The following is a 57,457-nucleotide window of genomic DNA, read 5'->3' as shown; positions in this document are numbered from 1 at the left end:
TCCTGAGACTGTTTACCAATCGCGCTTAATACCGCACAGGAGTTGGCATCAAAGCCCATATCGGAATGAACATAGCCGATTTCACGTACGGTTTTACGGGTGATCTCTTCGATATCGACCCAGGCGCTGGTGGTGATTTCACCGCCAACCAGCACCATACCGGTTTTAACGTAAGTTTCGCAGGCCACGCGCGCTTTCGGATCCTGTTCAAGGATTGCATCCAGCACAGCATCGGAGATCTGGTCGGCGATTTTATCGGGATGTCCTTCTGATACGGACTCGGACGTAAAAAGGTGTTTAGCCATTCTGTTCTTTACCTTAAATATGGTTTGAGTACGACTGCATAGCGCCAGTGAGGTTGTCTGACCTGACGCCCCTTCAGGCAAAGCCGCGAGCAGTGAGGTTGTGTCAGCACAGCGGGCCAACACCGCCTGGATAGTAACCTGTTTAGATGGAAAACCATCTGGATGGCTATTTTAGGATAGAGGGGAAACCAATTACCAGCCCTTTTTCTGTTTCAGCATTTAACCTGTTAGCGTTATCGACATAATTTGCTGACACTTCACGCAATTCCCGGATAATCTTTTTGCATTTTAGAGTCGTAAACGGTATAAAACGCCGCTGCTTCGAGAGCAGCAGCAAGAATGACGCTACTCTTTGCGTCGCGCCTGTCGGACTCTGATCTGGCTTTCACCCAGGTTGTTTTCCATGTGCCCCTGGCATATGCGGAGGTGATACAAGTAATGAACCACGCTTTTTCTCTTTCCGGTTCTCTGCGCTGCGGCGTGGCGCTGGCTCTCTCCCGCTTCCCATCTGTTTCTCTTTTCTGCCGACACAACGTCCGATGCGGTAATTTTACCGACACAGGCGCCGGCTAATCTTTATCTCTGCTCAAGCGATTTTGTCTCTTCTCTGCGCCCGCGCAGCGGAACGACACAGATTATCCATGGTCAATAGTGTTCGGTTAAATGTTCTCTGTTTCAACGGAGATGGCCAGGGTGTTTTACACTTAACTCTCATGCGTGAATCGCGCTGACGGCGATGTCAGGTGAACAGGACAGTGCATTTAATGTGGCAACAGGTTTTCAGATTAGCGGCCATAAAGCCGGTTAACAGTTCTATCTTTCAACGGAAAATTGAGGTTCGCGATGTCTGACGACATGAAGAATATCAAAGGTTCGTCAGCTGGCGAACAGGGTACACTCCGCTCAATGCAGGAGGTTGCAATGAACGATCAGGATGCGAGCAAAATGTTGCGTACGTACAACATCGCCTGGTGGGGCAACAACTATTACGACGTTAACGAACTGGGCCACATCAGTGTCTGCCCCGATCCGGATCGTCCGGATGTGCGCGTCGATTTAGCCCGCCTGGTGAAAGAGCGCGAAGCCCAGGGTCAGCGTCTGCCTGCCTTATTCTGCTTCCCGCAGATCCTGCAGCATCGTCTGCGTTCGATTAACGCCGCCTTTAAACGTGCACGTGAATCCTACGGTTACAAGGGCGACTACTTCCTGGTTTACCCGATTAAAGTTAACCAGCATAAACGCGTGATTGAGTCGCTGATCCACTGTGGCGAGCCGCTTGGGCTGGAAGCAGGTTCCAAAGCAGAGCTGATGGCGGTGCTGGCGCACGCCGGACAGACCCGCTCGGTGATCGTCTGTAACGGCTATAAAGACCGTGAATATATTCGTCTGGCGCTGATCGGCGAGAAGATGGGCCACAAGGTCTATCTGGTGCTTGAGAAGATGACAGAAGTACGGTTGGTGCTGGAAGAAGCGGAGCGTCTGAATGTGGTGCCGCGTCTCGGTATCCGTGCGCGTCTGGCTTCACAGGGCTCCGGTAAATGGCAGTCGAGCGGCGGCGAAAAGTCGAAGTTTGGTCTGTCCGCGACCCAGGTGCTGAAGCTGGTTGAGATCATGCGTGAAGCAGGTCGCATCGACAGCCTGCAGCTGCTGCACTTCCATCTGGGTTCGCAGATGTCCAACATCCGCGACATCGCCACCGGTGTGCGCGAGTCGGCGCGCTTCTACGTCGAACTGGCGAAGCTGGGCGTCAACATCAAATGTTTCGACGTCGGCGGCGGTCTGGGCGTCGATTACGAAGGCACACGCTCGCAGTCTGACTGCTCGGTCAACTATGGCCTGAATGAGTACGCTAACAATGTGATCTGGGCGATTGGCGCTGCCTGTGATGAGCACGGTCTGGACCATCCGACGGTGATCACTGAGTCCGGTCGTGCCGTGACCGCGCACCATACGGTGCTGGTCTCCAACATCATCGGTGTGGAGCGTAACGAGTTCAGCGAACCCGAAACGCCGGATGCGGATGCGCCGCGCCCGATCCTCAGCATGTGGGAAACCTGGCAGGAGATGCACGAGCCGGACACCCGTCGTTCGCTGCGTGAATGGCTGCATGACAGCCAGATGGATCTGTCTGATATTCACACAGGCTATGCGTCCGGCACTTACGATCTCAAACAGCGTTCATGGGCTGAGCAGCTCTATCTGAGCATCTGTCACTACATTCAGCAGCATCTTGATCCCAGCAACCGTGCGCACCGTCCGATCATTGACGAACTGCAGGAGCGGATGGCGGATAAGATCTACGTTAACTTCTCGCTGTTCCAGTCAATGCCGGATGCATGGGGTATCGATCAGCTGTTCCCGGTCCTGCCGCTGGAAGGGCTGAACAAGAAACCAGAGCGCCGCGCCGTGTTGCTCGACATCACCTGTGACTCTGATGGCACCATCGATCACTACGTCGATGGCGACGGTATCGCCACCACTATGCCGATGCCGCAATATGATGTTGATAACCCGCCGATGCTGGGCTTCTTTATGGTGGGTGCTTATCAGGAAATCCTGGGCAACATGCACAACCTGTTCGGTGACACCGAGGCGGTGGATGTTTACGCGCGCGAAAATGGCGAAGTAGAAGTTCAGCTTTCTGATGAAGGCGACACCGTGGCTGATATGCTGCGTTACGTGCAGCTGGATCCTAACGAGCTGATGGCGCTGTTCCGCAATCAGGTGCAGGCGTCCGATCTTGACGACGAGCTGCGCGCGCAGTTCCTGGAAGAGTTTGAGAGCGGCCTCTACGGATACACCTATTTGGAAGATGAGTAACCGGCCCCGGCAGCCCGTAATCGCATATTGCAGTTGCCGTTAACTATGTCGATAATCTGAACCACTCAATCCCTTCCTCGTCGGGCCTAACGACGCGGAGGGGATTTTTTTCATCTCAACCTTAATGGCTTGCGGGCCTGGCCCGACTTACGCACATAGAGAGAGCAATTATGTACAACACGCTTGGCAATCAGTACGACAACTCCCTGGTTTCTAACGCCTTTGGCTTCATGCGTTTTCCGCTGAATTTCCAGCCTTACGACAGCGACGCCGAGTGGGTTATCACCGGCGTGCCGTTTGATGCCGCCACTTCCGGTCGTCCGGGCAGCCGCCTCGGTCCGGGCGCAATCCGCCAGATCTCTACTAATCTGGCCTGGGAAGGCTGCCGCTGGCCGTGGGATTTCGATCTGCGTCAGCGTCTGAACGTCGTCGACTGTGGCGATTTGGTTTACGCCTTCGGCGACTCGCAGGATCTCTCAGACAAGTTACAGGCCCATGCTGAAAAACTGCTGGCCAATGGCAAGCGCATGATGACCTTTGGCGGTGACCACTACGTCACGCTGCCCCTGCTGCGCGCTCATGCAAAACACTTCGGCAAGATGGCGCTGGTGCATTTTGATGCCCATACCGACACCTACTCCAACGGCCCGACCTTTGACCACGGCACCATGTTCTTTACCGCGCCGAAAGAAGGCCTGATTGATCCACAGCATTCCGTGCAGATTGGTATCCGTACCGAGTTCGACAAGAGCCTGGGCTTCAACGTGCTGGATGCGGCACAGGTCAATGACCGCAGCGTTGACGATATCCTCGCCGAAGTAAAACGCACCGTCGGCGATCTGCCTGTTTATCTGACCTTCGATATCGACTGTCTGGACCCGGCCCATGCGCCTGGCACCGGCACACCGGTCATTGGCGGCCTGACCACTGATAAAGCGACCAAGCTGATTCGTGGCCTGCAGGGCATGAACATTGTTGGCATGGATCTGGTAGAAGTGGCACCGGGTTACGATCATGCGGATCTGACTGCACTGGCGGCGGCGACGCTGGCGCTGGATATGCTGCATGTTCAGGCTGCGAACAAAGGCTAATTCCGTCTCTGATAAGAGAAGCCTGCCGGGTTTGCCTGGCTGGCATTGCGCCGCTAAGTGAGGCGGCGCAATGCCAACAACTCTGCCCATCCGCTTTTCGCCTTCAGCTTGTCCCCCTTTGATAGCGCACGCACATCAGGCGTAACCGCGCATCAGCAACTAAACTGACGGATATCAATTCTCAACGTGGAGGCAATTATGGGCTTTCTGGATGAACTGGCGGGAGCGCTGCAGGGCAACCAGAGTGACGGGCATCTGCCCGGACAGTTGCAGGCGGTCTGGCACTGGGTACAGGAGCAGGGCGGCATCGAAGTGCTGCTGCAAAAATTCCAGCAGGGCGGGCTGGGTGAGGTATTTGGTTCGTGGATCGGCACCGGGACGAATCAGCCGGTAGAACACAGCGACATCCACACAGCGTTTGGTGAGGCGGAACTGCAGTCACTGGCAGATAAGCTGGGAACCGACGTGAAGGGCGCCGCAGGCACGCTGGCGGTTATTCTGCCGCAGCTGATCGATAAGATGTCACCTCAGGGGCACATGGATGAAGCATCGCTGCACGAGAACAAACTCGATTTAGGTTCGATGGTGGATCAGATATTCAAGCGTTAGGTCAGTGATGTTGACCTGATACGCCTTACAGGCGCATGCACCGTGCATGCGCCTGACGTCTCTATTACTTCGCGTCAGCGGCAATACGCTCACGGATGTGCCCGGCGCGTGCTTCAGAAGCAGGGTGCGAGTCAAACATCGAACTCTGACGTCCCTGTTCCAGTTTCGCCAGTTTCTCAAAGCTGGTCACCAGGCCTTCCGGATTGATATTGCGCTTCTTCATCAAATCGTAAGAGTAGTCATCCGCCTGCGATTCCTGCGTCTGTGAGAACTGCGCATTCACCAGTTTTTCACCCATTTCACCCAGCTGCGACTGCGACAGTGAACCAATCACGCCACCCACCGAGGCGGCTGCAGTGCGGGCCGCGGTTGTGGCATATGCCAGCTGCATTGCCTTGCGCGTATGACCTAACGCGACGTGACCCATCTCATGACCCAGTACGCCTTCCACTTCATTGTCAGTCATCATATCCATCAGACCGCTGTAAACACGAATACAGCCGTTTGCCATCGCCCAGGCGTTGACATCTTTGGTCTGATAAACCTTGTAGTTAGCCGGTACGCCGTTGATGTTATCGCCCAGCGCCGCCGCGATCTTGTTCAGACGCTGCTGATACTCACTGCCTGCAGGCGCAACCTGATTATCTTTGTCCATCTGCTCACAGGATTTATCACTGAGCTGCTTAACCTGATCGTCGCTCAGGGAATAAGCCTGATACGCCTGCGCGCCCGACTGCATCAGCGCATTATTGTCTAAACCCTGACAGCCGCTGAGCAGCGTTGCCAGCCCAAGCGCTAACACCGTTTTCTGGATTTTCATGCTCTATCCCATTCATAACAAGGTAAGAAAAACAAACACCTGAAACTCACTCAGGTGAATAAACGATTTGGTTATAGCGTGCCAGTCTGCACTTTGCTAGCAGAGTTGGCCGGAAAAGCCATACGAAGCGGTTACATTTAGCGTTTTACAGCATGTACTTTTGCCCCGATTTTCATGTACATTGATGGGCAACTTTTTCCTTGTTTTGCCCACTAACTCATTAATAACAATGGGTTAAGGCGCGAAGCATTAATCCGACCTGGAGTAGAAAATGCCCTCTCGTAAAGAGCTTGCCAACGCCATTCGTGCGTTAAGTATGGATGCAGTACAGAAAGCGAAATCGGGACATCCGGGTGCCCCAATGGGCATGGCGGACATCGCTGAAGTACTCTGGCGCGGCTACCTGAACCACAACCCAACCAACCCGCTGTGGGCCGACCGCGACCGTTTCGTCCTCTCTAACGGCCACGGCTCCATGCTGATCTACAGCCTGCTGCACCTGACCGGCTACGATCTGCCACTGAGTGAACTGGAAAACTTCCGCCAGCTGCACTCAAAAACTCCAGGTCATCCGGAATATGGCTACACCGTGGGCGTTGAAACCACTACCGGCCCGCTGGGGCAGGGCATCGCAAACGCAGTCGGCTTCGCCATTGCAGAGCGCACGCTGGCCGCACAGTTCAACCGTCCGGGTCATGACATCGTAGACCACAACACCTATGTCTTCATGGGTGATGGCTGCATGATGGAAGGTATCTCGCACGAAGTCTGCTCGCTGGCGGGTACGCTGAAGCTGGGCAAACTGGTTGCGTTCTATGATGACAACGGCATCTCTATCGACGGTCACATTGATGGCTGGTTCACCGATGACACCGCGAAGCGCTTTGAAGCGTACGGCTGGCACGTGGTGCGGGGCGTTGATGGTCACGATGCGGATGCGATTGCTAAAGCGATCGACGAAGCGAAAAGCGTCAGCGACAAGCCTTCACTGCTGATGTGCAAAACCGTTATCGGCTTTGGTTCACCCAACAAAGCAGGTACGCATGATTCACACGGCGCACCGCTGGGTGATGATGAAGTGGCTCTGACCCGCAAACAGCTGGGCTGGAACCACGCACCATTCGTTATTCCTTCTGACATCTATGCAGAGTGGGACGCGAAAGAAGCGGGACAGGCAAAAGAGTCTGCATGGGATGAGAAATTCGCTGCGTATGCGCAGGCGCATCCTGAACTGGCTGCCGAGTTCAAACGTCGCGTCAGCAACGAACTGCCTGCTAACTGGCAGGAAGAGTCACAGAAGTTCGTTGAGCAGCTGCAGGCGAACCCGGCGAAGATCGCCAGCCGTAAAGCCTCACAGAACGCTATCGAAGCTTTCGGTAAAATTCTGCCGGAATACCTGGGCGGCTCAGCCGACCTGGCACCGAGCAACCTGACTATCTGGTCTGGCTCCAAGCCAATCAACGAAGATGCAGCGGGTAACTACATCCATTACGGCGTGCGCGAGTTCGGTATGACCGCTATCGCTAATGGCCTGGCGCTGCATGGCGGCTTCCTGCCGTACACCGCGACCTTCCTGATGTTCGTTGAATATGCGCGTAATGCAGCGCGTATGGCGGCACTGATGAAGATCCGTCAGATCATGGTCTACACCCACGACTCTATCGGTCTGGGCGAAGATGGCCCGACGCATCAGCCGGTTGAGCAGATGGCGAGCCTGCGTACCACACCAAACATGAGCCTGTGGCGTCCCTGTGACCAGGTTGAATCTGCCGTGGCGTGGAAATATGCCATTGAGCGTAAAGATGGCCCGACGGCACTGATTTTCTCTCGTCAGAACCTGGCGCAGCAGGAACGTGATGCTGCGCAGCTGGCTAACGTGGCACGTGGCGGTTATGTGCTGAAAGATTGCGACGGCACACCTGAGCTGATCCTGATCGCCACCGGTTCAGAAGTTGAACTGGCTGTCGGTGCATGGGACAAACTCACCAGCGAAGGCCGCAAAGTGCGCGTGGTCTCTATGCCGTCAACGGATGCTTTCGACAAGCAGAGCGATGAATACCGCGAATCTGTACTGCCGAAAGCGATCAGCGCGCGCGTCGCTATCGAAGCGGGCATTGCGGATTACTGGTTCAAATATACTGGCCTGAACGGCGCTATCGTGGGTATGACCAGCTTCGGCGAATCTGCACCTGCGGATCAGCTGTTTGAACTGTTTGGCTTCACCGTTGACAACGTGGTCGCGAAAGCGAAGGCGCTGCTGGCGTAAAAACCGCCCGGGCGGGTCTGTTCCCGTCTGGCAGCGAAATAAGAGGGACGAAATTTTCATCCCTCTTATTTATTATTCCTCCAGTAATAACTGACAATGGCTCGAATTTGTGACGCAGATCCAAATTTAAGCAGTCAGATTGATCACAATCATTCCTGTTATTCCTTCCTTCTATTATTGTGGCTGAACCGTTTCAGTTGCCGTGCAGACCGCCCTGATTTCGGACAATGCCGGGTAAGAATCTCCTGTACAAAATGCAGTGAAACGCTCAGGCTAACGGCACGTTTTTTTCAGTCTGACGTGGCAGGAGAGAAATGACGGTACGGGTAGCGATAAATGGTTTTGGCCGGATTGGACGCAACGTCCTGCGCGCGCTCTATGAAACGGGCCGACGCGCAGAGATCACTGTGGTCGCCATTAACGAGCTGGCAGAAGCCACCGGTATGGCACACCTGCTGAAATACGATACCAGCCATGGCCGTTTTGCTTTCGATGTCCGTCAGGAGCGCGATGTGATGTGGGTGGGGGGGGATACCCTGCGTATTTTGCACCGTGCAGACATTACCGATTTGCCCTGGCGTGAACTCGACGTGGATGTGGTGCTGGACTGCACCGGCGTCTATGGCTCGCGGGCTGATGGCGAAGCGCATCTGCAGGCGGGCGCTAAAAAAGTGCTGTTCTCTCATCCCGGTGGCAACGATCTCGACGCCACGGTGGTGTATGGCGTTAACCAGCAGGCACTGACCGCCAGCGACCGCATCGTTTCCAACGCCTCCTGTACGACGAACTGCATTATTCCGGTGATTAAGCTGCTGGATGATGCGTTTGGAATCGAATCCGGTACCGTCACTACGATCCACTCGGCGATGCACGATCAGCAGGTGATCGACGCCTATCACAGCGATCTGCGCCGCACACGCGCAGCCAGTCAGTCGATCATTCCAGTGGATACGCGTCTGGCGGCCGGCATTACCCGTATTTTTCCGAAATTCAACGATCGCTTTGAGGCAATAGCCGTTCGCGTCCCGACGATTAACGTGACGGCCATTGATCTCAGCGTTTCTGTGCATAACGCGGTGACAGCGTGTGATGTTAACACCCTGTTGCGGAGCGCGGCAGAAGGGGCATTTCGTGGTATAGTTGACTATACGGAATTACCGTTAGTCTCAGTAGATTTTAACCATGATCCGCACAGTGCCATTGTGGATGGAACACAAACGCGGGTCAGCGGTCAACACCTTATCAAGACCCTGGTCTGGTGTGACAACGAATGGGGCTTTGCTAACCGAATGCTCGACACGACGTTAGCGATGGCCGCAAGCGGTTTCAGGTAAGACGCGGTTTGCGTCTGGCAAAACTTATGAGAATCAACGAGAGGGTTCACCATGTCTGTAATTAAGATGACCGATCTGGATCTGGCTGGCAAACGCGTTCTGATCCGTGCCGATCTGAACGTACCAGTTAAAGAAGGTAAAGTGACGTCTGATGCACGTATCCGTGCTTCTCTGCCAACCATTGAAGCGGCGTTGAAACAGGGCGCGAAAGTAATGGTTACCTCCCACCTGGGTCGTCCGACCGAAGGTGAGTACAACGAAGAGTTCTCGCTGCTGCCGGTAGTTAACTACCTGAAAGAGAAGCTGAGCGGCACCAATGTGACCCTGGCAAAAGATTACCTCGATGGTGTTGAAGTCGGCGCTGGCGAACTGGTGGTGCTGGAAAACGTTCGCTTTAACAAAGGCGAAAAGAAAGACGACGAAGCGCTGTCTAAAAAATATGCTGCGCTGTGCGACGTATTTGTGATGGACGCCTTTGGTACTGCGCACCGTGCGCAGGCGTCTACCCACGGCGTCGGCAAATTTGCCCCTATCGCCTGTGCTGGCCCGCTGCTCTCTGCGGAACTGGAAGCGCTGGGTAAAGTCATGAGCAACCCGGAGCGTCCGCTGGTGGCTGTCGTTGGCGGTTCTAAAGTCTCTACCAAATTTGACGTGCTGCAGTCTCTGGTCAAAATCGCGGACACCGTGATTGTGGGCGGCGGCATCGCGAACACCTTCGTCGCTATCGACAACAAAGTCGGTAAATCACTCTATGAACCCGACTTCGTTGAAGCAGCCAAAGGCCTGCGTGATCAGCACGGCATCCCGGTTCCGACTGACTCACGCGTCGGCACAGAATTCTCTGAAACTGCGCCAGCGACCGTGAAAAAGGTTTCGGAAGTGGCGGATAACGAAGAGATTATGGACTTCGGTGACGAAACTGCACAGGCAATGGCTGCTATCCTGAAGGATGCTAAAACCATTCTGTGGAACGGCCCGGTGGGCGTATTTGAGTTCCCTAACTTCCGTAAAGGCACCGAGATCGTGGCTAACGCCATTGCAGACAGCGATGCCTTCTCTGTTGCTGGCGGCGGCGATACCTTAGCGGCTATCGACCTGTTCGGCATTGAAGACAAAATTTCCTACATCTCTACCGGCGGCGGCGCGTTCCTTGAGTTCGTGGAAGGCAAAAAACTGCCTGCAGTTGCTATGCTGGAAGAGCGTGCTAAGCAGTAATCCTTTGGGGGCGATGCCCGTGGCATCGCCTGAAGTCTTGCCCGTCTGGGCGTTTAAATCGACGTTCCTCAAGGGGAACAACGGTCACGAAACAGGACACAATCATGTCTAAAATTTTTGATTTCGTAAAACCCGGCGTTGTCACTGGTGATGACGTACAGAAGATCTTCAAAGTTGCGAAAGAGAACAAATTCGCACTGCCAGCCGTAAACTGCGTCGGCACCGACTCTATCAATGCCGCACTGGAAGCCGCTGCGAAAGTTAAAGCGCCAATCATTATCCAGTTCTCTAACGGCGGTGCTGCATTTATCGCGGGTAAAGGCTTCAAGACTGATAAACCACAGGGCGCGGCCATTTTCGGCGCTATCGCGGGTGCACATCATGTTCACCTGATGGCTGAGCAGTATGGCGTGCCGGTTATCCTGCACACTGACCACTGTGCCAAGAAACTGCTGCCATGGATCGACGGTCTGCTGGACGCGGGTGAAGAGTATTTCCAGAAAAACGGTAAACCACTGTTCTCTTCTCACATGATCGACCTGTCAGAAGAGTCTCTGGAAGAGAACATCGAGATCAGCAGCAAGTACCTGGCGCGCATGGCGAAACTCGACATGACGCTGGAAATCGAACTGGGCTGCACCGGTGGTGAAGAAGATGGCGTGGATAACAGCCACATGGACGCTTCTACACTCTACACTCAGCCGGAAGATGTGAACTACGCGTACGAAAAACTGCATGCGATCAGCCCGCGCTTCACCATTGCGGCTTCATTCGGTAACGTGCACGGTGTTTACAAACCAGGTAACGTGAAACTGACCCCAACCATTCTGCGTGATTCGCAGAAATATGTGTGTGAAAAACATGGCCTGCCGCACAACGCGCTGGACTTCGTTTTCCACGGCGGTTCAGGTTCTTCAGCTGCAGAAATCGAAGAGTCTATCAGCTACGGCGTGATCAAGATGAACATCGATACCGACACCCAGTGGGCAACCTGGGACGGCATCCTGCAGTACTACAAAAAGAACGAAGGCTATCTGCAGTCGCAGCTGGGTAACCCGGAAGGCGACGACAAGCCAAACAAAAAATACTACGACCCACGCGTCTGGCTGCGTTCTGCCCAGGCCTCTATGGTCGTGCGTCTGGAGCAGGCTTTCAAAGAGCTTAACGCTGTCGACGTGCTGTAACTGACATTCAGTTATCGTACAAAAAAGGCCCGAAAGGGCCTTTTTTTTGGCTTTTTTTCGTCAGATTTGTGTCAAAAGCCATGCAGGTTTGGCACACCGCCATTTATTGTTTACCCTTTTGTCAGGGATTGTCAGAGCGGTTCTGACAATATGTTGTTATTTCCCCGGGCAATTTAATTACAGGATGGTTCCATGCAGGATACGGGTATGTTTGATGAGCTCAACAACGCGGGTAACTGGATAGTACGCAATCAGGAGCTGCTGATTAGCTATACGGTAAACATTGTCGCAGCTATTGCGATTATCTTTGTGGGGATGATGATTGCACGCATCATCTCTAATACCGTTAATCGTCTGCTGCGCGCGCGTCATATTGATACGACCGTTGCTGATTTTCTGTCGGCGCTGGTGCGCTACGGTATTATCGCCTTCACACTTATCGCGGCACTCGGGCGCATTGGTGTCCAGACAACCTCGGTCATCGCCATACTTGGTGCAGCCGGTCTGGCAGTCGGTCTGGCATTAAAAGACTCCCTGTCAAACCTTGCTGCGGGCGTACTGCTGGTGATTTTCCGTCACTTCCGTGCCGGTGAGTTCGTTGATCTGGGTGGGATCATGGGTACGGTAATGAACGTGCAGATCTTCTCCACCACGCTTAAGTCAGCCGACGGCAAGCGAGTGGTGGTACCTAACGGTAAAATTCTTGCCGGAAACATCGTTAACTTCTCGCGTGAACCGGTTCGCCGTAATGAATTTATCATTGGCGTCTCTTACGATGCCGATGTTGATGAGGTTCTGACGCTGCTGCGTGAAGTGGTCGATGCTGACAGCCGTGTATTGCAGGATAAAGGCGTGCAGGTTGGTCTGAATGAGCTGGCCGCTTCCTCCATGAACTTTGTGGTGCGCTGCTGGAGCAACAGCGGCGATCTGCAGGACGTCTACTGGGACCTGCTGAAGAACTTTAAGCGTGCGCTGGATGGCAAAGGGATTGGTATTCCTTATCCGCAGATGGATGTGCATCTGCACCGTGTCAGACAGTCAGACGCAACTACGCCAGAGACTCAGCCACAGTAATCTTTCAGTGGGCGGCTTCTGTCGCCCATTCATTTTGCTAATCGCAGATTAATTCTTTCAATTTCCGCTAATCATCCTCTCTCTTTATACTTCTCCTCCTCTAACGATGTGAGGAAATAATCCTGTGTTATCTCTCTATTTTCAGGGGCTTGCCCTTGGCGCCGCGCTGATTCTGCCGCTGGGCCCGCAGAACGCTTTTGTGATGAATCAGGGGGTAAAGCGTCAGTATCATCTGATGACGGCAGCCCTCTGCTCGCTGAGTGATATTCTGCTGATCTGCGGTGGGATCTTTGGCGGCAGCGCCTTGCTGAGCCAGTCTCCACTGCTGCTGATGGTGATCACCTGGGCGGGTGTAGCCTTTCTGTTGTGGTATGGCTGGGGCGCATTGCGTAACGCTTTTCGCGGCGACGCCGATCTGTCGGATGGTGAGCCATTAAAGCAGAGCAGGGGACGCATTATCGCGACGCTGCTGGCAGTGACCTGGCTCAATCCGCACGTCTATCTCGATACCTTTGTGGTGCTGGGCAGTCTTGGCGGTCAGTTGCCGACCACCACCGCGCGTCAGTGGTTTGCGCTGGGCACCATCAGTGCGTCGATCCTGTGGTTCTTTGGTCTGGCGCTGCTGGCCGCCTGGCTGTCACCACGCCTGCGCACCGCCAAAGCCCAGCGCATCATTAACCTGCTGGTGGGCGCGGTGATGTGGTTTATCGCCCTGCAACTGGCGCGCCAGGGCATTGCCGGATTTTGATCCCAACGTCGATCCGGTGCGGTTATTGCCGCGCGGAGGCCGAACTTTTGCCATAATGACCACTCAAAGCATGGCGCATACCGATGCGCTGTTGGGCTTCGCCGGTTGGAAGCCGTCATAGTACCTTTTCAAGGAGGACTTTCATGAAACTGAAAGCATTGGCTCTGGCCGCAATCATGAGCGCCGGGGCATTGCCTGGCGTATACGCTGATGAGTTACCGAACGGACCGCACGTGGTGACCTCAGGCAAGGCAACGGTCGATGCCCGTCCCGATATTGCGACGCTCTCTATCGTGGTGAACGTGTCGTCTAAAGATGCCGCAGATGCGAAAAAGCAGGCGGATAGCCGGGTTGCGCAATATTTCGATTTTCTGCAGAAAAACGGCATTGAGAAGAAAGATATCGATGCAGCTAACCTGAGCACACAGCCTGAGTACGATTACACCAAAGAGGGTAAATCGGTACTGAAAGGCTACCGCGCGGTGCGTCAGGTACAGGTCACCCTGCGTCAGCTGGATAAGCTGAACGATCTGCTGGACGGGGCGCTGAAGTCCGGTCTGAATGAGGTACGCAGCGTCGAGTTAGGCGTGGCAAACCCGGAAAGTTACAAAGAGCAGGCGCGTAAAGCCGCGATTAAAAACGCGACTCAGCAGGCATCACAGCTGGCTGAAGGCTTCAACGCGAAGCTGGGATCCATCTACAGCATTCGTTATCAGGTTGCCAACTATCAGCCGATGCCAATGAACCGCATGTATAAAGCGGCTGCCGCGGCGGATACGTCGGCGCAGGAAACCTATGATCAGCAGAGCATCAACTTTGACGATCAGGTGGATGTGGTGTTTGAGCTCAAGCCCAACACGCCATAATGCAAAACGGGGCTGATGCCCCGTTTTTGTTTTCAGGCTGCCACGTCATCCTGCCGCAGCACCCGATGTCCATGCGCAATCAGCGCATCGGTCACCCGACGCATTAACCGGCTTTCCGGCGCAAACCGATGCCAGTAGAGCATCCGCCGCTGACACAGACCCGGCGTCAAATCGATTAACTCACCGCTTGCCAGCTCACGCTCAATCTGAAGATGTGGGATCATACAGCAGGTCGAACCCTGTCGCGCCATCTGCACAAAAGCTTCAGAGGAGTTCACAATGTGACAGGGCACGCTGCCCGGTGAGAGATCAAAGTTCTGCTGCAGGAAGGCCTGATGCATATCATCAAGATGGTCAAACGCTACCGCAGGCGCTTTCAGCAGGGCAGAGCGAGTGACGCCGTTTGGGAAGAAGCGATCGGCAAAGTCGCGTGACGCCACAAACAGATAGTCGAGCGCACCGAGCTGATCCACCAGGCAACTTGGCAGCGGCTGCGGCTGAATACTCACCGCACCCACCACTTCACCCCGACGCAGACGCTCCTGAGTGCGGGTTTCATCTTCGACCTGCAGATTCAGACGCACAGGTGAATCCGCCAGTACATCTTTCAGTGCGGGCAGCAGCCAGGTCGCCAGACTGTCGGCATTGACCGCCAGCGACAGCAGCAGCGGCGTGGTGCCACTGTTCTCGTCGCCCAGCCACTCCTCTTCCAGCAATTCTACCTGATGCAGCAACGCCAGCAGTTTTTGCCCCTGTTCAGTCGGACGCGGTGGCACGGTACGTACCAGCAGCGGCTGACCAAACAGGTTCTCCAGCTGCTTGATACGCTGTGAAACCGCCGACTGGGTGATACATAACTTTTGTGCGGCACGCTCAAAGCCGCGTTCGCGGATCACTGAATCCAGCGCCTGAAGCGTTCGATAATCCGGGCGTTTCATTCTTCTTCTCTCTCCTTCAGGGTGGACGTCACTATGCCACAAAAGTGTCACCTGTGATGGCTCTCTTATTTTTTGTGGGCTGGCTTCCAAAGCGATAAATCCACGTCGGACAGCCGAGCATTTTCAGCAAGCCTTGTTTTATACTACGCGCACTTCGTTGTCGCACAGGTTTTAAACATACCATGACCCAGGATGAACTGAAAAAAGCCGTTGGCTGGGCTGCACTTGAGTACGTGCAGCCGGGCACCGTTGTTGGCGTAGGCACCGGATCCACCGCTGCCCACTTTATTGATGCGCTGGCCACAGTCAGGCATCAGATTGAAGGTGCTGTCTCCAGCTCGGATGCCTCAACCCAGAAGCTGAAGAGCCTGGGTATTCAGGTGTTCGATCTGAACGAGATTGACCTGCTGTCGGTATACGTTGATGGCGCGGATGAGATCAACCCACAGATGCAGATGATCAAAGGCGGTGGCGCAGCGCTGACGCGCGAAAAGATCGTGGCCGCAGTGGCAGAGACGTTTATCTGCATCGCTGACGCCTCAAAAGAGGTCGATGTGCTGGGGCGTTTCCCTCTGCCGGTCGAAGTGATTCCGATGGCGCGCAGTTACGTGGCGCGTCAGCTGGTGAAAATGGGTGGCTTACCTGAGTATCGTCAGAACGTGGTCACGGATAACGGCAACATTATTCTTGATGTGCATAATCTCCGCATTCTCGATCCGATTGAGCTGGAAAAAACCATCAATGCTTTGCCTGGCGTCGTGACCGTTGGCCTTTTTGCCGCGCGCGGTGCCGATATCGCATTGATCGGCGGTCCTGATGGCGTGAAAACCATCAAAAAATGATCTGTCTGGCGCTGTAAAGGCGCCGGTTATTTCTGCCTGCAAATCATCTTTTCTCGCGTCGGTGAAATTTGGTGACTTATGTCACATAACCGTCATCGACAGTAGGTTCGTTCTCTCTTCATCGCTGACCTCATGATTTTGTCCGGCAATGTGCTGCTGCCAGCCATTGCCATGCTGGCTGGCGGGCAATCGTTTGTATTGCCGGACGCGATTTTTTTGATATTTTGACAGAAGGCTGGCTTATGGTAGTCCTCATTGAATGCTGAATAGGATCGGGAAATGGCAAAGGTATCACTGGAAAAAGATAAGATTAAGTTCCTGCTGGTGGAAGGTGTCCATCAGAGCGCGCTGGAAAACCTGCGGGCTGCAGGCTATACCAACATCGAATTCCACAAGGGCGCACTGGACTCCGACGCGTTAAAAGCATCGATCCGCGATGCGCACTTCATTGGTATCCGTTCCCGCTCCCAGCTCACTGAAGAGATTTTTGCGGCGGCTGAAAAGCTGGTCGCCGTGGGCTGTTTCTGTATCGGCACCAACCAGGTTGATCTGCAGGCGGCTGCCCGCCGGGGTATCCCGGTGTTCAATGCGCCTTTCTCGAATACCCGCTCGGTGGCGGAGCTGGTCATTGGTGAGATGCTGCTGATGCTGCGTGGCATCCCGGAAGCAAACGCGAAAGCACACCGTGGCATCTGGAATAAGATTGCCAAAGGCTCATTTGAAGCGCGTGGCAAAAAGCTGGGCATCATCGGTTACGGTCATATCGGTATGCAGCTGGGCGTGCTGGCAGAAAGTCTGGGCATGCATGTTTTCTTCTACGACATTGAAAACAAGCTGCCGCTGGGTAATGCCACGCAGGTACGCCATCTTGCAGACCTGCTCAACATGAGCGACGTTGTCAGCCTGCACGTGCCGGAAACGGCCTCTACACAGGATATGATCGGTGCAGAGCAGCTGGCGCAGATGAAACCCGGTGCGCTGCTGATTAACGCCTCACGCGGTACAGTCGTGGATATTCCCGCGCTGTGTGATGCCCTGGCCAGCAAGCATGTGGGTGGTGCAGCCATCGACGTCTTCCCGACCGAGCCAGCCACCAACAGCGAGCCGTTTATCTCTCCATTGAGTGAGTTCGACAATGTGATCCTGACGCCGCACATTGGCGGATCGACAGAAGAAGCGCAGGAGAATATCGGGATTGAAGTGGCGGGCAAGCTGGCAAAATATTCCGATAACGGCTCGACTCTCTCAGCGGTCAACTTCCCGGAAGTATCACTGCCGATTCACGGTATCAGCGCCAGTCGTCTGCTGCATATCCATGAGAACCGTCCTGGCGTGCTGACGGCCATCAACCAGATTTTTGCCGAGCAGGGTATCAACATCGCCGCCCAGTATCTGCAAACTTCACCGTTCATGGGCTATGTGGTGATCGACATTGATGCAGAGCCGGAAGTGGCCGAGAACGCGCTGCAGCTGATGAAGGCGATTCCGGGTACTATCCGCGCGCGTCTGCTCTACTAAGCGCTACCAACCTGAACAGGCGCTTAGTCGCGTCTCTTCAGGTAGGTAATACAGGCTGTCGCGATTTACTGTAAGATCGAGACTGCGAAGAGAACACGGTCAGATCGGAAAGACGCAAAATCCGCCATCCCTGGCATGCCCGGCCCGCGCGATTAGGCACCTCATCCCTGAGGTGCGCCCGTAAACGGGCCAACGCTTTGCGTTGTTCAAAAACGCTCCCGGCGTTTTTGTCCCTTGCGCGGGACGCTTTCCTCTTCTGACCATGTTCCCTGCGCGTTAAGCTTTTCCATTGCTGCCAGATGCGCCCAGGTATGGGTTTTCACTTGTCTGCAAAAGCGACGCTTCTACTCCCACTGCCAGAGTTTTGATGGCGTCATTACCGCCGGCAAAGGCACATCCCATTCTGCCACCGGCAGGCTATCGACCTGCTGACAATCGTGTGCCAGGCCCACCGGCAAAAAACCGTGCTGCCGCCAGTTCTGCAGGGTACGATCGTAGAAGCCGCCGCCCATCCCCAGACGCTGTCCATGCTGATCAAATGCCACCAGCGGCACCATCATCAGATCCAGTTGGTCAAGGGTGATCAACTGCCGGATATCCAGCGGCGGTTCAGGAATGCGCAGCTTATTTTTGAGCAATGGGGTATCGGGCGAGTAGCGCAGAAACAACAAATTACCGGGGGAGAAGGGGTGTAAAACCGGCAGACAGACCGTTTTCTTCAGATGCCAGAGGCGGGCAATCAGCGGACGGGTATTCAGTTCGCCATCCACCGACAGAAAAAGGGCGATATTGCGCGCTTCAGTCACCGGGGCGTAGTTGAGCGCATGTTCAGCGAGCTGCTCAGCGGCCTGCGTTTGCTGCTCATCGGTGAGTGCCCGTCGCAGATGTCGCACATGCTGGCGAATCGCCTGACGCTGGGTCATTGAAGGTTCAGACATGGAAGGTTCAGACATGGAAGGTTCAGACATGATTTCCCCGCCGGATAAGTCGCTGTTGAGCGACTATAACATGTCAGTCAGGGGAAAAAGCAGGACTACAGGAAGAGAGATCTCCGAGATGCCGCCGTAGGCTGTAACCCTTGAACCCTTGGTTCAAGGTGAACATGCCGTCATAACCATCAGGCTTCTCGGACGAACCGAGCATGCACACAGGTTACGAGCGTCACATTCTGTTTTTTCGAAATATCGGCTCAGGGGACTGGCCCACATGCAAACATCTCAGAGAAGATTTACCTCACCGTTACTTAAGTATAGCAACCATGAAGTTTTATTCGAATTTCGCACCCTCACGCTCAGAGATGCGACCCTGCTCAACTAATGCCTGTTCAATCGTCTGCTGCAACATACGGATACGTTGTTCCATATTAGCAGCATAATCGCGCGTTTTCACTTTCTCTTGCGCCAGCTCGTGGCAGACGTTTAACGCGGCGATGAACACCAGTTGTTCTGTATTGGTGACTCTAGTGCGAACTTTTAGATCTTGCAACCGTTGATTGAGATCTTCAGCCGCGCTATTGAGCGCATCTTGCTGCTCTGGCGGACAATTTACTCTCAACGAACGACCAAAAATTTGTAAATCTACCGGTTGTGCAGACATGCCACCTTCCTGACTGATTACTTCGCTCGCAACTCCCTTAGCAGTCAATGGCTTGGGAGGCGGGCAACTATATAGACCCACGAAATAAGATACAACCCCTTTTCTGGAAACCTTGAGGCAGCTAGTGGTAGCATAACACGAACTTATTCTGCCAACGACGATGAAAACTTATGTCCTTACAGAACGCAACCCCCGATTACAACGCGCTCGCGGCGGTGCTCTCACAGCAGGGTGTTGGAATGACGCCCGCGGAAATGCATGGCCTGTTGAGCGGGATCCTCTGCGGTGGTAACCAGGACACCAGCTGGAAGACGCTGGTACACGATCTGGCTAACGAAGGCATGGCGTTTTCACACACTCTTGCCGTGCCGCTGGCGGAGCTACACGAGCATACGGCGACTACGCTGGAAGATGAAGGCTTCCTGTTTCAGCTGCTGCTGCCTGCTGACGACGACATCACCGTATTCGACCGTGCCGACGCGCTGGCGGGCTGGGTTAACCATTTTCTGCTCGGCCTGGGCGTAACACAGCCTAAACTGGATAAGGTCACCGGCGAAACCGGCGAAGCAATCGACGATCTGCGTACTATCGCCCAGCTCGGTTACGAAGAAGATGAAGACCAGGAGGAGCTGGAGCAGTCGCTGGAAGAGGTGATTGAGTATGTACGTGTCGCCGCACTGCTGTGCCACGATACGTTTACCCGTCCACAGCCTACTGCGCCAGAAGTGCAAAAACCGACGCTACACTAATTTCAGGTCAACGCGTTTAACCGGTCAGTTTACAGGGAGTGCAGAGATGATTTCACTGGAACGATACCTGCAGCGTCGTCAGGCGCTGCTGGCAAAGATGGCGCCTGGCAGCGCAGCGCTGATTTTTGCTGCGCCCGAAGTGACGCGCAGTAATGACACGGAATATCCGTTTCGTCAGAGCAGCGACTTCAGCTATTTCACCGGCTTTAACGAGCCGCAGGCACTGCTGGTACTGATCAAAAGCGATGAAAATCACAACCACAGCGTGCTGTTTAACCGCGTTCGCGACCCGGCAGCGGAAGTCTGGTCTGGCCGTCGGCTGGGCCAGGAGGCGGCTCCCGAAAAACTGGGCGTCGATCGTGCCCTCCCCTGGAGCGATATCGGCGAACAGCTGCACCTGCTGCTGAATGGCCTTGACGTCATTTACCATGCGCAGGGCGAATATGCCCATGCGGATACGCTGGTGTTCAGCGCGCTGGACAAGCTGCGTCGCGGTTTCCGCCAGAATCTCAGCGCGCCTGCCACCGTCACTGACTGGCGTCCGTGGGTGCATGAGATGCGTCTGTTTAAAGATGCGGATGAAATTGAGTTGTTACGTCGCGCCGGGATAATCAGCGCACTGGCGCATACCCGTGCCATGCAAACCTGCCAGCCAGGCATGTTCGAGTATCAGCTGGAAGGGGAAATTCTTCACGAGTTTACCCGTCACGGCGCGCGTTTTCCCTCCTATAACACCATTGTGGGTGCTGGTGAGAACGGCTGCATTCTGCACTACACCGAAAATGAAAGTGAAATGCGCGATGGCGATCTGGTGCTGATCGATGCAGGCTGTGAATTCTACGGCTACGCTGGCGATATCACCCGCACCTTCCCGGTTAATGGCAAATTCAGCCCGGCGCAGCGCGCGATTTATGACATCGTACTGGCTTCGCTGAACCGATCGCTTGAGCTGTTCCGGCCCGGCATCAGCATTCGTGAAGTGAATGATGAAGTGGTGCGCATTATGGTGACGGGCCTGGTTGAACTAGGCATCCTTGAAGGCGACGTTGATACCCTGATCGCTGAAGAAGCACATCGCCAGTTTTACATGCATGGCCTGGGGCACTGGCTGGGGCTGGATGTTCATGATGTCGGTCACTATGGTACCCCGAGCCGCGACCGCGTATTGGAGCCGGGCATGGTGTTAACCATTGAGCCGGGCCTTTATATCGCCCCGGATGCGGATGTGCCCGCACAGTATCGCGGCATCGGTATCCGAATCGAAGATGACATTGTGATCACTGAAGATGGTATTGAAAATCTTACCGACAGCGTCGTGAAAGAGGCCGATGAGATTGAAGCACTGATGGCGGCGGCAAAACAGGCATGACGATTCTGATTGCCGGCGGCGGCATGACCGGGGCGACGCTGGCGCTGGCGCTCTCCCATCTCACTCAGGGTACCCTGCCGGTGACGCTGATTGAAAGCAGTGAGCCGGGCAGTCGGGCGCATCCCGGTTTCGATGGCCGCGCGATTGCGCTCTCTGCCGGCACCTGCCAGCAGCTGGCGGACATCAATCTGTGGCAGCGCATCGCCAGCTGTGCCACCCCGATTACCGACATCCATGTCTCCGACCGCGGGCACGCTGGCTTTGTGTCGCTGGCAGCGGCGGATTACGCTATTCCGGCACTGGGACAGGTGGTTGAACTGTTTGACGTCGGTCAGCGGCTGTTTGCGGAACTGAAAAAAGCGCCAGGTGTGACGCTGTGCTGTCCGGCGCGCGTTACGCATGCCCAACGCAGCGAGCAGCAGGTGGAGGTGACGCTGGACAGTGGGGAGCAACTCAGCGGCAAACTGCTGGTGGCGGCGGATGGCACGCGCTCTGCGCTGGCCGCCTCGTGCGGTATCCAGTGGCAACGGGACGACTATCAACAACTCGCCGTGATTGCCAATGTCACCACTGCGCTGCCTCATCAGGGCCGGGCATTCGAGCGTTTCACCCAACATGGCCCGCTGGCGCTGCTGCCGATGTCCGGCAACCGTCTGTCGCTGGTCTGGTGTCATCCGCTGTCGCAGCGTGAACAGATTGAGGCGTGGAGCGAGGCTGAATTTCTCAGCCAGTTGCAGCGTGCCTTTGGCTGGCGCCTGGGCAAATTCACCCACACCGGTCAGCGTGAATATTACCCGCTGGCGCTGCACCGGGCGATGTCGCCCGTGACGCATCGCGTGGCGGTGGTGGGCAATGCGGCGCAGACGTTGCATCCGATTGCTGGTCAGGGCTTCAATCTTGGCCTGCGTGATGTGATGTCGCTGGCTGAAACCCTGGCCGCCGCCCATCGCCAGCAGCAGGACCCCGGCAGTTATGCAGTGCTTAACCATTACCAGCAGCGTCGTCAGCCCGATCGCGCCGCGACTATCGGTATTACCGACGGGCTGGTTCGCGTCTTTGCGAATCGCTATGGCCCGATGGTAGCCGGTCGCAACCTGGGCCTGCTGGCGATGGATCATCTGCCGTGGCTACGAAATCAACTGGCTAAGCGTACGCTTGGCTGGGTTAAGCGTTAATAAAGAGGCTCAGATGCAAACTTTTGATGTGGTGATTGCCGGTGGCGGTATGGTGGGACTGGCGGTGGCCTGCGGCTTGCAGGGCAGCGGACTGCGCATCGCCGTCCTGGAAAAATCACCGGAGCCACCGCTGGCGATGAGTGCGTCACCGTCCATTCGCGTGTCGGCGATCAACGCCGCCAGTGAACGGCTGTTGCAGAAGCTGGATGTCTGGTCGACCATTCTCTCGCTGCGTGCCAGCGCTTATCACGGCATGGAAGTGTGGGATAAGGATAGTTTCGGTGCCATCGCCTTTGATGATGAGCATCAGGGCCTGTCGCATCTGGGCCATATCATCGAAAACCCGGTGATCCATAACGCGCTCTGGCAACGCGCCAGTGCCTGCAGTGACGTAACGCTGATGGCACCCTCGCAGTTACAGCAGGTGGCATTTGGCGACAACGAAGCCTTTATTACCCTGCAGGATGGCAGCATGTTAAGCGCGCGATTAATGATTGCCGCCGACGGTGCCAATTCCTGGCTGCGTAATAAAGCCGATATTCCGCTGACCTTCTGGGATTACGATCACCATGCGTTAGTGGCTAACGTCCGCACTGAGAAGCCGCACGACGCAGTAGCGCGCCAGGTGTTCCACGGCGACGGCATTCTGGCTTTCCTGCCAATGCAGGATCCGCATCTGAGCTCTATCGTCTGGTCGCTCTCGCCGCAGGAAGCGAGCCGTCTGGAAACCATGCCGGAAGCGCTGTTCAATCAGCAGCTCTCGGTGGCGTTTGATATGCGGCTCGGCCTGTGCCAGCTGGAAAGCGAGCGCAAATCGTTTCCGCTGGTGGCGCGCTATGCCCGCAACTTCGCGGCACACCGTCTGGCGCTGGTGGGCGATGCGGCTCACACCATTCATCCGCTGGCGGGTCAGGGCGTTAACCTTGGGTTTATGGATGCCGCCGAGCTGATCGGTGAGATTCGCCGCCTGCATCAGCAGGGCAAAGATATTGGTCAGCACCTCTATCTGCGTCGCTATGAGCGCAGCCGTAAGCACAGCGCCGCCATGATGCTGGCGGGAATGCAGGGCTTCCGTGAGATGTTCGCTGGTAATAATCCGGCGAAGAAACTGCTGCGCGACGTGGGTCTGAAGCTGGCGGATCGCCTGCCAGGGGTAAAACCGATGATGCTGAAGCAGGCGATGGGCCTGAATGATTTGCCCGCCTGGCTACGCTAAATCCACGCCTCCTGATAAGCCAGCATCTGCTGGCTTTTTTTATATCTGAACCCCTCTGCACCACCAAAATGCAACGCTGCACCATCAGGGATCTTCGTTTGATTTATTCTAATTTTGCGGCTGAATTCGCATTACTTTTTCTCATTCATCTCCTGGCGAGCTGCGGGATTTTTTTAACATCCTGAATGCCATCTCGCATAAATTTGCTGCGTATATTTATAATCACTGAATTTATTGCGCGATTAATCACAAAATTGCAGTTTTTTATCCTGTTGGTGGTCGTTCCTGGTTAGGCTGTGCATCTGCTTTCGACCCCGGTTTGCTTATGGTTAATCGTCAGATTCGGTGGTAACGTCAGCCGTAAGAGAACGTTTGCGTCGGCACTGAATTCCGGCGCACTTTTGCACTCAACCGCTTCTGCACAGGATGGTTATGACTCAGCAAACACCTCTGTTTGAACAGCATCAGGCCTGCGGTGCCCGCATGGTGGATTTTCATGGCTGGATGATGCCGCTGCACTATGGCTCCCAGATGGATGAACATCATCTGGTGCGCAGCGATGCCGGTATGTTTGATGTCTCTCACATGACCATTGTTGACCTGACAGGTCAGCGGACCCGCGAATTCCTGCGCTACCTGCTGGCAAATGATGTGGCAAAACTGACGCAGCCGGGTAAAGCGCTCTACACCGGCATGCTGAATGCATCGGGTGGCGTCATTGATGATTTGATTGTTTACTTTATGAGCGAAACGTTCTTCAGACTGGTGGTGAACTCTGCCACCCGTGAGAAGGACCTCGCCTGGATCATCCAACACGCAGAGGGCTATGGCATTACGCTTACCGAACGTGATGACCTGGCGCTGATTGCCGTGCAGGGGCCGCAGGCGCAGCAGAAAGCACAGACGCTGTTCAGCGAAGAACAGCGTCAGGCTGTTGCTGGCATGAAGCCATTTTTCGGCGTGCAGTCAGGTGACCTGTTTATCGCCACAACCGGTTATACCGGCGAAGCGGGCTATGAGATTGCTATGCCTGCAGAGGAGGCGGCCGGTTTCTGGCAGCGTCTGCTGGCCGCAGGCGTAAAACCTGCTGGCCTTGGCGCGCGCGACACGCTGCGTCTGGAGGCGGGTATGAATCTTTATGGTCAGGAGATGGATGAAGGCGTTTCACCGCTGGCCGCCAACATGGGATGGACCATCTGCTGGGAACCCGCTGACCGCGATTTTATCGGCCGGGAAGCGCTGGAACTGCAGCGTGAACGCGGCACCGAAAAGCTGGTGGGACTCATCCTCACAGAAAAAGGGGTGCTGCGTAACGGCCTGCCGGTGCGTTTCACCGATGACCAGGGGCAGTTGCAGGAAGGGATCATTACCAGTGGTTCTTTCTCACCAACGCTGGGTTGCAGCATCGCCCTTGCGCGTGTTCCGGCCTCTATCGGCAGCACTGCCATCGTTGAGATCCGTAACCGTCAGATGCCGGTTCAGGTTACCCGTCCCGTTTTTGTCCGCGCCGGTAAGCCGGTCGCCCAGTAAATTTTATTCAGGAGAAATGGCCAATGAGCAATGTGCCGAATACGTTGAAGTACCGCGACAGCCACGAATGGGTGCGCAAAGAAGCCGATGGCAGCTACACCGTGGGAATTACGGAACATGCGCAGGAGTTACTGGGCGACATGGTGTTTGTCGATCTGCCGGAAGTGGGCGCGACGTTTGCCGCTGGTGAAGAGTGCGCGGTCGCAGAATCCGTTAAAGCGGCTTCAGATATCTATGCGCCGATCAGCGGTGAGATTGTGGCGGTCAACGAAGCACTGACTGACTCACCGGAGCAGGTCAACAGCGAGCCTTATGAAGGCGGCTGGTTATTCAAAATCAAAGCCAGCGACGCGTCTGAAATCGACACGCTGCTGGATGCGGATGCTTACAAAGCCTCCATCGACGAGTAGTCGTCAGGCGGCCTCACACAGAGGCCGCAGATTTATGTTTGCTCTCCGGTTCCCCCAGCCCGATTCAGGATTTACTGCTAATGACTCAGACTCTCAGCCAGCTTGAACACAACGGTGCATTCATTGAGCGCCATATCGGTCCTTCACCTGAGCAGCAGGCGCAGATGCTTGACGCGATTGGTGCCCGTTCGCTGGACGCGTTAATCAGCACGATTGTGCCGGCAGACATTCAGCTGCCAGGCCCGCCAGCGGTTGGCGAAGCCGCTACGGAACAGCAGGCGCTGGCCGAACTGAAAGCGATTGCCAGCCAGAATCTGCGTTACAAATCCTGGATCGGTATGGGATACAGCGCGGTGATCACCCCGCCGGTCATCCTGCGTAATATGCTGGAGAATCCGGGCTGGTACACCGCCTATACCCCGTATCAGCCCGAGGTCTCCCAGGGCCGTCTGGAAGCGCTGCTGAACTTCCAGCAGCTGACGCTGGACCTCACCGGCATGGATATTGCCTCCGCGTCACTGCTGGATGAAGCCACTGCTGCTGCCGAAGCGATGGCGATGGCAAAGCGCGTCAGTAAGCTCAAAAACGCCAATAAATTCTTTATTGCCGACGATATTCATCCGCAGACGCTGGATGTGGTCCGCACCCGTGCAGAGACATTTGGCTTCGAACTGATTATCGACAGCGCCGACAAAGCGCCCGATCACGACGACCTGTTTGGTGTGCTGCTGCAACAGGTGGGCACCACCGGCGACGCGCACGATTACAGCGCGCTGATTGCCGGACTGAAAGCTCGTAAAGTGGTGGTCAGCATGGCGGCAGACTTCATGTCGCTGGTATTACTGGAAGCGCCAGGCAAGCAGGGTGCAGACATTGTGTTTGGTTCCGCTCAGCGTTTCGGCGTGCCTATGGGTTATGGCGGCCCTCACGCGGCCTTTTTCGCCAGCCGCGACGAGCATAAACGCTCTATGCCAGGTCGCATCATTGGTGTTTCACGTGATGCGGCGGGCAACACGGCGCTGCGTATGGCGATGCAGACCCGTGAACAACATATCCGCCGTGAAAAGGCCAACTCCAACATCTGTACGTCGCAGGTGCTGCTGGCAAACATCGCCGGTCTCTATGCGGTGTTCCACGGCCCGGCGGGCCTGAAACGCATTGCCTCACGCATTCATCGCCTCACCAACATTCTGGCGGCGGGACTGCAACAGGGTGGCCTGAAGCTGCGCCATCAGCACTGGTTCGACACGCTGACGGTGGAAGTGGCGGATAAAGCCGCCGTGCTGAATCGCGCCCTGAGCTTTGGCGTTAACCTGCGCAGCGACATCCATAACGCCGTTGGCATCACGCTGGATGAAACCACCTGCCGCGACGATATTCTTGCGCTGTTCGCTATTCTGCTGGGTGATGAGCACGGCCAGGATCTGGAAAAGCTCGACAGCGAAGTGGCCAGCGAAAGCCACGCGATTCCGGCTGGCCTGCAACGCCACAGCGAAATCCTGACCCATCCGGTGTTTAACCGTCATCACAGCGAAACTGAGATGATGCGTTACATGCACAGCCTGGAGAAAAAGGATCTCGCGCTGAATCAGGCGATGATCCCGCTGGGCTCCTGCACCATGAAACTCAACGCTGCTGCCGAAATGATCCCGATCACCTGGCCGGAATTTGCGGAGCTGCATCCGTTCTGCCCGGCGGAACAGGCGACCGGCTATCTGCAGATGATCGGCCAGCTGTCGCAGTGGCTGGTGCAGCTCACCGGCTATGATGCGCTCTGTATGCAGCCAAACTCCGGCGCGCAGGGTGAATATGCCGGGCTGCTGGCGATCCGCCGCTATCACGAAAGCCGTGGCGAGGGCGATCGTCATCTCTGCCTGATCCCGAGTTCAGCGCACGGGACTAACCCGGCTTCCGCCCAGATGGCGGGCATGGACGTGGTGGTCGTGGCCTGCGATAAACAGGGCAACATCGACCTTGGCGACCTGCGGGAAAAAGCGGCGCAGGCGGGCGACAAGCTCTCCTGCATCATGGTGACTTATCCCTCCACCCACGGCGTCTATGAAGAGACCATCCGTGAAGTGTGCCAGATTGTGCATCAGTATGGCGGCCAGGTTTATCTGGATGGCGCGAACATGAATGCGCAGGTCGGCATCACCACGCCGGGCTATATTGGCGCGGATGTTTCGCACCTCAACCTGCACAAAACCTTCTGCATACCGCACGGCGGTGGCGGCCCGGGTATGGGACCGATTGGCGTGAAAGCGCACCTGGCACCGTTTGTTCCGGGACACAGCGTGGTACAGATCGACGGTGTACTGACGCAGCAGGGCGCCGTATCCGCAGCGCCGTTTGGCAGCGCCTCTATTTTGCCGATCAGCTGGATGTACATTCGTATGATGGGCGCCGAAGGGCTGAAACAGGCCAGCTCGGTCGCGATTCTGAATGCCAACTATATCGCCAGCCGCCTGCAGTCCGCCTATCCGGTGCTCTACACGGGCCGTGACGGCCGCGTGGCGCACGAATGTATTCTCGACATCCGTCCGCTGAAAGAGCAGACCGGTATCAGTGAGCTGGATATCGCTAAGCGCCTGATTGATTATGGCTTCCACGCGCCGACCATGTCCTTCCCGGTAGCGGGTACGCTGATGGTGGAACCAACCGAGTCCGAGAGCAAAATCGAACTGGATCGCTTTATCGACGCGATGCTGTCGATCCGCATGGAGATTGACCGTATCACGGCAGGTGAGTGGCCGCTCGACGACAACCCTCTGGTCAATGCGCCGCATACCCAGCTGGAAATCGTCAGTGAGTGGTCACATCCTTACAGCCGTGAACTGGCGGTCTTCCCGGCGGGCAGCCACAACAAATACTGGCCGACGGTAAAACGTCTGGATGATGTGTTTGGCGACCGCAATCTGTTCTGCTCATGCGTACCCATGAGCGACTATCAGTAAGCGCCCTGCAGGAAAACATTAACGTTTAAGGGGCGATTCGTCGGCCCTTTTTTCTGGAGAATCCGCATGAAAATGGCGCTGGTTACGGGTGGCAGCCGCGGTATCGGACGGGCCACGTCGCTGTTACTGGCAGCGCAGGGTTATCGTGTTGCGGTGAACTATCGTCAGCGTGAGGCCGAAGCGCAACAGCTGGTGGCGCAGATCCAGCAGCAGGGCGGTGAAGCCTTTGCTGTTCAGGCAGATATCAGTGATGAAGCCCAGGTGATGGCGATGTTTGCGCAACTCGACCAGCAGTCTGTGCCGCTGGCGTTGCTGGTGAACAACGCCGGGATTCTTTTTCAGCAGTGCCGCACCGAGCAACTGGATGCAGCGCGACTGCATAAAGTCTTTGCCACCAATGTTATCGGGACCTTTCTCTGCTGTCGTGAGGCGGTTAAGCGGATGGGCACCCATCATGGCGGTCAGGGCGGTGCGATCGTCAATGTCTCATCGGCCGCATCCCGTACTGGTGCGCCCGGCGAATATGTTGATTACGCCGCCTCAAAAGGGGCGATGGATACGCTGACGAAAGGTTTGTCGCTGGAAGTGGCGCAGCAGGGGATTCGGGTTAATAGCGTACGTCCGGGATTTATCTATACAGAGATGCATGCCGATGGCGGCGAGCCGGACAGGGTAGACAGGCTTGCCAGCGTGATCCCGATGGGACGTGGCGGTGAGGCAGAAGAGGTGGCGCAAGCGATCGTCTGGCTGGCCAGTGACGCGGCCTCTTACGTCACCGGCAGCATCATTGACGCTGCCGGTGGGCGTTAACGGGTTTCGTCTGAGCGAAGTAATGAATCAGAGGTTTTCGCCGTTGCTGGCGATAACCTGCTGATACCAGTCAAAGCTCTTCTTCTTCGCACGAGAAAAATCACCGCTGCCATCATCATTTTTATTCACATGAATAAAGCCGTAACGCTTGTCGTACTGACCGGTAGTGAACGAAACGCAATCCAGGCAGCCCCACGGCGTATAGCCCATTAAATCCACACCATCATATGCCACCGCTTTCTTCATCTCTTCGATGTGCGCACGCAGATAGTCGATACGGTAATCATCTTCAATCAGCCCGTCGGCATTGGGCTTATCGATAGCACCAAAGCCGTTCTCTACAATGAACAGCGGCTTCTGGTAACGCTCGTACATCTCGTTCATGGCATAGCGCAGGCCCACCGGGTCGATCTGCCAGCCCCAGTCTGACGCTTTCACATGCGGGTTTTTCACCACACCTTCAAAGCCGGTAATCGGGTCGTCAACGCCGCTGGCATCGGTCTTCACGGCGTTGCTCATGTAGTAGCTGAAGCCGACATAGTCGGCGCAGCCCTGACGCAGTGTCTCGGCATCGTCCGCTTCCATCTGGATGTCATACCCTTTGCGCGCCCACTCTTTCAGGGTGTAGGCCGGGTAGTAGCCGCGCATTTGCACGTCACTGAACACATAGCGCTGATGCATCGACTCCTGCGCCAGCACGACATCGTCCGGGTGGCAGGAGAACGGATAAACCGGGACCATGGCAATCATGCAGCCAATCTGAAAGTCTGGATTGATATCGTGGCCGAGTTTGACCACTCTGGCGCTGGCAATAAACTGGTGATGCATCACCTGATACATCGCCTGCTCAGGCTTCTCGTGTTCGGTGAAGATCACGCCTGAACAGCAGTAACCAAACAGCGGATACTGCCAGTTACGCTGGTTGTTGATCTCGTTAAAGGTCATCCAGTATTTCACTTTGTTCTTATAGCGATTCATCACCACTTCGCTGAAGCGCACAAAGAAGTCGACCACTTTACGGTTATGCCAGCCGCCATACTCTTTGACCAGGTGATAAGGCATTTCGAAGTGCGAAAGGGTGATGACCGGTTCAATGCCATACTTCAGCAGTTCATCAAACAGATCGTCATAGAATTGCAGGCCCGCTTCGTTGGGCTGCTGCTCATCCCCGTTGGGGAAGATGCGGGTCCAGGCAATGGAGGTGCGGAAGCATTTGAAGCCCATCTCGGCAAACAGCGCGACATCCTGTTTGTAGTGGGAGTAAAACTCCACGCCTTTGTGGTTCGGATAGAAATGGCCAGGCTGCACGCCGTCGGTGATCACCCGGTCAACGCCATGCGAACCGCCGGTCAGCACGTCAGCAATGCTGACGCCTTTGCCGCCCTGATCCCAGCCGCCTTCAACCTGATGCGCTGCCACTGCGCCGCCCCAAAGAAAGCCTTTTGGTAACTGCAATTCTGCACTCATGCTTCACCCTATTGCGAATATTGAAATTGCGCTGAGTGTAGCAAGGAAATAATGAAAGTCACGATATAACAGCGCGCAGAAAATGGCGTTTGTTACATCTGAAAAACAGGCTGTTTTATTTCCCCAGCTGACGGCCTATAGCTTCAATAATATAGGTCACTGGCACCTGAGTCGTAATATCGGTGTTGTCCGCCATGCGGATAATCGGCACGTGATAGCAGAGGTTGAAGTCACCAATCTTCGCCAGTGAGCAGCATTCCGTATTGGTTATCGCAATGATTTTGCACTTATTAATACTAAACTGGCTGGCAATGCGCAGGATCTCTTCGGTTTCGCCTGAGACCGATAAAATAATGGCAATAGCATTTTCATAGAGATCGGGTGCGACCGGATAATAAGGATCGTCAATCGCATGACTGAATTTACCGAGGTTTGAGAAAAAACGCGCGCCATATTTTGCCAGGCTGCCGGAGGTGCCGACGCCAATAAAGAAAATTCGCTCCGCCTGATTAATCTTCTGCGCGGCCTGGGCAATAAGCTGTTCAAACTCCGGGTTATTTATACTCTTAAAAAAGCTCAGCATTTCGCTGACGCCGGCCGTGTTCAGCAGCGGCGCGCTCTGTTGTTCGCTTAAGCGCAGGCGGATGCGGAATTCCGACCAGCCTTCGCAATCCATCTTGCGGCAGAAACGTAGCACGGTAGTAGTAGAGACACCAGCCTGCGCAGCCAGCTCGCGGATCGTCATGTAGCTGACGCCTTCGCGGTGCTTAATGATGAACTGATAGACCTGCATTTCCAGATCGTTAAGACGAGCGAGATCGCGATGCGAAAACATGAATGACTCATAGAACAGTTGACCGGCGGTCAGTTTACCAGATTCAGCATCCGGTTTAACGGATAGCGAAATTCATCAGATAATTTTAGCGTACAGGTGTACACTGAAATCGCTATCATCCCGTCTGGAGAATATTATCACTGCAATTACGCTGTTCAGGACACACTTATGACCCCCACACTTTCTCACAAACAACGACACGCGGCGGACGAGTGGTTCGGCGAAGAAATTGCCAACAGTATCAGTCATGGTCTGGGCTGTCTCTTCGGCATCGTCGGACTGGTGCTGATGCTCAATCAGGCAACGGAGAGGCAGGCTGACACCGTCACTTTTATCAGTTATAGCCTCTATGGTGGCAGCATGATCCTGCTGTTTCTGGCCTCGACGCTTTATCACGCTATTCCGGCTGGCCCGGCCAGGCCCTGGCTGAAAAAGTTTGATCACTGCGCCATTTATCTGCTGATTGCCGGCACCTATACGCCGTTTCTGCTGGTCGGGCTGAGAACGCCGCTGGCGTATGGATTAATGGCGGTCATCTGGGGGCTGGCACTGACGGGTATTCTGTTCAAGCTCACGATTGCGCATCGCTTCAAAGCGCTGTCGCTGGTGACCTATCTTTGTATGGGGTGGTTGTCGCTGATTGTGGTTTATCAGCTGGCGATGATCCTGCCTGCGGGCTGCATCTGGTTGCTGGCCGCAGGCGGAATTATCTATTCGCTGGGCGTGATCTTCTACGTGGCGCGCCGCATTCCCTATAACCATGCCATCTGGCATTTGTTCGTGCTGGGCGGCAGTCTCTGCCACTTCTGCGCTATCTACTTTTATGTGCGCTGATCTGAATTGCAGCACTGGCCCTTCCCTTAACGGAAGGGCCATTTGGCGGAATCAGCTCTCATCCAGTGAGTAGGGCAGCGGCTGAATGGTCAGATGGCCGCCTTCATCACCTTCAACCCGCAGCACGCTATCCGGCTCCAGATCGTTATTCAGCACCACCTGAATCCAGCTGATGCCGTCATCTAATTGCAACGCAGCCAGCACGCTGCCGGTCCGACGCCAGCGATCACCCATCTGCAACTCCAGCGGGGCATTGGCTTCCGGCAGATGACTGGCCTGACCCGCCAGCCAGTAAAGCGCGCGTTTATTGGCACCGCGATATTTCGCCCTCGCGACCATCTCCTGACCGGCATAGCAGCCCTTTTTAAAGCTGATGGCATCCAGAGCCTGCAGGTTAGTGGCCTGGGGAATAAACTGCACGCTGGTGGCCGGATCGATCACCGGAATGCCCGCTTCAATCTCCAGCGCCAGCCACTGCTGACTGTCATTGAACTGTGCATCATCGTTGAGCTTCTGCTTCAGCGCTTCTGCCTGAGACAGCGAAGTGACAATCAGAAAACGCTCGGCCGGATGGGCAAACCATAGCAGCGTCGTTTCGCCCTGCTGTACCACCGGTTTCTCGCTGTCGGGCAGGCTATCAAACAGATTCGCCAGCGCAGCGCGCGCCTGAAAACCGGCAACGCCCAGCAGAACGGACTCATCGTCAGCCGCCATCGTCACTTTCGAAAACACGGCGTATTTCTTTAACTCAGTCAACTGGGTGTCGCGCAGTTCACGGCGGATCAAATAGGCATAGCCTTCGCCGCGATGGAACAGGCGCATATTGCTCCACATTTTGCCTTTAGCATCACAGTGTGCGGCGGGCGAATGGTGGTCTGCATCCAGCGCCGCGACATCCAGCGTTAACTGACCCTGCAGGTAAGCGGTGCTGTCGGCACCGGTAACGGAGACCAGCGCCCAGCTATCCAGTGACATCAGGGTTAGCGGCAGACGAGACGACGCGGCAGGCTGGCGCGGCGGTAAAGTAAAAGTGGGCATGGAGATATCCTGTGTAAGAAGGTTCATCCGGAATGTTGTCTTCAATGTTAAAAGAGCCGACTGGCAATGCAACCTGTTTACGGAAAACGGCGCACAAAAGGCGTGATAACCCTGAAAAAATCCAGCCTGAAATGTGGCAGGTTGCACAGCCTGCGACGCTGTACCTGCGAGCCGCAGTAAACCAGGTTACACTAGCGGCCACGTTGAGAATTGTGGAAATTGACGCATGGATATTAATGATAAATCACGTATTCAGTGGGCCTGCCGTCGCGGCATGCTGGAGCTGGATGTGGCGATTATGCCGTTCTTCAAATTTGAGTATGACACGCTGAACGACACCGATAAGCAGGTCTTTGTTGCCCTGTTGAAGAGTGACGATCCCGATCTGTTTAACTGGCTGATGAACCACGGTGAGCCAGCCGATCCGGAGCTTAAGCGGATGGTAAAACTGATCCAGCAGCGTAACCATGACCGCGGCCCGGTGGCAATGTAAGCTGCGACCCTCTCGCCTGGCGTGCGGATGTCTGTGCGCCTGGCTGGTGGCTGCCGTTCCTGGTGTAATGCTGATGACGCTGCCTGTGAGCGGCTGGCTGATTAAAACGCCGGTTATTCTGCTGATGCTGGCTGAGGGCTGGCGCAGCGTTCGGCGATTAATTCAGCGGCACGGTACGTTACAGCGGGAAAGCGTTCATTGCTGGATCTGGCAGGGAAAACGCTGGCGGCCAACCCAGCCGCTGCGCTGGTTGCCGATTGGCGTGCTGCTGGTGGCAAAGAGCGAACAGGGTGCCACGCTGCGCTGGTGGCTGATGCGGGACAATATGCAGCCTGGCGAATGGCGGGCGTTGCGCGCCTGCTGTTTCAGCAAAGCGCGGCATTAACGGCAGCAGGCCAGGCAATCATCGTCTGCTGGCGCCTGGGTTCGACAACAGCAAACCAGCGCGCCTGACCGGTCAGAGTCGTGCAGCGGTTTCGGTCAGCACCTGCTCGCACCACTGCTCAACGCGCTCGTCGGTGACCTCGAACTGATTCACATCATCCAGCGCCAGACCTACAAACTGCGAGCCATCGGCACTCAGCGGTTTCGGGCTGGTGAACTCATAGCCCTCAAGCGGCCAGTACCCGACAAAATGCACGCCCATTGGCTGCAGCAAATCGTGCAGCATGCCGAGCGCATCTAAAAACCACTCGCCATAGCCAATCTGATCGCCCATGCCATAGAGCGCGACAATCTTGTTTTGCAGATTCAGTGCGGGCAACTGCGGCCAGATCGCCTCCCAGTCCTCCTGCAACTCACCGAAATCCCAGGTCGGGATGCCCATGATCAGCAAATCGTACTGCTCCATCAGGCGCGGGTCGTCATCTTTGACGTTATGAAGCGTCACTAACTCTTCGCCAATAAAATCGCGAATTTTCTCCGCTACGATTTCGGTGTAACAGGTACTGGAACCGTAAAAAAGACCGATTTTCATGCAGATAACACTCTGTAAATACTGACTTTGGCGCAATTGTACCAGAAGCGCTGCTGAATCAGGCATAATGAGCATGATTTTACACCAGACGGCGGAGATAACGTGCAGGACAGCGATCTGACAGAACAGTTTCTTGATGCGCTCTGGATTGAACGCAATCTGGCGCAGAATACTCTCTCCTCTTATCGTCAGGATCTTCAGACGCTGACCGGCTGGCTGGCGCATCGCCAGCTGACGCTGCTCAGCGTGACGCCGCTGGATCTGCAGCAGTTTCTTGCTGAACGGCTGGAGGGCGGCTACAAGGCGACCAGTTCAGCGCGGCTGCTCAGCGCCATGCGTCGCCTGTTCCAGTATCTTTATCGCGAAAAGCTGCGCCCGGACGATCCCAGCGCGCTGCTCTCTGCACCAAAACTGCCGCAGCGTCTGCCGAAAGATCTCAGTGAAGCCCAGGTTGAACGGCTGTTGCAGGCACCGGATACCAACATCCCGCTGGAGCTGCGCGACAAGGCGATGCTGGAGGTGCTCTATGCCACCGGCCTGCGCGTCTCTGAACTGACTGGACTGACGCTCAGCGACATCAGCCTGCGACAGGGCGTTGTGCGGGTTATCGGTAAAGGGGATAAAGAGCGGCTGGTGCCGTTAGGTGAAGAAGCGGTTTACTGGCTGGAGCAATATATGGAACATGGTCGCCCATGGCTGCTCAACGGGCAGACGCTGGACGTGATGTTTCCCAGTAACCGGGCACAGCAGATGACGCGCCAGACCTTCTGGCATCGCATCAAGCACTACGCCACGCTGGCGGGCATTGATAGCGAAAAGTTATCGCCGCATGTGATGCGTCACGCCTTTGCGACCCATCTGCTGAACCACGGCGCGGATCTGCGTGTCGTACAGATGCTGCTGGGACATAGCGATCTCTCCACCACCCAGATTTATACGCACGTCGCCACTGAGCGCCTGCGTCAGTTACATCAACAACACCATCCGCGAGCCTGATTCGCGGGCATAAAGGATAAAAATGAACAAGCATTTTGCCATGCTGGCCCTGTTAGCCAGCGCCTTTTCCGGTCTGGCACAGGCCGATGACAGCGCCATTCAGCAATCCCTTAAAAAGCTCGGTCTGAACCAGACGGAGATCAGCCCGTCACCGCTGCCGGGTTTTAAAACCGTGCTGTCGGAAAGCGGCGTGCTCTACGTGACCGATGACGGCAAACATATGATTCAGGGCCCGCTCTATGATGTCAGCGGCAAACAGCCGGTCAACGTCACCAACCAGCTGCTGGACAAAAAAGTCGAGGCGCTGGTGCCGGAAATGATCGTCTACAAAGCGCCAAAAGAGCAGCACGTGATCACGGTCTTCACCGATATCACCTGTGGCTACTGTCACAAGCTGCACGAGCAGATGGCGGACTACAATGCGCTGGGCATTACCGTGCGCTACCTGGCGTTTCCGCGTGAAGGGCTGAATGGTCAGATCGCACTGGCGATGAAAGCGATCTGGTGCAGCGCTGACCGTAATAAAGTGTTCGACGAGGCGATGAAAGGTAATGCGCCGAAGATGGCCGCGCCGGACAGCTGCAAAATTGATATTGCTCAGCACTACAAACTGGGTGTGCTTTTCGGCATTCAGGGCACGCCCGCAATGCTGACCGACACCGGCATGATGATACCGGGTTATCAGTCGCCGCAGGAGCTGAAGCAGGTGCTGGACAATCAGAAGCGTGGTGGTTAATCGGTGGTAAAACAGGATGTAGAACTCCGTCGCCGTGAGGTGACGGTTGACGATGCGCTACCGGCCACGCTGCCGCCGCTGCTGAAACGACTTTATCTGCAACGCGGCGTGTGTGACGCTGCGGAGCTGGAGCGCGGTGCAAAAAACCTGCTGCCCTATCAGTCCTTAAGCGGGATTGAGAGCGCCGTAGAGCTGCTGCACCAGGCGCTGCTGGATGGGCGTCGCATTATGGTAGTGGGCGACTTTGATGCCGATGGCGCAACCAGTACCGCGCTGACGGTGATGGCGCTGCGCAGCATGGGTGGCGGCAACGTGCAGTATCTGGTGCCTAACCGCTTTGAAGATGGTTATGGCCTCAGTCCGGAAGTGGTTGAGCAGGCGCGCGCGCGTGGTGCCGCAATGATTCTGACGGTCGATAACGGCATCTCCTCTCATGCCGGTGTGGAGTGCGCGCATCAGCACGGTATTCCGGTGCTGATTACCGACCACCATCTGCCGGGCGAAACCCTGCCGGCCGCTGAGGCGATCGTGAATCCCAATCTGCCGGACTGCAACTTTCCTTCACGCGCGCTGGCAGGCGTGGGCGTTGCGTTCTATCTGATGCTGGCGCTGCGCGCCCATCTGCGTACCCAGGGCTGGTTTGGCGCTACCCGCACTGAACCGAATCTGGCAGAGATGCTGGATCTGGTCGCGCTCGGCACGGTTGCTGATGTGGTGCCGCTCGACGTTAATAACCGCATTCTGGTGTGGCAGGGGCTCAGCCGCATCCGGGCCGGAAAATGTCGGCCAGGCATCCGGGCGCTGCTGGAAATTGCGAATCGCGATGCCCGTCAGCTGGCGGCCAGCGATCTCGGCTTTGCGCTGGGGCCACGGCTCAACGCCGCAGGCCGCCTCGACGATATGTCGGTGGGCGTGGCGCTGTTAATGACCGACGATCTTAGCCAGGCGCGCATGCTGGCCAGTGAGCTGGATGCGCTGAACCAGACGCGCAAAGAGATAGAGCAGGGCATGCAGAGTGAAGCGCTGGCGCTGTGTCAGGCGCTGGAGCGTGAACAGAGCGATCTGCCGCTGGGACTGGCCTTCTATCATCCCGAATGGCATCAGGGCGTGGTGGGCATTCTCGCCTCTCGTCTGAAAGAGCGTTTCCATCGTCCGGTCATTGCCTTTGCGCCCGCGGGCGACGGCACGCTGAAAGGCTCGGGCCGCTCGATTGCCGGTCTGCATCTGCGCGATGCGCTGGAGCGCCTGGACACGCTGAATCCCGGCCTGATGCTGAAGTTCGGTGGTCACGCCATGGCGGCCGGTTTATCACTGGAAACCGCACGCTACGAGGAGTTTCGTCAGCGCTTTGCCGATCTGGTCGGTGAGTGGCTGGATGGCGAATCTCTGCAGGGCATCATCTGGTCTGATGGCGCGTTACAGCCGCAGGAGTTTTCGCTGCAGACCGCTGAGATGCTGCGCGAAGCCGGTCCCTGGGGCCAGGCGTTCCCGGAACCCGCTTTTGACGGCAAATTTAAGCTGCTGCAACAGCGGCTGGTGGGCGAGCGACATCTGAAGGTGATGGTCGAACCGCTGGACGGCGGTCCGCTGATTGACGGAATCGCCTTTAATGTCGATACCACGCTGTGGCCCGACAGCAGCATTCGTCAGGTCGAGCTGGCCTATAAGCTGGATATCAATGAGTATCGTGGTAACCGCTCGGTGCAGCTGATCATTGACCATCTCTGGCCGCTGAACTGAGTTAAACAGGTCACGCGCGTCTCCGGCCACGGCAGAGGCGCGACAGCCTGATTATCCCCGGCGTTAACCTGCCGCGCGCGGGGATGCCACGTAAATGCGACACATCACGCAACCCCGGCATCCGCCCGCTGTCTCAGCGCTACAATCTGCCGCCAGTTTCGGGTAAACTTGTGCGTTAATTTTCCTGTCCCATCGAACATAAGAAAGACGCTAAAGCCATGTTTGAAATCAACCCGGTCAAAAACCGTATTCAGGACCTCAGTGAGCGCAGCGACGTTCTTCGGGGGTATCTTTGACTACGATGCCAAGAAAGAACGCCTCGAAGAAGTAAACGCCGAGCTGGAACAGCCCGATGTCTGGAACGAACCTGAGCGTGCTCAGGCGCTGGGCAAAGAGCGCGCCTCGCTGGAAGCGATCGTGCAGACGCTGGATCAGATGTCGCAGGGCCTGGAAGATGTGCAGGGTCTGCTTGAACTGGCGGTAGAAGCGGAAGACGAAGAGACTTTCGACGAAGCGGTTGCCGAGCTGGATGTCCTTGAGGGCAAGCTGGGCGAACTGGAATTCCGCCGCATGTTCTCTGGTGAGTATGACAGCGCCGACTGCTACATCGATCTGCAGGCGGGTTCCGGCGGCACCGAAGCGCAGGACTGGGCCAGCATGCTGATGCGTATGTATCTGCGTTGGGCCGAAGCCAAAGGCTTCAAAACCGAAATTATCGAAGAGTCTGAAGGTGAAGTTGCAGGCATTAAATCTGTGACTATTCGCGTGTCAGGCGACTACGCCTTTGGCTGGTTGCGCACCGAAACGGGCGTGCATCGACTGGTGCGTAAGAGCCCGTTTGACTCCGGCGGTCGTCGTCACACCTCATTCAGCTCCGCCTTTATCTACCCGGAAGTGGATGACGATATTGATATCGACATCAACCCGGCCGATCTGCGCATTGACGTCTATCGTGCGTCAGGGGCGGGCGGCCAGCACGTTAACCGGACGGAATCTGCGGTACGTATTACCCATATTCCAACCGGTACCGTCACCCAGTGTCAGAATGACCGTTCTCAGCACAAGAACAAAGATCAGGCGATGAAGCAGATGAAAGCGAAGCTGTACGAGCTTGAGATGCAGAAGAAAAATGCTGAGAAACAGGCGCTGGAGGACAACAAGTCCGACATCGGCTGGGGAAGTCAGATCCGTTCTTACGTTCTCGATGATGCACGCATCAAAGATCTGCGCACCGGCGTAGAGACGCGTAACACCCAGGCGGTGCTGGACGGCGACCTGGATCGATTCATTGAAGCTAGTTTAAAAGCAGGGTTATAAGGAACCGACATGTCTGAACAACAACCGCAGAGCGCTGATGCCGCCGTTGAGTTAAATAACGAACTGAAAGCGCGTCGCGAAAAGCTGAGCGTGCTGCGTGCAAATGGCGTGGCGTTTCCTAACGATTTTCGTCGTGACAGTCTCTCAAACCAGCTGCATGAGAGCTATGGCGAGAAGAGCAACGAAGAGCTTGAAGAGCTGGGTATCGAAGTCAGCGTTGCCGGACGCATGATGACCCGTCGTATCATGGGTAAAGCCTCTTTCGTGACCCTGCAGGATGTGGGTGGCCGGATTCAGCTTTACGTCTCGCGTGACGATCTGGCTGAAGGCATCTACAACGAGCAGTTCAAAAAGTGGGATCTCGGCGATATCCTGGGCGCGCGCGGCAAACTGTTCAAAACCAAAACCGGCGAACTGTCGATTCACTGTTCTGAACTGCGCCTGCTGACCAAAGCACTGCGTCCGCTGCCGGACAAGTTCCACGGCCTGGCCGATCAGGAAACGCGCTACCGTCAGCGTTACCTTGATCTCATCGCCAACGAGGAGTCGCGTAACACCTTCAGAATTCGTTCGCAGATCATGGCTGGTATTCGCCAGTTCATGGTGGGCCGCGACTTTATGGAAGTGGAAACCCCGATGATGCAGGTGATCCCCGGCGGCGCGTCTGCGCGTCCGTTCATCACCCACCACAATGCGCTGGATATCGACATGTATCTGCGTATTGCGCCAGAGCTTTATCTGAAGCGTCTGGTGGTGGGTGGCTTCGATCGCGTGTTCGAGATCAACCGTAACTTCCGTAACGAAGGTATTTCGCCACGTCATAACCCTGAGTTCACCATGATGGAACTCTATATGGCCTATGCGGATTACAAAGATCTGATCGAGCTGACCGAAAGCCTGTTCCGTACGCTGGCGCAGGACGTGCTGGGCAGCACCGTAGTGCCTTACGGCGAGCAGGAGTTTGATTTCGGCAAGCCGTTTGAAAAACTGACCATGCGTGAAGCGATCAAGAAATACCGTCCGGAAACGGATCTGGCCGATCTGGAAGACTTCGATAAAGCCGTGGCGATTGCACAATCCCTGCATATTAAAGTGGAGAAGAGCTGGGGTCTGGGCCGTGTCGTAACCGAGATCTTTGAAGAGACGGCAGAAGCGCATCTGATTCAGCCGACCTTTATTACCGAATATCCGGCTGAAGTCTCGCCGCTGGCCCGTCGCAATGACGAGAACCCGGAAATCACCGATCGCTTTGAGTTCTTCATTGGCGGTCGTGAAATCGGTAACGGTTTCTCCGAGCTGAACGATGCGGAAGATCAGGCTGAGCGTTTCCTGCAGCAGGTAAATGCCAAAGATGCGGGTGATGACGAAGCGATGTTCTATGACGAAGACTATGTCACCGCGCTGGAACATGGTCTGCCGCCAACTGCCGGTCTGGGCATCGGTATTGACCGCATGGTGATGCTGTTTACCAACAGCCACACTATCCGCGATGTGATTCTGTTCCCGGCACTGCGTCCAGGCAGCAAGTAAGTTTGACTGTTCTCAGAAAAGGCCGGGGCATCCCGGCCTTTTTTATGTCTGCTGTTCGCCTCGCCATGCTTGAGTCATGCCGCTCCCTCTGCCAGGCTGAATGTCTCAACCTGGAGCAACCATCATGACACAACGTCCCGACTGTATTCGCCACTGGCAAGCGCTTGAAGGCGAAGATAACGAACATTATGCTGACAGCGATGAGCGCATGTCGATTGGTGCGCCACTGGCTAAGTTGCTGGGATTAACCCGCCTTGGCATTCACCATGAAAGGCTCTTGCCCGGACGCCGCATGTCTTATCCCCACGCGGAGAGCGCAGAAGAAGAGTTCATTTTTGTGCTTGAAGGTCATCCTGACGCCTGGATCAACGGCGAGCTGTACCCGTTGTCGCCGGGCGATGCAGTGGCTTTTCCGGCGGGCACTGGCATTTGCCACACCTTTATCAATAACAGCGAGCACGAGGCACGCTTTTTAGTGGTGGGGGAGACCAGCAAGCCTGAAAATCGTATTACTTATCCTCTTAACCCGGAATACGAAGCAACCCGTAAAGACAGATGGCTGAATCCGCCCGAACATCCTATGGGTAACCATCCCGGTTTGCCCGACAAAAAATCTCAGGATTTAATCGCCTGAGCCAGCCATGTCTGAAATCGCGAGTAAGGCACATAGAGCGCAACGTTCTTATAAAGTGTTTTACCGCTGGCATTGTCGTTGATGTCATTGCTGTAGCCGATAATCACGCCCGCCAGCGTATCATCAGAGGCGTTATAGACTGCGCCGCCCGACATCCCTTTCACCACACCTGCATTCGCCGCCACGACGACGCAGTCCGGCTTGTTCCAGCGGTTTGCCAGCGTGGTATTAATCAGGTTTTGTCCGCTGGAGCTGACCGGCATGGCCGAAATGAAACTGTAGCCGTAGAGATTCACCTGGTCGCCGATATGGCTGTTGCGGAAGCTGGGTGGAAGGTTTATTTCACTGTTTTTGTGGTAGACCACCGCCAGATCGCATTGCGGATGCCAGGCTTTGACGCGATAAAGCGAAAACTTCGCCACGTGCGCGGCGGTCAGGCTGTACTCCGGCGTCAGCGGGATAGTGGTTCCAAGCGTGCCAAAACCCAGCACGGTGGGAATGCCGGTCACGGTCATATCAACCCGTTTTTCAGCTTCTTTACTGTACTCATAATGACCTACCGAACAGCCGGTTAAGCCAAAAACCATAAAGGCTATGAGTCGTTGCATTCTCTCTCCCTGCGTCAGAAGTTGATCACATCACCTGGCAATTGATTAGGGATATATCGGCAACGTTAAGGATTTATTAATTAAATACGCACTAAAAAGCGTAACGGTTTCGCGGGAAATGACAACCTGACCCTGGGTCATGCGCGCTTTAACGGGCTTAGCCAGAAGGCTGACAAAGCCATTTGTTCCGAAAAAGCAGCAGGATTATTGCGGCCCCGGCAATAATCCTTTGCTGCGCGCAGGCTATGTCGCGCATCAGCACTGTGCTGTAATGCTCACCGTGACGCAGATCAAATTTTAATAAGCGTCGTGGGGCTGCGCGTCTGTGCAGTTCACCTGCAAATGATATTGGGAGAGTGTTATGCCTGTAGCATTAATGGCGCTGGCGTTGAGTGCGTTCGCCATCGGAACCACGGAGTTTGTCATTATGGGATTGCTGCCGGAGGTGGCGCGTGACCTTCAGGTGTCAATTCCGTCGGCGGGCTGGCTGATCAGCGGCTACGCGCTGGGCGTGGCGATTGGTGCGCCGATTATGGCGCTGCTCACCGCCAGGCTGCCGCGTAAAAAAACGCTGATTCTGCTGATGGTGATATTTATTGTCGGCAACCTGCTGTGTGCGCTGGCTTACAACTATAACCTGCTGATGCTGGCACGCATCGTCACCGCGCTTTGTCACGGTGCCTTCTTCGGTATTGGCGCGGTGGTCGCCGCCAGTCTGGTGCCAGCCGGTCGTCAGGCTTCCGCTGTCGCACTGATGTTCACCGGACTGACCTTAGCCAACGTGCTGGGCGTTCCGCTGGGAACCAGTTTCGGACAGATGTTTGGCTGGCGCGCCACGTTCTGGGGCGTGGCTGTGATCGGCGTGCTGGCGTTTATCGCCCTGATCGTGAGTCTGCCGAACAATAAAGAGGAGAAGCCGGTTCATCTGGCGAGTGAAATCGGTGCGCTGGCCAACGGGAAACTCTGGCTCTCGCTGCTGATGACGGTGTTCTTTGCCGCGGCGATGTTTGCACTGTTCAGCTACATTGCGCCGCTGCTGTTAGAGGTAACGGGCATCAGCGATCGGGGTGTCAGCTGGACGCTGTTCCTGATTGGCGCAGGCCTGACGGTCGGTAACATTCTTGGCGGCAAACTGGCCGACTGGAAAGTCTCTTTTAGTCTGATCCTCAGCTTCTCCCTGATCGCCAGCTTCTCGTTGCTGTTCAGCTGGACCAGCCATGCGTTGTGGCTGGCGGAGATCACCCTGTTCCTGTGGGCGATGGCGACCTTTGCGACGGTACCGGGTCTGCAGATCAACGTGGTCCGTCACGGTAAAGAGGCGCCGAACCTGGTCTCAACCCTGAACATTTCGGCATTTAACGTCGGTAATGCGCTGGGTGCCTGGGTCGGCGGTGCGGTGATTGGCCGTGGATATGGCCTGACGGCGGTGCCGGTTGCTGCCGCTGCGCTGGCGGCAATTGGCCTGCTGATCTGTCTGATCACCTTCCGCAAATCGGGCCGCGCAGCCGCCAAGGTTCGCGCTTAAGCCAGGCGGGCGTCGATGCGTGCCGGAAAGTCAGCCACCTGCCGTTGCAGATGGCTGACAAAAGCATCGACCAGCGCCGACGCAGGGCGGTGCTGCGGCCTCACCAGGCTGACGGTAAAGGGTACCGCCACGCTGAACTTACGCATCACCACACCGCTGTCGGCGTAATCCAGCGCCGTCAGCGGATTCACAATCGAAATGCCCACGCCCGCTCTGACCATGGCGCACACCGAAGCGGCGCTGTGCGTCTCCATCACCAGCCGCCGTTCGACGCCCTGCTCATGAAACAGCGCATCCAGCAACTGACGATAACTGTCACTGCGCGACAGGCTGACATACTGTTCGCCCGCAAAATCGTGCGGTGTCAGTTCTGCACGCTGACTCAGAGGATGATGCTGTGGCAACACGCACACTTCATCACAGGTCAGCAGGGCGAGGCGGTCAGTCCCGGCCGGCGCGTGCTGGGTTTCGGTTAAGCCGATATCATAGCGCTGGGCTGACAGCCACTCCTCCAGCAGCGGCGACTCCTGAGGAATCACATTCAGGCTCACATCCGGGTAGCGCTGTAAAAAGGGCTGACACAGTGGTGGCAGCAGCGACTGCGAAAAAACGGGCAGGCAGGCGATCGACAGCTCACCCTGACGGAACTGGCGCAGCCCTTCAGCCGCTTCCATGATGCGATCCAGGCCGTACCAGGATCGCTGCACCTCTTCAAACAGACGTAATCCCTGCACCGTCGGTTGCAGGCGACCACGAACCCGTCCGAACAACTCTAATCCCAGCTGCTGCTCCAGGCGTGCCAGCTCCCGGCTCACCGTCGGCTGTGAGGTATGCAGTAGCGTTGCAGCCTGGGTCAGGTTGCCGCTGGTCATCACCGCATGAAAGATCTCAATATGCCGCCAGTTAATGTTTGCCACGCCGCCTTCCTATATCCATTGTGAATAGATGCTATTAAAACAGATATTTTTCGCTATGGCATGATTCTGGCTTAATGCGGTTATTGCCACAGGAGAATTGCTATGCCACGTTCCTTACAGAGTACCGACACCGCCCTCAACGCCGCTAACCTGCTGCCGCTGGCACGCCGTTATGCCGGGCCATTCTGGGCTTATGATGCGCAGATTATTCAGGCGCGTATTGCCCAGCTGCAGGCGTTTGATGTGGTGCGTTTTGCGCAGAAAGCCTGTTCAAATATTCATATCCTGCGCCTGATGCGCGCAGCGGGTGTGAAAGTGGACTCGGTATCGCTGGGTGAGATCGAACGTGCGCTGGCTGCGGGCTACCAGCCTGGTGGTGATGAGATCGTCTTTACCGCGGATCTGTTCGATCAGCCAACGCTGGCGCGGGTGACCGCGATAAAGGTGCCGGTCAATGCCGGATCGATCGATATGCTGCATCAGCTCGGCGCGGTCTCACCGGGACACGCGGTGTGGCTGCGGGTTAATCCAGGCTTCGGTCACGGCCATAGCCAGAAAACCAATACCGGCGGCGAAAACAGCAAGCACGGTATCTGGCACGGCGATTTAGCCGAGGCGCTGGCAGCGATTCAGCAGCACGGCCTGAAGCTGGTGGGCATTCATATGCATATCGGCTCAGGCGTCGATTATGCGCATCTGCAGCAGGTCTGTGATGCGATGGTCGAACTGGTGATGGCGTCAGGTCAGGATCTGACGGCGATCTCTGCGGGCGGCGGCCTCTCTGTGCCTTATCGCTATGGCGAAGAGGCGATCGATACCGATCACTATTTTGGCCTGTGGGATGCAGCACGGCAGCGTATCGCTCAGCATCTGGGTCACGCGATAAAGCTGGAGATTGAACCAGGCCGTTTCCTGGTGGCCGAGGCGGGTGTGCTGGTCTCTCAGGTTCGGGCAGTGAAGTCGATGGGCAGCCGTCACTTCGTGCTGGTCGATGCCGGTTTCAGTGACCTGATGCGCCCCTCAATGTATGGCAGCTATCACCATATCTCGCTGATGGGGGGCGATGAGCGGGCGATTGAGGAGCAGCAGACCATCGACACGGTGGTCGCGGGTCCGCTGTGCGAATCGGGTGATGTCTTTACCCAGCTGGAGGGCGGCATGGTCGAACCACGCGCGATTCCGGCGGCAAAGGTTGGCGATTACCTGGTGTTCCACGACACCGGAGCTTACGGTGCATCCATGTCCTCTAACTACAACAGCCGTCCGCTGATCCCGGAAGTGCTGTTTGAGCAGGGCCAGCCGCGGGAAATCCGCCGCGCGCAGACTATTGAGTCGCTACTGGCACTGGAAATCAGCTAATCACCTCGCTCAGGCGGCCGGCGCGCCGCCTGTCAGCTATAGATCTCTTTGCGCAGCATGACCAGCTCCTCTGCCAGCTCGCGGCACAGCATTGCATTCATCAGATGATCCTGCGCATGCACCAGAATCAGCGTGACCGGCAATTTTCCGCTTCCCTCATCTGCACTAATCAACGCGGTCTGAATTTTATGTGCCGCTTTTGCCGCGGTATCTGAAGCTGCCAGCGCTGCGTCAGCCCCGGTCCAGTCGCGTTTGCGCGCACACTGAATCGCCATCATCGCCGACGAACGGGCTTCCCCTGCATTGATCAGCAATTCCATCATGGTCTGTTCGTAATCCATAACGCCTCCGCTATTGGTATGCCAAATTGGCCGTTTTTATCATACTGGAATGCCAATAAGCGTTTCCGGGAGATCCGTCACAGAAAAAACCGAGGAGATTCGTCATTTTGGTATGCCACTAACAGGGAAGACCACGACGATTACAGGAATACCGATCTTACATCTCTGAGGGTTGATCATGTCTCTACAGGACCGCCTTATCGATTCCCTGGGCAGCTTTGCCACCCGCTTTAACAGTTATCGCTACATCATGGCGATTAAAGCCTCGTTCATTACCCTGATGCCGGTGATCATTGTTGGCGCCTTCTCGGTATTGATCTCTAACATGGTGCTGGACAGCAAAAATGGCCTTGCCAGCTTTGCCGCCCTGGCTTTTTTAGCTGATCTTAAGCCCATCACCAGCAGTATCAATTACGCCACGCTTAGCTTTCTTAACATTGGTGCGGTGTTCCTGATTGGTATTGAGCTTGGGCGCATCAACGGTATAAAAACGCTGTTTCCCGGCCTGCTGGCAATCATCTGCTTTGTATCCGTGACGCCGACCACCTTACAGATGATGGTCGATGGGCAGATGCACCTGGTTACCGACGTACTGGCCAAACAATTCTCCGATACCAAGAGCCTGTTTCTCGGCATGTTTATCGCCATTCTGTCCGTAGAGATTTACTGCCGCCTCGAACAGGTTGAACGGCTGAAAATCAAAATGCCCGACACGGTGCCGCCCAACGTGGCCGCCTCTTTCTCCGCGCTAATCCCCTCAATCATCACCGTAACGCTGATAGCGACCTTCGGCTTTATCTTCCATCGCGTCACCGGCATGTACCTTTACGACGCGGTATACCAGGTGGTGCAGCAGCCGCTGGAGTCGGTGGTGCAGAGCCTGTGGGGCATTCTGATTCTGATGTTCGTCGCCCAGTTGTTCTGGGTGATTGGTATTCACGGCAACCAGATGGTGAAACCGATCCGTGAGCCGCTGTTGCTGGGCGCGATTATGGTCAACATGACCGCTTTTGAGCAGGGGAAAGAGGCACCAAACATCATCACCATGCCGTTCTGGGATGTTTATATGAGCATCGGCGGTTCCGGCCTGACCATCGGGCTGCTCACCGCCGTGATGCTGGCGACGCGACGCAAAGAGATGCGTGAAATCGCCAAACTGTCGTTTGGGCCAGGCCTTTTCAATATCAACGAGCCGGTTATATTTGGTATGCCGATTATGCTTAATCCAATCCTGGCTATCCCTTTCATCATCACACCGCTAGTGACAGGTTCTATCGGTTACTTCGCTACGGTGATGGGATTTGCCGGGAAAGCCGTGGTGATGGTGCCCTGGACCACGCCTCCGATTATCAATGCCTGGCTGTCAACGGCCGGATCGATGGGTGCGGTGGTGACGCAGATCGTCTGCATTCTGGTATCAGTACTCATCTATCTGCCATTTGTGAAAGTCGCAGCCCGCCGCGCGGATGCAGCGGAAGCAAAGAACCTGCAACCGGAGCTGAATCCCAACCGAACGGAGGTGTTATGAGTCGTCAGACTGTCCACATACCTGAGAATTTCATTCTGGGGGCTGCTGCCTCCGCCTGGCAGACGGAAGGCTGGAGCGGAAAAAAAGCGGGGCAGGACTCCTGGCCTGACGCCTGGTATCAGCAGGATCGCCACGTCTGGCACAACGGCTACGGTCCGGCGGTTGCCACCGACTTTATTAACCGCTTTAGTGAGGATGTTGCGTTAATGAAGGCCAGCGGGCTGACCCACTACCGCACTTCGATCAACTGGTCGCGTTTCCTGATCGATTACGAAACCGCTACGGTCGATGAGGAATACGCGGCTTACTATGACCGGCTTATTGATGAAATGCAGTGCCAGGGCATTGAACTGATGCTCTGTCTGGAGCATTACGAGCTGCCCGCCACGCTGCTGGAGCAGTATGGCGGCTGGCAGTCAAAGCATGTCGTTGAACTGTTTATCCGCTATGTCGAACAGGTGTTTAAACGCTATGCCGGTCGGGTCACGCGCTGGTTTGTGTTTAACGAGCCGATTGTGGTGCAGACCCGCGTCTATCTCGACGCGCTGCGCTGGCCTTATGAGCAGAACACCCATAAATGGATGCAGTGGAACCACCACAAGAATCTTGCTACCGCCCGGGTAGTGCAGCTGTTCCGCGCGGCAGGCTATGCCGGTCGCATTGGTACCATACTCAATCCGGAAGTCACCTATCCGCGATCATCAGCCCCGCACGACCAGAAGGCGGCGCATATTTATGACCTGTTCTACAATCGGGTGTTTCTCGATCCCGCCATTAAAGGCGAGTATCCGGCGGAGCTGCTGGCGCTGCTTGATAAGCATCAGATTGAGTGGGAAACCACCCCGGAAGAGCTGGCGATTATTGCCGCCAATACCGTCGATGAGGTCGGGCTTAATCTCTACTATCCGCATCGCGTGAAGGCACCGTCCCGCGCCTGGCATCCCGAGACACCCTTTCATCCCGCCTGGTATTACGAACATTTTGAACTGCCGGGGCGGCGGATGAACCGTTCACGCGGCTGGGAAATTCAGCCTGAAATTATCTGGGATATGGCGCAGCGGATGCGCGATGAGTACGGCAATATCCCGTGGTTTGTGGCTGAAAGTGGTATGGGAATTGAGGACGAAACGCAGTTCAAAAATGCCGAAGGGGAGATTCAGGACGATTACCGCATCGCGTTTATCAGCGAGCACCTGCATCAGGCGATACGCGCCAGCCAGGCGGGGATTAACTGTCAGGGCTATATGCTGTGGGCGTTTACCGACAATGTCTCGCCAATGAATGCCTTTAAAAATCGCTATGGTCTTATCGAAATCGACTTAGATAAGCAGCGTCAGCGCCGTATGAAGAAATCTGCCCACTGGTTCCGTACGCTGTGCGACACGCAGCAATTCACCCTATGGCTTGATGATGAGCCGAAATAACGCGAGGAAACGCGCATGAAACGAATTGTTCTGGCCTGTGCTGCAGGCATGTCGACCTCAATGGTGGTGACGCGGATGGAAAAGGAGGCTGCCGCTCGCGGACTGGCATTTCAGATCTACGCTATTCCGGAGCAAAACCTGCGTGAAGAGCTGCAAAACTACGGCAACGAGGTGGTGGTCGTGCTGCTCGGGCCACAGGTGCGCTTCAAACTGGAAGAGAACAGAAAACTCACCGACAGCTATCAGTTGCCCATCGCGGTAATTGATACGGTTGCTTACGGCACGCTGAATGGTGCAAAGGTACTCGATCAGGCGCTGGCTTTGATACACTGAGCCCCAGTTTGCGAGCCAGCCTCTCCGGTTCGCGGGCATTGTCGCGCAGGGAACCGCGGCAATGCCGTTAGCGCATTGATTGCAAAGGGTGACAGTGTGGACAAAGCCGAAGCGCCGCAAGAAAAAAAGCAGTATCAGGAAATTGGTCAGCACCTGCGTCAGCAGATTTGTGACGGACACTATCCGGTGGGATCGCGCCTGCCGCCTGAACGTCAGCTGGCTGAAACCTGGGGCGTCAGCCGGACCATCGTGCGCGAGGCATTATTGATGCTGGAGCTGGAAGGTACGGTGGATATCCGCCAGAGCTCCGGCGTCTATGTGATGCGTATTCCTTCCGCCAGTGATGATGAAGAAGAGGCCTTCTTCCGCAGCGACGTTGGCCCGTTTGAAATGCTACAGGCACGTCAGTTGCTGGAGAGCAATATTGCAGCCTTTGCCGCAAAAATGGCGACCAAAGCGGACATCGAAAATCTGCGCCGAACGCTGGAACAGGAGCAGCGTGCTATCGCCGCCAACGATAGCAGTCAGGACAACGATAAGTTGTTTCATCTGCTGCTGGCGGGTGCCAGTCAGAACCAGATGCTGCTCGATACCGTCACCAGTATCTGGCGACATCATGACAGTAGCCCGCTCTGGCAGCAGCTGCGCCCGCAGTTTGAAACCCGCGCCTATCGCCTGAAATGGCTCGGCGATCACCAGACCATCCTGGCCGCTCTGCGTCGGCGTGATGTGATGGGGGCCTGGCAATCTACCTGGCAGCACCTCGAGAACGTCAAGAATACGCTGCTGGAGCTTTCCGACGCCGATGCGCCTGACTTTGATGGCTACCTGTTTGATTCAGTCCCGATCTTTCAGGGGAAACTGATGTGATTGAAATCGTCTCGCTCAGCGATGCCCCCCAATTTGCCGATCAGATCATCGACTGGCAGTGGCGCGCATTTGGTGAAACCACAAGCCGGGCGTTCTTTGCCAGTGTGGTGAACAGCAGCCTGACCGGTGCTGATTTTCCGGTGACGTTTGTCGCCGTGGAGGCGGGCAGGGCAATCGGCACGGTGGGATTCTGGCGTTGCGACCTGATCAGCCGTCAGGATCTTTTCCCCTGGCTGGCGGCGCTCTATGTTGATGAGTCGGTGCGCGGCAAAGGTGTCAGTGAGGCGCTGCAGCAGCATGTCATCGCCTATGCACAGGCGCAGGGCTATCCACGGTTGTGGTTGTGGTCAACGTTTGGGGGGTATTACGAACGGTCTGGCTGGCTGCCACAGGGCGAAGCGCTTGAGTATCCCGATAAGCCGGTAAAACTCTATTATCGCGACCTGTGAGAAAGGCCAGCCGCCACAGCGGCAGCTGGCAACAGAGTACTTATGGCGCAGGATAGGTGTAACGGCGGTGGATCGCCTCAATACCTTCCAGAATCTCTGCATTTAAGGTCAGATTGACGCTGTCGATATTAATCTGTAACTGCTCAAGCGTGGTGGCGCCCAGCAGCGTGCTGGCCACAAACGGCTGCTGACGCACATAGGCCAGGGCCATCTGCGACGGGTCGATCTGATGCTGCTGAGCCAACGCCACATATTCGGCAATCGCCTTCTGTGACTGCTCGCCGCTGTAGCGAGTAAAGCGGCTGAACAATGTGTTGCGTGCGCCCGCAGGCTGCGCGCCATTCAGGTATTTGCCGCTCAGCGTACCAAACGCCAGGCTTGAATATGCCAGCAGCTCTACGCCTTCATGCTGGCTGATTTCGGCCAGACCCACTTCAAAACTGCGGTTCAGCAGGCTGTAGGGATTCTGAATGCTGATAATGCGCGGCAGCTCATGCTTCTCTGCCAGTTGCAGATAGCGCATCACGCCCCACGCCGTTTCGTTCGACACGCCGATATAACGGATTTTGCCGGCGCGCACCTGCTCGGTCAGCGCTTCCAGCGTCTCCAGCAGCGTCACCTGCGCCGTGGTCTCGCTGTACTGATAGCCCAGCTTGCCAAAATAGTTGGTCTGGCGCTGTGGCCAGTGCAACTGGTAGAGATCAAGGTAGTCGGTGTTCAGGCGTTTCAGGCTGGCATCGAGTGCGGCGCGGATGTTTTTACGGTCAAGTGCCATATCCGGGCGAATTGAAGCATCATTGCCGCGTGACGGACCCGCCACTTTACTGGCCAGGATGATTTTGTCGCGGCTGCCGCGCTGTTTAAGCCAGCTGCCAATGTATTGTTCGGTCAGACCCTGAGTTTCCGGGCGCGGTGGCACCGGATACATCTCGGCAGTATCAATAAAGTTGATGCCGGAACGGATAGCCAAATCCAGTTGAGCATGGGCGTCGGCTTCACTGTTCTGTTCGCCAAACGTCATAGTGCCCAACCCCAGCTGACTCACTTCCAGCGTGCTGTGGGGAATACGATGATAGTGCATTGCCAGCTTCCTTTTTTTATGGAATGGAATGTTGTGTCCTCAGGGACTATAGCGCGAGCAACGGCGGGGAAGGAAGGGGGAAAAGTCGGGGAAATCGCCTGCCAGCGTGGAATCGATGGCAGGTGATTAAATCGGGCACTTAACGTTCAATGATCGTTGAGACCTCGTCGCTGTTAATCTGCACCTCGTGACCCGTCTGGTCGGTGTACTGCACCAGGCCGGTCTCTTTATCAATGCTCGGCTTACCTTCGGTCATGATCATCCGGCCATCTTTGGTCGCCATGACATAATCAGAGCTGCATCCACTCAGGAACGCTGCGGTTACCATCACCATTGCTACGCCTGCCCACCCTTTCATCTCGCCTCTTCCTCACAAATCGTTAAGTGCAAAAAGTGTAGTAATAAATGGTTTTGCCGGCAGGGTTAATCGTAGGATTCTGAAAATAACCGGGCGAGCAGGCTCGCCCTTGACTTTATCAGGCGTGCTTTTTCTTGCTGCGCATCAGGTTAAGGCACTCAACCGCCATGGAGAAGAACATAGCAAAATAAATGTAACCTTTTGGTACGTGAACCGCGAAACTCTCCAGAATCAGGGTAAAACCGACCAGAATCAGGAAGGAGAGGGCCAGCATTTTGACTGACGGATGGCGTTCAACAAACTCACCAATGGCGCGTGCGGCAAACATCATCATCAGCACTGCAATGACCACTGCCGCCATCATAATAAACAGATGATCAGAGAGGCCGATGGCGGTAATCACGGAGTCAAGGCTGAAAATAATGTCGAGCATCATGATCTGCACTATGGCACCAAGGAACGAATGAACGCGGGTGTTGTGCTCGCCTTCACTGCCTTCAATCGTTTCATGGATCTCCATGCTCGATTTCCACAACAGGAACAGACCGCCAAACAGCAGAATCAGATCGCGCGCCGAGAATGCATGATCCATCAGCGTAAACAGCGGATTAGTCAGACGGGCGACCCACGCGATGGAAGCCAGCAGGCCAAGACGCATCAGCATCGCGCCCATCAGACCAATGCGGCGTGCACTGGCTTGCTGGTGTTTTGGCAGCTTAGCGACCACCAGCGACAGGAAAATGATGTTATCAATACCCAGCACCACCTCAAGGATGGTCAGGGTGCCCAGCGCCAGCCAGGCGTTGGGATCGGAAATCCACTCAAACATACCGGCATTCAATCCTAAACGAAAAGTAAACGGCGATTATACGCATTGAATTCGCCAATCTCCCACAAAATTGCGACATTGGTCGCGCAGGAGACGCGATTTACAGGAGAAAATGGCGCGCCAGCAGGGGACCGGTGAAGCTCTTCTTCAGGTAGAAGCCGCGCGGCAGAGTCATAATGGGCTGGCCCTGATCGCCGATTCCCTCGGTCAGTGCCTTGCTATTGGCGGCTTTGGGCCGGATTTGCAGCCAGGCACCATGCCGTGCGGTAATCTGCTCAACGCGCCCCAGCACGATCATATCCATCAGTTCCTCCCAGTCCTGTCGCAACATCTCATCTTCTTCCGCATTCGGGCTCCACAACAGTGGCGCGCCGACACGGCGTTCCCGCAGCGGAATCTCACGCCCACCTTCAACCGGGATCCACAACACCCGCGCCAGCTTGTGACGCACATGGCTGGTAAGCCAGGTTACGCCGCTGTTACCGGTCAGCGGTGCGACACAGACAAAGGTGGTTTCCAGCGGTTTACCCTGTGCATCAATCGGGATGGTTTTCAGTTCGATACCCAGATGGGCAAAGTCCTGTTCCGCTTTGCTGCCCGCGCTCGCCCCAAGGTGCCACTCTAGCAGCATGCCGACCCAGCCTTTATCGCGTTTAAGATCCGCAGGCATGGGCAGGCCGGCACGTGCAGCCAGCGTTTCCATAGGTAATCCGGCTAAATCCTGCGCGCGTGCCAGCAGGCTGGCTTCATCTTCGGGTGGTCCTGGTGGATAACGCATGTTGATAACTCATAATGATTAAAATGTGTACAGGTGCGGATAAGTAAGTTGTCCCGCTAAAATAAATCGTGTCCGGGCTCGATAATAACATGATAGATCATGCTTTTTTGAGTGGATTGCCCTCGTGCTATCTGCAGTGGGTCAGGGTTATCCCAGCTTACCCGCAATAATGAACAGGATCTCCAGTCCGGTTATCCACAGAAAAGTGGGATAACCCCCTTATCTTTGCGGTACTGGTTCCATTTACAGCCTTGACTTTTCGCCATTTGAACAGAATTTCACCGGTCTGACCTAACCCTGAGCGATTATCTGTGGATAAAAAGCACTGTGATTATAATTTAACCAATTGTCAGTGGGCGTAAAAATATTCGCTGTTTATAAAAAGCCAATGAAGCGTGATTCTGCATTAATTTCATTTTTAATCAGTCAGATAAGGAATTAACTCTTTTCGGTATTCCCAGGTGTGATAGCAGGGTTATTCAGTTAACTCCCGCGTTCTGCACAAAGCTATCCACAGAAAAGGTGAATAAGATCGAGCTTTTTTGCAGTCTTTGTTTATAACTATGCCCTTTTCTGTGAGTTATCCCGCTATTGATGCCTCAACCCCCCATGAATCCAGTGGTTTACCGCCTGTAAGGAGTGTGAAACAATCAGGCCATTCAAATTTTGCTTTGAGGTAGTCCGGTGATCGATGATGATGGCTACCGCCCGAATGTTGGTATCGTAATCTGTAACCGGCAGGGACAAGTATTATGGGCCAGGCGCTTTGGACAGCACTCCTGGCAATTTCCTCAGGGAGGCATCAATCCCGGTGAAACCGCAGAACAGGCGATGTATCGCGAACTGTTCGAAGAGGTTGGATTACACCGGAAAGATGTTCGAATACTTGCCTCTACCCGTAACTGGTTACGTTACAAGTTGCCAAAACGTTTGGTGCGTTGGGACACAAAGCCGGTATGTATCGGCCAGAAACAAAAGTGGTTTCTTCTGCAGTTAATGTGTAATGACGCGGATATCAATGTGCAGCACAGCAGCACGCCGGAATTTGACGGCTGGCGCTGGGTCAGTTTCTGGTATCCGGTGCGTCAGGTTGTCTCCTTTAAGCGCGACGTCTATCGTCGGGTAATGAAGGAATTCGCTGGCGTGGTGATGTCTATGCAGGAGAGTGCGGGGCAGCGAAATAATCCTGCCCATCGACGTAAGAGAGGTTAGGCCACGCCCTTTATGCTCACTCAGTTGCGCGAAATTGTAGAAAAAGTGGCGAGTGCGCCGCGTCTCAATGAAGCACTCGACATCCTGGTCAATGAAATCTGTCTGGCGATGGATACGGAAGTCTGTTCCGTTTACCTCGCCGACCACGATCGTCGCTGCTATTACCTGATGGCGACGCGCGGCCTCAAAAAACCGCGTGGCCGCACCGTGACGCTGGCGTTTGACGAAGGTATCGTCGGTTTAGTGGGCCGTCTGGCCGAACCGATTAACCTTGCTGACGCCCAGAGTCACCCCAGCTTTAAATATATCCCCGCAGTCAAAGAGGAGCGCTATCGCTCCTTCCTCGGCGTGCCCATTATCAGCCGTCGTCAACTTCTTGGCGTGCTGGTGGTGCAGCAGCGCGAACATCGTCAGTTTGATGAAAGCGAAGAGTCATTCCTGGTTACGCTCGCCACTCAGATGGCGGCGCTGCTGTCGCAGTCTCAGATGGGGCAGCTATTTGGTCAGTTCCGGCAGACACGGGTGCGCGCTATTGCGGCAGCGCCTGGCGTAGCGGTGGCACCCGGCTGGGTCGATGAGACGCAGCCTCTGCTCGATCAGGTTTCAGCCGCCTCAACGCTGGATGTGCAGCGTGAACGTGAGCGTCTGTCGCTTGCCATGAGCGAAGCAACCAATGAATTTCGCCGTTTCAGCAAACGTTTCAGCGCCAGCGCACAGAAAGAGAGCGCGGCCATTTTCGATCTCTACTCTCACCTGTTAACCGATGCCCGGCTGAAGAAAGATCTGTTCGACGAGATCGAGCACGGATCGGTCGCGGAGTGGGCCGTGAAACAGGTGATCGAGAAGTTTGCTGAACAGTTCGCCAGCCTGACTGACAACTATCTGCGTGAACGCGCAGGCGATCTGCGGGTGCTGGGCCAGCGTCTGCTGTTTCACCTCGATGATACCCTGGTCGGCACCAATGCCTGGCCGGAACGCTTTGTGCTGGTCGCCGACGAGCTGACCGCCACCAGCTTAGCGGAGTTGCCGCAGGAGCGGCTGGCGGGTGTGGTAGTGCGTGACGGCGCGGCTAACTCCCACGCGGCGATCCTGACCCGCGCCATGGGCATTCCGACGGTAATGGGCGCTGACATCCAGCCCCATCAGCTCAACAAACGCCTGCTGATTGTTGATGGCTATCGCGGTGAGCTACTGATCGATCCCGAGCCGGTGCTGGTGCAGGAGTATCAGCGGCTAATCAGCGAAGAGAACGCGCTGAGCAAAATGGCGGAAGGCGTGGTCGATCAGCCGGGTGAGCTGAAAAGTGGCGAACGTATTCAGGTGATGCTGAATGCCGGATTAAGCCCGGAACATGAACAGGCGCTGGGCAGTTGGGTCGATGGCATCGGCCTCTACCGCACCGAAATCCCGTTTATGCTGCAGAATGGCTTCCCGTCGGAAGAGGAGCAGGTAGCGCAGTATCAGGGCATGTTGCAGCTGTTCCACAACAAGCCGGTAACGCTGCGAACACTGGATGTGGGAGCAGACAAACAGCTGCCTTACATGCCGATCAGTGAAGAGAATCCCTGCCTGGGCTGGCGCGGCATCCGCCTGACGCTCGACCAGCCGGAAATTTTCCTGGTGCAGGTGCGCGCGATGCTGCGCGCCAATGCCGCCTCCGGCAACCTCAGTATCCTGCTGCCGATGATCAGTCATATCGACGAGATCGACGACGCAAAACAGCTGATTGAGCGCGCCGGACGCGAAGTGGAAGAGATGCTGGGCTATACGATTCCCGCGCCGCGTATTGGCATCATGATCGAAGTGCCGT

The 57,457-nt window shown here is 55.7% G+C and carries 54 protein-coding genes and 1 other RNA gene (2 of these 55 cut by a window edge); 38 read left to right on the top strand and 17 right to left on the bottom strand.

The window, feature by feature from the left end:
• On the bottom strand, window positions 1–305 hold the 5' end (the start) of the coding sequence (gene metK, locus ACTJKZ_RS13480) for a methionine adenosyltransferase (protein WP_010248851.1). The gene continues 847 nt to the left of window position 1, outside the view; 305 of the gene's 1,152 nt are visible here — the first part of the coding sequence; it begins with the start codon at window positions 303–305; its stop codon lies off the left edge, out of view.
• Window positions 306–1,148: 843 nt separating this feature from the next.
• On the opposite strand from metK, the gene speA reads away from it, so the two are divergent.
• The 3 genes from speA (at window position 1,149) to ACTJKZ_RS13465 (ending at window position 4,825) form a co-directional block, all read left to right on the top strand.
• Complete coding sequence (speA, locus tag ACTJKZ_RS13475; RefSeq protein ID WP_161732632.1) at window positions 1,149–3,125, top strand: biosynthetic arginine decarboxylase; 1,977 nt, start codon at window positions 1,149–1,151, stop codon at window positions 3,123–3,125.
• A gap of 170 nt (window positions 3,126–3,295) precedes the next feature.
• Entirely contained in the window at window positions 3,296–4,216 is a 921-nt protein-coding gene (gene speB / locus ACTJKZ_RS13470) for an agmatinase (protein WP_161732630.1), read from the top strand.
• A gap of 198 nt (window positions 4,217–4,414) precedes the next feature.
• A complete protein-coding gene (locus ACTJKZ_RS13465; RefSeq protein ID WP_161732628.1) occupies window positions 4,415–4,825 on the top strand; it encodes a YidB family protein in 411 nt (136 codons plus the stop codon).
• 64 nt (window positions 4,826–4,889) lie between these two features.
• Here the strand turns inward: ACTJKZ_RS13465 and ACTJKZ_RS13460 are convergent, their stop codons facing one another.
• Entirely contained in the window at window positions 4,890–5,645 is a 756-nt protein-coding gene (locus ACTJKZ_RS13460; RefSeq protein ID WP_161732626.1) for a M48 family metallopeptidase, read from the bottom strand.
• A 271-nt stretch (window positions 5,646–5,916) separates the two neighbouring features.
• Here ACTJKZ_RS13460 and tkt point away from each other — a divergent pair, with 271 nt between their 5' ends.
• The 7 genes from tkt to ACTJKZ_RS13425 all read left to right on the top strand — a co-directional run bounded on the left by tkt (window position 5,917) and on the right by ACTJKZ_RS13425 (window position 14,332).
• Window positions 5,917–7,911, top strand: a complete 1,995-nt coding sequence (gene tkt / locus ACTJKZ_RS13455) for a transketolase (RefSeq protein WP_222925008.1) — start codon at window positions 5,917–5,919, stop codon at window positions 7,909–7,911.
• A 314-nt stretch (window positions 7,912–8,225) separates the two neighbouring features.
• The gene (gene epd, locus ACTJKZ_RS13450) at window positions 8,226–9,245 is read left to right on the top strand and encodes an erythrose-4-phosphate dehydrogenase (RefSeq protein WP_161732622.1); all 1,020 of its coding nucleotides are present in this window, start codon (window positions 8,226–8,228) and stop codon (window positions 9,243–9,245) included.
• 51 nt (window positions 9,246–9,296) lie between these two features.
• Window positions 9,297–10,460: a phosphoglycerate kinase gene (gene pgk, locus ACTJKZ_RS13445; protein ID WP_033733685.1), complete on the top strand. Its 1,164-nt coding sequence runs from the start codon at window positions 9,297–9,299 to the stop codon at window positions 10,458–10,460.
• A 104-nt stretch (window positions 10,461–10,564) separates the two neighbouring features.
• Entirely contained in the window at window positions 10,565–11,644 is a 1,080-nt protein-coding gene (fbaA, locus tag ACTJKZ_RS13440; RefSeq protein ID WP_440829716.1) for a class II fructose-bisphosphate aldolase, read from the top strand.
• 192 nt (window positions 11,645–11,836) lie between these two features.
• Complete coding sequence (gene mscS, locus ACTJKZ_RS13435) at window positions 11,837–12,718, top strand: small-conductance mechanosensitive channel MscS (protein WP_440829715.1); 882 nt, start codon at window positions 11,837–11,839, stop codon at window positions 12,716–12,718.
• 124 nt (window positions 12,719–12,842) lie between these two features.
• Window positions 12,843–13,466, top strand: coding sequence for an arginine exporter ArgO (gene argO / locus ACTJKZ_RS13430; RefSeq protein ID WP_161732616.1), 624 nt, complete (start codon window positions 12,843–12,845; stop codon window positions 13,464–13,466).
• Between the two features lie 143 nt (window positions 13,467–13,609).
• Window positions 13,610–14,332 (top strand): oxidative stress defense protein, encoded by a 723-nt coding sequence (locus ACTJKZ_RS13425; RefSeq protein WP_150014177.1) that lies wholly within the window; start codon window positions 13,610–13,612, stop codon window positions 14,330–14,332.
• Between the two features lie 32 nt (window positions 14,333–14,364).
• On the opposite strand, the gene ACTJKZ_RS13420 is transcribed toward ACTJKZ_RS13425, so the two are convergent.
• On the bottom strand, window positions 14,365–15,270 hold the full coding sequence (locus ACTJKZ_RS13420; RefSeq protein WP_010248822.1) for a LysR family transcriptional regulator ArgP: 906 nt from the start codon (window positions 15,268–15,270) through the stop codon (window positions 14,365–14,367).
• Between the two features lie 182 nt (window positions 15,271–15,452).
• Between ACTJKZ_RS13420 and rpiA the strand changes: the two genes are divergently transcribed.
• Together rpiA and serA are read left to right on the top strand one after the other, a co-directional pair.
• Complete coding sequence (rpiA, locus tag ACTJKZ_RS13415) at window positions 15,453–16,112, top strand: ribose-5-phosphate isomerase RpiA (RefSeq protein ID WP_010248819.1); 660 nt, start codon at window positions 15,453–15,455, stop codon at window positions 16,110–16,112.
• Between the two features lie 279 nt (window positions 16,113–16,391).
• Window positions 16,392–17,630, top strand: coding sequence for a phosphoglycerate dehydrogenase (gene serA / locus ACTJKZ_RS13410; RefSeq protein WP_161732614.1), 1,239 nt, complete (start codon window positions 16,392–16,394; stop codon window positions 17,628–17,630).
• Window positions 17,631–17,974: 344 nt separating this feature from the next.
• On the opposite strand, the gene ACTJKZ_RS13405 is transcribed toward serA, so the two are convergent.
• The 3 genes from ACTJKZ_RS13405 to zapA form a co-directional block, all read right to left on the bottom strand.
• Window positions 17,975–18,568 (bottom strand): 5-formyltetrahydrofolate cyclo-ligase, encoded by a 594-nt coding sequence (locus ACTJKZ_RS13405; protein WP_039389205.1) that lies wholly within the window; start codon window positions 18,566–18,568, stop codon window positions 17,975–17,977.
• Window positions 18,569–18,674: 106 nt separating this feature from the next.
• A non-coding RNA gene (gene ssrS / locus ACTJKZ_RS13400) (6S RNA) lies at window positions 18,675–18,857 on the bottom strand.
• A gap of 39 nt (window positions 18,858–18,896) precedes the next feature.
• A complete protein-coding gene (gene zapA / locus ACTJKZ_RS13395; protein WP_008925677.1) occupies window positions 18,897–19,226 on the bottom strand; it encodes a cell division protein ZapA in 330 nt (109 codons plus the stop codon).
• Between the two features lie 170 nt (window positions 19,227–19,396).
• Between zapA and ACTJKZ_RS13390 the strand changes: the two genes are divergently transcribed.
• The 8 genes from ACTJKZ_RS13390 (at window position 19,397) to ACTJKZ_RS13355 (ending at window position 29,439) form a co-directional block, all read left to right on the top strand.
• Window positions 19,397–19,975, top strand: a complete 579-nt coding sequence (locus ACTJKZ_RS13390) for a YecA/YgfB family protein (protein ID WP_022623836.1) — start codon at window positions 19,397–19,399, stop codon at window positions 19,973–19,975.
• 46 nt (window positions 19,976–20,021) lie between these two features.
• Window positions 20,022–21,344 carry a Xaa-Pro aminopeptidase gene (pepP, locus tag ACTJKZ_RS13385; protein WP_440829714.1) on the top strand — a complete coding sequence of 441 codons (1,323 nt, stop codon included), beginning with the start codon at window positions 20,022–20,024 and terminating at the stop codon, window positions 21,342–21,344.
• Complete coding sequence (gene ubiH / locus ACTJKZ_RS13380) at window positions 21,341–22,519, top strand: 2-octaprenyl-6-methoxyphenyl hydroxylase (protein ID WP_161732610.1); 1,179 nt, start codon at window positions 21,341–21,343, stop codon at window positions 22,517–22,519. Before pepP ends, ubiH begins: the two co-directional genes overlap by 4 nt.
• A 13-nt stretch (window positions 22,520–22,532) precedes the next feature.
• A complete protein-coding gene (gene ubiI, locus ACTJKZ_RS13375; RefSeq protein ID WP_285087839.1) occupies window positions 22,533–23,735 on the top strand; it encodes an FAD-dependent 2-octaprenylphenol hydroxylase in 1,203 nt (400 codons plus the stop codon).
• A 432-nt stretch (window positions 23,736–24,167) separates the two neighbouring features.
• The gene (gene gcvT / locus ACTJKZ_RS13370) at window positions 24,168–25,265 is read left to right on the top strand and encodes a glycine cleavage system aminomethyltransferase GcvT (RefSeq protein ID WP_161732606.1); all 1,098 of its coding nucleotides are present in this window, start codon (window positions 24,168–24,170) and stop codon (window positions 25,263–25,265) included.
• Between the two features lie 23 nt (window positions 25,266–25,288).
• Window positions 25,289–25,675 carry a glycine cleavage system protein GcvH gene (gene gcvH, locus ACTJKZ_RS13365; protein ID WP_161732604.1) on the top strand — a complete coding sequence of 129 codons (387 nt, stop codon included), beginning with the start codon at window positions 25,289–25,291 and terminating at the stop codon, window positions 25,673–25,675.
• An 80-nt stretch (window positions 25,676–25,755) separates the two neighbouring features.
• A complete protein-coding gene (gene gcvP, locus ACTJKZ_RS13360; RefSeq protein WP_440829713.1) occupies window positions 25,756–28,629 on the top strand; it encodes an aminomethyl-transferring glycine dehydrogenase in 2,874 nt (957 codons plus the stop codon).
• Between the two features lie 66 nt (window positions 28,630–28,695).
• A complete protein-coding gene (locus tag ACTJKZ_RS13355; protein WP_440829712.1) occupies window positions 28,696–29,439 on the top strand; it encodes an SDR family oxidoreductase in 744 nt (247 codons plus the stop codon).
• 27 nt (window positions 29,440–29,466) lie between these two features.
• Here ACTJKZ_RS13355 and ACTJKZ_RS13350 read toward each other — a convergent pair whose 3' ends face one another.
• On the bottom strand, window positions 29,467–30,906 hold the full coding sequence (locus tag ACTJKZ_RS13350; protein WP_440829711.1) for a 6-phospho-beta-glucosidase: 1,440 nt from the start codon (window positions 30,904–30,906) through the stop codon (window positions 29,467–29,469).
• Window positions 30,907–31,021: 115 nt separating this feature from the next.
• Complete coding sequence (locus tag ACTJKZ_RS13345) at window positions 31,022–31,741, bottom strand: MurR/RpiR family transcriptional regulator (protein ID WP_440829710.1); 720 nt, start codon at window positions 31,739–31,741, stop codon at window positions 31,022–31,024.
• 168 nt (window positions 31,742–31,909) lie between these two features.
• Between ACTJKZ_RS13345 and trhA the strand changes: the two genes are divergently transcribed.
• On the top strand, window positions 31,910–32,575 hold the full coding sequence (trhA, locus tag ACTJKZ_RS13340) for a PAQR family membrane homeostasis protein TrhA (RefSeq protein WP_222925016.1): 666 nt from the start codon (window positions 31,910–31,912) through the stop codon (window positions 32,573–32,575).
• A gap of 51 nt (window positions 32,576–32,626) precedes the next feature.
• Here trhA and ygfZ read toward each other — a convergent pair whose 3' ends face one another.
• The gene (ygfZ, locus tag ACTJKZ_RS13335) at window positions 32,627–33,613 is read right to left on the bottom strand and encodes a tRNA-modifying protein YgfZ (protein WP_440829709.1); all 987 of its coding nucleotides are present in this window, start codon (window positions 33,611–33,613) and stop codon (window positions 32,627–32,629) included.
• Between the two features lie 226 nt (window positions 33,614–33,839).
• Between ygfZ and sdhE the strand changes: the two genes are divergently transcribed.
• Complete coding sequence (gene sdhE, locus ACTJKZ_RS13330) at window positions 33,840–34,106, top strand: FAD assembly factor SdhE (protein WP_013358937.1); 267 nt, start codon at window positions 33,840–33,842, stop codon at window positions 34,104–34,106.
• A complete protein-coding gene (locus ACTJKZ_RS13325; protein WP_253419958.1) occupies window positions 34,081–34,491 on the top strand; it encodes a protein YgfX in 411 nt (136 codons plus the stop codon). Before sdhE ends, ACTJKZ_RS13325 begins: the two co-directional genes overlap by 26 nt.
• A 72-nt stretch (window positions 34,492–34,563) precedes the next feature.
• Here the strand turns inward: ACTJKZ_RS13325 and fldB are convergent, their stop codons facing one another.
• Window positions 34,564–35,082: a flavodoxin FldB gene (gene fldB / locus ACTJKZ_RS13320; protein WP_161732588.1), complete on the bottom strand. Its 519-nt coding sequence runs from the start codon at window positions 35,080–35,082 to the stop codon at window positions 34,564–34,566.
• Between the two features lie 102 nt (window positions 35,083–35,184).
• Here fldB and xerD point away from each other — a divergent pair, with 102 nt between their 5' ends.
• From xerD to ACTJKZ_RS13290, 6 genes are all read left to right on the top strand, one after another.
• The gene (gene xerD / locus ACTJKZ_RS13315; RefSeq protein ID WP_161732586.1) at window positions 35,185–36,078 is read left to right on the top strand and encodes a site-specific tyrosine recombinase XerD; all 894 of its coding nucleotides are present in this window, start codon (window positions 35,185–35,187) and stop codon (window positions 36,076–36,078) included.
• Between the two features lie 22 nt (window positions 36,079–36,100).
• Window positions 36,101–36,814: a bifunctional protein-disulfide isomerase/oxidoreductase DsbC gene (dsbC, locus tag ACTJKZ_RS13310; protein WP_440829708.1), complete on the top strand. Its 714-nt coding sequence runs from the start codon at window positions 36,101–36,103 to the stop codon at window positions 36,812–36,814.
• A 3-nt stretch (window positions 36,815–36,817) separates the two neighbouring features.
• Entirely contained in the window at window positions 36,818–38,554 is a 1,737-nt protein-coding gene (recJ, locus tag ACTJKZ_RS13305) for a single-stranded-DNA-specific exonuclease RecJ (protein ID WP_440829707.1), read from the top strand.
• A gap of 218 nt (window positions 38,555–38,772) precedes the next feature.
• Window positions 38,773–39,871, top strand: a protein-coding gene (gene prfB, locus ACTJKZ_RS13300; protein ID WP_161732580.1) for a peptide chain release factor 2 whose coding sequence is annotated in 2 segments (ribosomal slippage) — window positions 38,773–38,847 and window positions 38,849–39,871 — 1,098 coding nt in all. Because the reading frame shifts where the segments join, the coding sequence is not laid out codon by codon here.
• A gap of 9 nt (window positions 39,872–39,880) precedes the next feature.
• Entirely contained in the window at window positions 39,881–41,401 is a 1,521-nt protein-coding gene (gene lysS / locus ACTJKZ_RS13295; protein WP_161732578.1) for a lysine--tRNA ligase, read from the top strand.
• 124 nt (window positions 41,402–41,525) lie between these two features.
• Window positions 41,526–42,035 carry a cupin domain-containing protein gene (locus tag ACTJKZ_RS13290; RefSeq protein ID WP_440829706.1) on the top strand — a complete coding sequence of 170 codons (510 nt, stop codon included), beginning with the start codon at window positions 41,526–41,528 and terminating at the stop codon, window positions 42,033–42,035.
• On the opposite strand, the gene ACTJKZ_RS13285 is transcribed toward ACTJKZ_RS13290, so the two are convergent.
• Window positions 42,017–42,643 (bottom strand): serine protease, encoded by a 627-nt coding sequence (locus ACTJKZ_RS13285; RefSeq protein ID WP_253419946.1) that lies wholly within the window; start codon window positions 42,641–42,643, stop codon window positions 42,017–42,019. The genes ACTJKZ_RS13290 and ACTJKZ_RS13285 overlap by 19 nt on opposite strands.
• A gap of 361 nt (window positions 42,644–43,004) precedes the next feature.
• Between ACTJKZ_RS13285 and ACTJKZ_RS13280 the strand changes: the two genes are divergently transcribed.
• Entirely contained in the window at window positions 43,005–44,168 is a 1,164-nt protein-coding gene (locus ACTJKZ_RS13280; RefSeq protein ID WP_440829705.1) for an MFS transporter, read from the top strand.
• On the opposite strand, the gene ACTJKZ_RS13275 is transcribed toward ACTJKZ_RS13280, so the two are convergent.
• Window positions 44,165–45,085, bottom strand: a complete 921-nt coding sequence (locus ACTJKZ_RS13275) for a LysR family transcriptional regulator (RefSeq protein ID WP_161732880.1) — start codon at window positions 45,083–45,085, stop codon at window positions 44,165–44,167. The genes ACTJKZ_RS13280 and ACTJKZ_RS13275 overlap by 4 nt on opposite strands.
• 102 nt (window positions 45,086–45,187) lie before the next feature.
• Between ACTJKZ_RS13275 and lysA the strand changes: the two genes are divergently transcribed.
• Window positions 45,188–46,444, top strand: coding sequence for a diaminopimelate decarboxylase (gene lysA, locus ACTJKZ_RS13270; RefSeq protein WP_440829704.1), 1,257 nt, complete (start codon window positions 45,188–45,190; stop codon window positions 46,442–46,444).
• Window positions 46,445–46,476: 32 nt separating this feature from the next.
• Here lysA and ACTJKZ_RS13265 read toward each other — a convergent pair whose 3' ends face one another.
• Window positions 46,477–46,785 (bottom strand): PTS lactose/cellobiose transporter subunit IIA, encoded by a 309-nt coding sequence (locus ACTJKZ_RS13265; protein WP_222925029.1) that lies wholly within the window; start codon window positions 46,783–46,785, stop codon window positions 46,477–46,479.
• Window positions 46,786–46,963: 178 nt separating this feature from the next.
• Between ACTJKZ_RS13265 and ACTJKZ_RS13260 the strand changes: the two genes are divergently transcribed.
• The 5 genes from ACTJKZ_RS13260 (at window position 46,964) to ACTJKZ_RS13240 (ending at window position 51,389) form a co-directional block, all read left to right on the top strand.
• Window positions 46,964–48,313 (top strand): PTS sugar transporter subunit IIC, encoded by a 1,350-nt coding sequence (locus tag ACTJKZ_RS13260; protein ID WP_161732874.1) that lies wholly within the window; start codon window positions 46,964–46,966, stop codon window positions 48,311–48,313.
• Window positions 48,310–49,737 (top strand): glycoside hydrolase family 1 protein, encoded by a 1,428-nt coding sequence (locus ACTJKZ_RS13255; protein ID WP_253419927.1) that lies wholly within the window; start codon window positions 48,310–48,312, stop codon window positions 49,735–49,737. Before ACTJKZ_RS13260 ends, ACTJKZ_RS13255 begins: the two co-directional genes overlap by 4 nt.
• Window positions 49,738–49,752: 15 nt before the next feature.
• Window positions 49,753–50,070, top strand: coding sequence for a PTS sugar transporter subunit IIB (locus tag ACTJKZ_RS13250; RefSeq protein WP_010248665.1), 318 nt, complete (start codon window positions 49,753–49,755; stop codon window positions 50,068–50,070).
• Window positions 50,071–50,166: 96 nt separating this feature from the next.
• Window positions 50,167–50,940, top strand: a complete 774-nt coding sequence (locus ACTJKZ_RS13245; RefSeq protein ID WP_010248663.1) for an FCD domain-containing protein — start codon at window positions 50,167–50,169, stop codon at window positions 50,938–50,940.
• On the top strand, window positions 50,937–51,389 hold the full coding sequence (locus ACTJKZ_RS13240; RefSeq protein WP_222925031.1) for a GNAT family N-acetyltransferase: 453 nt from the start codon (window positions 50,937–50,939) through the stop codon (window positions 51,387–51,389). Before ACTJKZ_RS13245 ends, ACTJKZ_RS13240 begins: the two co-directional genes overlap by 4 nt.
• Before the next feature lie 40 nt (window positions 51,390–51,429).
• On the opposite strand, the gene ACTJKZ_RS13235 is transcribed toward ACTJKZ_RS13240, so the two are convergent.
• The 4 genes from ACTJKZ_RS13235 to mutH all read right to left on the bottom strand — a co-directional run bounded on the left by ACTJKZ_RS13235 (window position 51,430) and on the right by mutH (window position 54,435).
• Window positions 51,430–52,470 (bottom strand): NADP(H)-dependent aldo-keto reductase, encoded by a 1,041-nt coding sequence (locus tag ACTJKZ_RS13235; protein ID WP_161732868.1) that lies wholly within the window; start codon window positions 52,468–52,470, stop codon window positions 51,430–51,432.
• A gap of 139 nt (window positions 52,471–52,609) precedes the next feature.
• Window positions 52,610–52,828: a YgdI/YgdR family lipoprotein gene (locus ACTJKZ_RS13230; RefSeq protein WP_150014112.1), complete on the bottom strand. Its 219-nt coding sequence runs from the start codon at window positions 52,826–52,828 to the stop codon at window positions 52,610–52,612.
• 118 nt (window positions 52,829–52,946) lie between these two features.
• Window positions 52,947–53,657 carry a TerC family protein gene (locus ACTJKZ_RS13225; RefSeq protein ID WP_003853954.1) on the bottom strand — a complete coding sequence of 237 codons (711 nt, stop codon included), beginning with the start codon at window positions 53,655–53,657 and terminating at the stop codon, window positions 52,947–52,949.
• A 100-nt stretch (window positions 53,658–53,757) separates the two neighbouring features.
• Entirely contained in the window at window positions 53,758–54,435 is a 678-nt protein-coding gene (mutH, locus tag ACTJKZ_RS13220) for a DNA mismatch repair endonuclease MutH (protein ID WP_110330840.1), read from the bottom strand.
• Between the two features lie 684 nt (window positions 54,436–55,119).
• On the opposite strand from mutH, the gene rppH reads away from it, so the two are divergent.
• Together rppH and ptsP are read left to right on the top strand one after the other, a co-directional pair.
• Window positions 55,120–55,647, top strand: a complete 528-nt coding sequence (gene rppH / locus ACTJKZ_RS13215) for an RNA pyrophosphohydrolase (protein ID WP_009087042.1) — start codon at window positions 55,120–55,122, stop codon at window positions 55,645–55,647.
• Between the two features lie 12 nt (window positions 55,648–55,659).
• Window positions 55,660–57,457: the 5' portion of a phosphoenolpyruvate--protein phosphotransferase gene (gene ptsP / locus ACTJKZ_RS13210; RefSeq protein ID WP_161732866.1), read on the top strand. 449 nt of this gene lie beyond the right edge of the window; only the first 1,798 of its 2,247 coding nucleotides appear in the window; its start codon is at window positions 55,660–55,662; its stop codon lies beyond the right edge, outside the window.

The sequence above is a fragment of the Pantoea sp. 22096 genome (assembly GCF_052045955.1).
Lineage (GTDB): Bacteria > Pseudomonadota > Gammaproteobacteria > Enterobacterales > Enterobacteriaceae > Pantoea > Pantoea alfalfae.
Note: the sequence above shows the minus strand (reverse complement) of the source record. Positions and strands in the feature narration are given on the sequence as shown.

Coding starts and splice junctions, on each gene's coding strand:
- speA (WP_161732632.1), top strand. CDS start 1,149: ATGTCTGACGACATGAAGAATATCAAAGGTTCGTCAGCTGGCGAACAG.
- speB (WP_161732630.1), top strand. CDS start 3,296: ATGTACAACACGCTTGGCAATCAGTACGACAACTCCCTGGTTTCTAAC.
- ACTJKZ_RS13465 (WP_161732628.1), top strand. CDS start 4,415: ATGGGCTTTCTGGATGAACTGGCGGGAGCGCTGCAGGGCAACCAGAGT.
- ACTJKZ_RS13460 (WP_161732626.1), bottom strand. CDS start 5,645: ATGAAAATCCAGAAAACGGTGTTAGCGCTTGGGCTGGCAACGCTGCTC.
- tkt (WP_222925008.1), top strand. CDS start 5,917: ATGCCCTCTCGTAAAGAGCTTGCCAACGCCATTCGTGCGTTAAGTATG.
- epd (WP_161732622.1), top strand. CDS start 8,226: ATGACGGTACGGGTAGCGATAAATGGTTTTGGCCGGATTGGACGCAAC.
- pgk (WP_033733685.1), top strand. CDS start 9,297: ATGTCTGTAATTAAGATGACCGATCTGGATCTGGCTGGCAAACGCGTT.
- fbaA (WP_440829716.1), top strand. CDS start 10,565: ATGTCTAAAATTTTTGATTTCGTAAAACCCGGCGTTGTCACTGGTGAT.
- mscS (WP_440829715.1), top strand. CDS start 11,837: ATGCAGGATACGGGTATGTTTGATGAGCTCAACAACGCGGGTAACTGG.
- ACTJKZ_RS13425 (WP_150014177.1), top strand. CDS start 13,610: ATGAAACTGAAAGCATTGGCTCTGGCCGCAATCATGAGCGCCGGGGCA.
- ACTJKZ_RS13420 (WP_010248822.1), bottom strand. CDS start 15,270: ATGAAACGCCCGGATTATCGAACGCTTCAGGCGCTGGATTCAGTGATC.
- rpiA (WP_010248819.1), top strand. CDS start 15,453: ATGACCCAGGATGAACTGAAAAAAGCCGTTGGCTGGGCTGCACTTGAG.
- serA (WP_161732614.1), top strand. CDS start 16,392: ATGGCAAAGGTATCACTGGAAAAAGATAAGATTAAGTTCCTGCTGGTG.
- ACTJKZ_RS13405 (WP_039389205.1), bottom strand. CDS start 18,568: ATGTCTGAACCTTCAATGACCCAGCGTCAGGCGATTCGCCAGCATGTG.
- zapA (WP_008925677.1), bottom strand. CDS start 19,226: ATGTCTGCACAACCGGTAGATTTACAAATTTTTGGTCGTTCGTTGAGA.
- ACTJKZ_RS13390 (WP_022623836.1), top strand. CDS start 19,397: ATGTCCTTACAGAACGCAACCCCCGATTACAACGCGCTCGCGGCGGTG.
- pepP (WP_440829714.1), top strand. CDS start 20,022: ATGATTTCACTGGAACGATACCTGCAGCGTCGTCAGGCGCTGCTGGCA.
- ubiH (WP_161732610.1), top strand. CDS start 21,341: ATGACGATTCTGATTGCCGGCGGCGGCATGACCGGGGCGACGCTGGCG.
- ubiI (WP_285087839.1), top strand. CDS start 22,533: ATGCAAACTTTTGATGTGGTGATTGCCGGTGGCGGTATGGTGGGACTG.
- gcvT (WP_161732606.1), top strand. CDS start 24,168: ATGACTCAGCAAACACCTCTGTTTGAACAGCATCAGGCCTGCGGTGCC.
- gcvH (WP_161732604.1), top strand. CDS start 25,289: ATGAGCAATGTGCCGAATACGTTGAAGTACCGCGACAGCCACGAATGG.
- gcvP (WP_440829713.1), top strand. CDS start 25,756: ATGACTCAGACTCTCAGCCAGCTTGAACACAACGGTGCATTCATTGAG.
- ACTJKZ_RS13355 (WP_440829712.1), top strand. CDS start 28,696: ATGAAAATGGCGCTGGTTACGGGTGGCAGCCGCGGTATCGGACGGGCC.
- ACTJKZ_RS13350 (WP_440829711.1), bottom strand. CDS start 30,906: ATGAGTGCAGAATTGCAGTTACCAAAAGGCTTTCTTTGGGGCGGCGCA.
- ACTJKZ_RS13345 (WP_440829710.1), bottom strand. CDS start 31,741: ATGTTTTCGCATCGCGATCTCGCTCGTCTTAACGATCTGGAAATGCAG.
- trhA (WP_222925016.1), top strand. CDS start 31,910: ATGACCCCCACACTTTCTCACAAACAACGACACGCGGCGGACGAGTGG.
- ygfZ (WP_440829709.1), bottom strand. CDS start 33,613: ATGCCCACTTTTACTTTACCGCCGCGCCAGCCTGCCGCGTCGTCTCGT.
- sdhE (WP_013358937.1), top strand. CDS start 33,840: ATGGATATTAATGATAAATCACGTATTCAGTGGGCCTGCCGTCGCGGC.
- ACTJKZ_RS13325 (WP_253419958.1), top strand. CDS start 34,081: ATGACCGCGGCCCGGTGGCAATGTAAGCTGCGACCCTCTCGCCTGGCG.
- fldB (WP_161732588.1), bottom strand. CDS start 35,082: ATGAAAATCGGTCTTTTTTACGGTTCCAGTACCTGTTACACCGAAATC.
- dsbC (WP_440829708.1), top strand. CDS start 36,101: ATGAACAAGCATTTTGCCATGCTGGCCCTGTTAGCCAGCGCCTTTTCC.
- lysS (WP_161732578.1), top strand. CDS start 39,881: ATGTCTGAACAACAACCGCAGAGCGCTGATGCCGCCGTTGAGTTAAAT.
- ACTJKZ_RS13290 (WP_440829706.1), top strand. CDS start 41,526: ATGACACAACGTCCCGACTGTATTCGCCACTGGCAAGCGCTTGAAGGC.
- ACTJKZ_RS13285 (WP_253419946.1), bottom strand. CDS start 42,643: ATGCAACGACTCATAGCCTTTATGGTTTTTGGCTTAACCGGCTGTTCG.
- ACTJKZ_RS13280 (WP_440829705.1), top strand. CDS start 43,005: ATGCCTGTAGCATTAATGGCGCTGGCGTTGAGTGCGTTCGCCATCGGA.
- lysA (WP_440829704.1), top strand. CDS start 45,188: ATGCCACGTTCCTTACAGAGTACCGACACCGCCCTCAACGCCGCTAAC.
- ACTJKZ_RS13265 (WP_222925029.1), bottom strand. CDS start 46,785: ATGGATTACGAACAGACCATGATGGAATTGCTGATCAATGCAGGGGAA.
- ACTJKZ_RS13260 (WP_161732874.1), top strand. CDS start 46,964: ATGTCTCTACAGGACCGCCTTATCGATTCCCTGGGCAGCTTTGCCACC.
- ACTJKZ_RS13255 (WP_253419927.1), top strand. CDS start 48,310: ATGAGTCGTCAGACTGTCCACATACCTGAGAATTTCATTCTGGGGGCT.
- ACTJKZ_RS13250 (WP_010248665.1), top strand. CDS start 49,753: ATGAAACGAATTGTTCTGGCCTGTGCTGCAGGCATGTCGACCTCAATG.
- ACTJKZ_RS13235 (WP_161732868.1), bottom strand. CDS start 52,470: ATGCACTATCATCGTATTCCCCACAGCACGCTGGAAGTGAGTCAGCTG.
- ACTJKZ_RS13230 (WP_150014112.1), bottom strand. CDS start 52,828: ATGAAAGGGTGGGCAGGCGTAGCAATGGTGATGGTAACCGCAGCGTTC.
- ACTJKZ_RS13225 (WP_003853954.1), bottom strand. CDS start 53,657: ATGTTTGAGTGGATTTCCGATCCCAACGCCTGGCTGGCGCTGGGCACC.
- mutH (WP_110330840.1), bottom strand. CDS start 54,435: ATGCGTTATCCACCAGGACCACCCGAAGATGAAGCCAGCCTGCTGGCA.